A 55,818-nucleotide genomic window follows, 5' to 3' on the forward strand; every position below is an offset into this window, starting at 1 on the left:
GATGGCGTGGGATGTGCCGTAGAACACATCCACATCAACCGCCGAAATCTTCATGTCCTTGGCCGTCACGTCGCGCTCCAACAGTCGCATGTCGTTCATTTCTGCACCCATTCCCTGACGGTTACCAGCGGCGTTCAAACTTGCGGCGCAGCAGCACCGCGATCAGGTTCATGCTCAGCAGGAACACCAGCAGCACGATGATCGCCCCCGAGGCGCGTTCGACAAAGCCCGGATCGCCGCGCGTCGTCCAGTTGTAGACCTGCACCGGCAGCGCCGAGGCGGGTTCAAAGAAACCGTCGGTCGGCCACGACGGATATTCGCGCACAAAGGCGACCATGCCGATCAGCAGAAGCGGCGCGGTTTCGCCCAAAGCCTGCGCCAGCCCGATGATCGTGCCGGTCAGGATGCCCGGCATCGCCAGCGGCAGGACGTGATGGGTGATGGATTGCAGCTTGGACGCCCCCACCCCCAGTGCCGCATCGCGGATCGAGGGCGGCACCGCCTTCAGCGCGGCACGGGTCGGGATGATGATGCGCGGCAGCGTCATCAGCGTCAGCACCAGACCGCCGACGATGGGTGCCGACATGCGCATCCCCCAGAAGTTGATGAACACCGCAAGGCCAAGGATACCGTAGACGATCGACGGCACCGCGGCGAGGTTGGCGATGTTCACCTCGATCATGTCGGTCCATTTGTTCTTGGGGGCGAACTCCTCAAGATAGATGCTGGCGGCGACACCGATGGGCAGCGCCAGGAACAGCACGATCAGCATCATGTAGGCCGATCCGATCAGCGCGATGCCCAGGCCCGCGGCCTCGGGGCGCTTGTCGGAGGCGTCGGGCATGGTCAGGAAGCCCCAGTTGAACTTGACGTTCAGCACACCTTTTTCGCGCAGCTGATCGGCCAGTTGCAGCTGTTCGGGGCTGACGTTGCGATCCAGCGCGGCGCTTTGCATGGTCACGCGGCCCTTGAAATAGCCGTCGATACGGCCGTTCGTCAGCGCGCCGAACTCGATCGTCTGGCCCACCAGTTCGGGGTCTGCCAGCACCCTGGCGCGCAGTTGCGCCCGCGATTCCTGCGACACCAGCTTGCCCAGATCGGTGGTGCTGACATCGTTGCTCAGGCCCTGATCAGCCACCAGCTTGACCATCGCCGCCTGCAACAGCTTGTCATAGCTGAGCGTCAGCACCTTGGCCATTTCGGCGGGATCGCGGTTGCCCCTGGGGTCGACCACGGCCGGGTCGATATAGACTGGCATGTCCAGCGTCGTCTGCTTGAAGGCCGGCAGGCCCGAGGACAGGATCGAGACCAGCAGGAACACCAGCGCGGTCAACGCGACCAGGATCGCCCCCAGCCCATACAGGCGAAAGCGGCGCTCGGCGGATTTGCGGCGGCGGACGTCGGCGGTCGGCGTGATGAGATCGCTCATTCGTATTGCTCGCGGTATTTGCGGACGATGACCAAGGCCAGCACGTTCAGCACCAGCGTGATCAGGAACAGGGTCAGGCCCAGGGCAAAGGCAACCAGCGTTTCGGGGCTGGCGAATTCGGTGTCACCGGTCAGCTGGCTGACAATCTTGACGGTGACGGTGGTCATCGCCTCGAACGGGTTCAGCGACAGTTTCGCGGCGGCGCCCGCGCCCATGACGACGATCATGGTTTCCCCGATGGCGCGGCTGGCGGCCAGCAGGATGGCGCCCACGATGCCGGGCAGCGCTGCGGGCAGCACCACCTGTTTCACCGTCTCGGCCGAGGTTGCCCCCAAGGCCAGGCTGCCGTCACGCAGCGATTGCGGCACGGCGTTGATGATGTCATCGGACAGCGAGGACACGAACGGGATGACCATCACCCCCATCACCAGACCCGCCGTCATGACGCTGGACGAGGACGACCCCAGCCCCAGCGGTTGCGCGAAATAGTCGCGCAGCAGCGGGCCGACGGTGATCAGCGCGAACAGGCCGTAGACGATGGTGGGGATGCCAGCCAGGATCTCGATCGCGGGCTTGATCCAGCCGCGCGCAGTCTTGCTGGCATATTCCGACAGATAGATCGCGCTCATCAGCCCGATCGGCACCGCCACCAGCAGCGCGATGGCCGACACATACATCGTGCCCCAGATCAGCGGCCAGATCCCCAGATCCGACCCGCCGCGGAACTGCGGGTTCCAGGTCGTCGAAAAGAAGAACTTGCTGAACGGGTAAAGTTCAAAAAAGTGGATCGTCTCGAACAAAAGCGAGGCGACGATGCCGATGGTGGTCAGCACCGCCACCAGCGAGGCCAGGATCAACAGGCCGATGACCATGCGTTCGGCCACGTTGCGCGCGCGATAATCGCGGGTCTGGCGCAGCAGGCCAAAGGCCAGCCCGGCCACCGCGGCGGCGATCACCGCCCCCACTATCACCGGTGCCGCAACTGCCCGGCCGGTCAGGGTCTGCACGACCAAGAGCAGCGCCATCACGGCCAGCGCCGGCAGCGCCGTCATCAGTGCGACCGATTGGCCATGCTGGCCCGGCAGCGAATGCAAAACGCGGGCATCTCCGCCCGCCAAAGACAGCGCCCGCTGCCGTGCGCCGATCCAGCCAAGCGCCGCCAGCGCCAGAACGATCAGCGTCAGGAATCCGATGCTCATAGGCCCACCACAGTCAGAAGAAAGGGCGCGCGGGGTCGATCCCCGCGCGCCCGGTCAGGCGATCACTTGTCCAGCGGACCCATGACGGTTTCCGAGGCAACCATTTCCTGCGTCTTGGCCAGTTCCGGGTCCGAAACCAGGCCATAGGCAGCCAGCGGGCCTTCCGGGCCGGCCATTTCGTCGGACACGAAGAACTGGATGTATTCCTTCAGGCCGGGGATGACGCCGAAGTGCTGCTTCTTCACATAGAAGAACAGCGGGCGCGACACCGGGTAGTCACCCTTGGCGATGCTGTCGACGCTGGGCACCACGCCGTCGATGGTGGCGACCTTCAGCTTGTCGGTGTTGTTCTGATAGAACGACAGGCCGAACACGCCGATGGCGTTCTTGTTGGCATCGATACGCGACAGGGTTTCGGTATAGTCGCCGTCGATATCGACCGACAGGCCGTCGGTGCGAACCGCCATGCAAGCCTTGTGGGCAGCCGCTTCCTTTTCCTTGTCGTCGGCACCGGTCGCGGCAGCCTTGAACAGGTCCAGCGCGCCGGTGGCCTTGCAACCCTCGACCAGCACCTTTTCGTCGAACACTTCGCGGGTGCCGTGCTTGGTGCCGGGGATGAACATCAGGATGTCCTGGGCCGGGAAGTCGGCCTTGACGTCGGCCCACTGCTTCGCCGGGTTGGCGACCAGCGCGCCGTCCTTGGCAACCTGGGCACCGATGGCGCCGTAGATTTCGGCGGGGGTCAGGGCAAAGTCCGGCCCGGCAATGTCGCTGGCAAAGACGATGCCGTCATAGCCGATGCGCACTTCCATGATCTCGGTCACGCCGTTGGCGGCGCAGGTGTCGATGTCCGACTGCTTGATCCGCGACGAGCTGTTGGCGATGTCGATGAAGTTTTCGCCCACGCCTTCGCACATCTTCTTGCGGCCCGCACCCGAACCACCCGATTCCACCACCGGGGTCGGGAAGTCGGTGTTTTCGCCAAAGGCTTCGGCAACGATGGTCGCATAGGGCAGCACGGTCGAGGAACCGGCGATCTGAACCTGATCGCGGGCGGCGGCGGCGGTCGCCGACACGGCCAAGATGGCCAGGGTCGAAGCGGTAAAACGAAGGGCGTTCATGGGTGTCTCCCGTTTTGGCAGCGATGGCCGAACGACTCGGCCTTGCGGGTGGCTTACCGGCCCGCGATGACGCTTATGCTGCGATTTCATGACAGGATTGTGACAATGCCATCAGCCCGCCAGATCGGCGCGGATCAGATCGGCGGCGCGATGGGCGATCATGATCGTCGGGGCATTGGTATTGCCGCTGACCAGGCGCGGCATGACCGAGGCATCGACCACCCGCAGCCCCGCCACCCCGCGCAGCCGAAGCTGCGGGTCGACCACCGCCATGTCGTCCTGCCCCATCCGGCAGGTGCCAACCGGGTGGTAGATCGTATCGGCCCGCGCCCGGATGTCGGCGGCGATCGCCGCGTCGCTGCCGTCATGCGGATACAGCCTGCGCCCTCGCCAGGGATCCAGCGCGGGCGCGGCCATGATCGTCTCAAGCCGGCGGACCCCGGCGATCAGCGCGGCCAGATCAGCGGGGTCGGACAGAAAGGCCGGGTCGATGCGCGGTTCCAGGCGCGGGTCGGTGCCTGTCAGCCCGACATGGCCCTTGCTGGCCGGGCGCAGCAGGCAGACATGCGCCGAATAGCCGTCGCGCAGGTGCAGCTTGCGCATGTGCTGATCGACGATCCCCACCGTCAGGTGCAACTGCATGTCGGGCCGATCAAGCTGGGCGCGCGACCGGAAAAAGGCCCCGGCCTCGGCATAGGGCGAGGTAAAGGGGCCGCTGCGGTCGCCCGACCACCGCCGTTCGGCCCGTGCCAGTCGCAGCAGGCCGCGCGGGTTCAGCCCCACGACATCGGCGCGCCGCGAGTGCCAGGACAGGACGTGATCCAGATGATCCTGAAGGTTCTGGCCAACCCCCGGCAGCACCACCGCGGGCGCGATGGCATGGGCGCGCAGCTCATCCTCGGGTCCGATACCGGATCGCAGCAGGATGGCGGGTGAGCCAAAGGCCCCCGCCGCAATCACCACCTGGCGGCGCGCGCGCAGATGCAGGATGCGCCCGCGATGGCGGACCAGCGCCCCGGTGGCACGCCCCGCGTCCAGCGTGACGCGATCGACCAGCGAACCGGTCAGGACGGTCAGATTGGGGCGTCCGCGCACCGGCCGCAGCCAGCCTGCGGCAGCAGAACAGCGTTCGCCCCGGTGCGGGCCGTCAAAGAACTGGGTGACCTGGTAAAGCCCCGCACCCTGCGGATCGTCGCGGTTGAAATCCTCGGTCGCGGGCAGGCCCGACTGGGTGCAAGCCGTGACAAAGGCGCGGCTGATCGGGAACGGGCTGCCCTGATCGGCAACCTGAAGCGGCCCGTCATCGCCATGCCAGGCATCGCCGCCACGCTGGTTGCGTTCGGTGGCGCGAAACCATGGCAGGACCGATTGCCAATCCCAGCCCTCGGCCCCCAGATCGGCCCAATCGTTATAATCCTGCGGCTGGCCGCGCACATAAAGCATGGCGTTGATCGCCGACGATCCGCCCAGGGCGCGGCCCCTCGGCTGATAGCCCCGCCGCCCGTTCAGCCCCGACTGCGGCACCGTCTGCCAGGCCCAGTTGTGCAGGCGCGGCTGGCCACGCACCAGCAGCGCGAGAAACCCCGGCGCACGGATCAGACGGCTTTCGCCGTCGCCTCCGGCCTCGACCAGGCAGACGCGCAGTGCCGGGTCGTCCGACAGACGTGCCGCCAGCACCGCGCCGGCCGAGCCGCCGCCCAGGATCAGCACATCGCAATCGGCCATCGTCACCTCCGCCTGATGCCGAACACCATGCTAGGCCCGCCGCGCCGCGTCCGCCAGCGTGACGTCAGGCGATCAGCCGTCGCGGTCGAGGATCCAGCGGTGATCGGGATCCGGTTCAAACCGCCATTTGCGCAGCGGGCCGGCCATGACGTTCAGGTAATAAAGGTCATAGCCATAGGGCACGCCGACTGGGTGATGCCCGCGCGGCACCAGCACGACATCACCATGCTTGACCGCCATCGTCTCATCCAGACTGCCGTCCTCGGTATAGACACGCTGCACCGCAAAGCCCTGGGCCGGGTTCAGGCGGTGGTAATAGGTCTCCTCCAGCAGGGTGATGCGCGGATCGTCGTCTTCGTCATGGCGATGGCTGGGATAGGACGACCAGTTGCCCGCCGGGGTGAACACCTCGGTCACCAGCAGGCTGTCGCAGCAGTCTTCCGCCTCCATGGCGATGTTGTTGATATGGCGGGTGTTCGCGCCCTTGCCGCGCGGGGTCAGGGTGATGCCATCGGGACCGATGCGACGGGCGGGATGGCCGCCATGGCCGGGCGCGCTGCACACCGCCAGCACGCAATCGGTCGTGGCCTCGGCCACCCAGTCGCTGCCGGGCGGCAGATAGAGGCAATGCGGCGGCGTCCTTTCAAAGACATCCATCCGCGCGCCCATCTCGCCCCAGTCGTGGCCGGCCCCGGTCAGCCGCGCCTTGCCCTGCACCAGCACCAGGATCACTTCGCGCCCGGCAGTCGTGCCGCTGGCCCGATCACCCGGCGCCAGATGGTGCAGGTCAAAGCCGACATAGGCCCAACCGGCGTTTTCAGGCGTGATGTGATGCACGCGACCCCGCGTGCCGGTCGGTTTACGCAACAGGTTCATGGATGCCCCCGCAGAAACAATTGGTAGAACAGATAGGCCCCGGCAGCCCCGAAGATCAGGCCAAAGCCGGGGCTAGCGGCGGCGAACTCGACCACCGCCCAGACCAGCGGCACCGCCACCACCAGGATGCGCACCCACAGCGGGCGAAAGAACGGGGCTTGCGGGTCGATCAGCATCAGCCCGTCCGGCCCCGGTCCAGCCCCGCCGCCTGCGCCATCTTGCGCAGGGCGCGATGGCCCATGCCCTGATAATGCAAGGGGTTGGCCTTCAGCGGGTCTTGCTCGGCCTCGATCACCAGCCAGCCCTGATAGCCCGCCTCGGCAGCGATCTTCAGCACCGGGGCGAAATCGACGCAGCCATCGGGATCGCCCGGCACGGTAAAGGCCCCACGCCGCACCCCTTCGATGAAGGACAGGCCGTCGCGCCGCACCTGATCCATGATGGGGCGGCGGATGTTCTTGGCATGGATATGGGTCACGCGCCCGATATGCTTTCGCGCCACCTCGGCCGGATCACCGCCGCCAAAGGTGCAATGCCCGGTGTCCAGCAACAGCCGCGTGGCTGGCCCGGCCATGGCCATGAACCGGTCGATATCGGCGGGGCTTTCGATGATCGTGCCCATGTGGTGATGATAGCCCATCACCACGCCCTCATCGGCGGCCAGTTGCGACAGCGCCTCATAGCCCGCCGAAAACCGGTCCCAGTCCGCATCGCTCATCACGGGGCGGTCGTTCACGGCCACGCCATCGGTGCCATGCACGGTGTTGGAACATTCGCAGGCATTGATATGGCCGCTGCCCGCCGCCTGGATCATGCGGATCGTGTCCAGCAGCGCGGCCTTTTCCACCTCAAGATCATTCACCAGCAGATTGGTCGAATGCCACTTGCCCGCAAAGACAAGCCCGTAATCGGCCAGCTTCGCCCTCAGCGCGGCTCCGTCATCGGGCATCTTGTGGCCCTTTTCGATGCCGTCAAATCCGATCGCACGACAATCGGCCAGGCATTCATCCAGGCTGATATGCGCGCCGATGGTCTGGTCGTCATCATTCGACCAGGCAATAGGGTTGGTTCCATAAAGGATCATGTCGCTGTCTCCCGGACCGGCTTTCTTCTTGGTCCAAATATCCTCGGGGATTTCAGGGGGCAGGCAGCCCCCTGTCCGGCGTCAGTCAAAGGCGCGTTGCTGGCGGGCCTGGGCGTGATAGGCGGCGCGCGCCTGATCCAGCCGTTCCGGCCCGCCGACCTCGGGCACGGCGACATCCCACCAGGCCCCGCCCGCGCCAGTTCCCGGCCCGGCATCGGTGTCGATCACGATGACGCTGGGAATATCGCGCCCCCGCGCGGCGGCAATCGCGGCCTCAAGCGCGGCGATACCATCCACCTTTTCGGCATGTGCACCCATGCTGGCGGCATGGGCCACAAAGTCGATCCGCGGCTGATCCACCACATTGCAATCGACATACATGTTGTTGAAGGCCGCCCCGCCGCAGGCCTGTTGCAGCCGGTTGATGCAGCCATAGCCGCGGTTGTCGGTCAGCACGACGGTAAAGGGCCTGCGCAGCATGACCGCCGTCGCCAGCTCGCTGTTGGCCATCATGTAGCTGCCATCCCCGACCATGCAGATCACCTGGGCGTCCGGCCGCGCCATCGCGATGCCAAGCGCACCGGCGATTTCATAGCCCATGCAGCTATAGCCATATTCCATATGATAGCCGCCCGGTGCGGCGCGCCACAGCACTTGCAGCGCGCCGGGCATGGTGCCTGCCGCGCACATGACGATGGTCTGCGGCCCGGATTGGCGCTGCACCGCGCCGATCACCTGCGCATCCGTGGGCAGCCCCGCACCGGTTGGCGCCGCCGTCACCGCGTCGGCTTTCGCATACCAATCCGCGCGCAGCCCCGGATCGACCCCGGCAAAGCGATGCCCGGCCAGCCCCGCGCTGATCGCCGTCAAGGCCAGCCGCGCGTCGCCGACCACCGGCAGCGCCTGATGCTTGGCCGCGTCATAGCCCGCCAGGTTGACGGCGATCAGCCGCCGGTCGGGGTTCTGGAACGCCGCCCATGAGCCGGTGGTGAAATCCTGAAACCGCGTCCCTACGCCCAGGATGACATCCGCCGCCGCACAGATGGCGTTGCCCGCCCCGGTGCCGGTCACGCCCGGCGCGCCAAAGTTCAGCGGCTCGGCCCAATCGACCGCGCCCTTGCCAGCCTGCGTCTCGACCAGCGGAATGTTGTGGGCGCGGGCAAAGGCCAGAAGATCGGCCTCGGCCTGGCTATAGATCACGCCGCCCCCGGAAACGATCACGGGCGCCTTGGCCGCGCGCAACAGATCGACCGCCCGCGCCACTTCGCCCGCATCGGGGGCGGGGCGGCGGATGTGCCAGACCTTCGGCGCAAAGAACGCCTCGGGCCAGTCATAGGCCTCGGCCTGCACATCCTGGCAAAAGGCCAGACAGACCGGGCCGCAATTCGCCGGATCGGTCATCACGGCAAAGGCGCGGGGCAGCGCCGTCAGCAGCTGTTCAGGCCGGGTGATACGGTCGAAATAGCGCACCACCGGGCGGAAACAGTCATTGGCGCTGATCGTGCCATCGTCGAAATCCTCGATCTGCTGCAGCACGGGATCGGGGCGGCGATTGGCAAAGACATCGCCGGGAATCAGAAGCAGCGGCAGCCGGTTCACATGCGCAAGCGCCGCCGCCGTCACCATATTCGTCGCCCCCGGCCCGATGGACGAGGTGACGGCCATCGCGCGCCGCCGCTTCATCGTCTTGGCATAGGCAATCGCAGCATGGGCCATGGTCTGTTCGTTCTGCCCGCGCAGGGTGGGCAGCGCATCGCCGACCCCGTGCAAGGCCTCACCGATGCCCGCGACATTGCCATGGCCGAAGATCGCCCAGACGGCATCGATGAACCGCTGGCCATTCTCGGTCATCTGCACCGACAGGTAACGCATCATCGCCTGCGCGGCGGTCAGTCGGATCGTGGTCATTTTCCTGCCTCCTTGCGGGCCGCGTCCCATAGATCGCACAGCCTGCGATAGCGCGCGGCCATCTGCCCGACCGCGGTGTCATCGTCGATTTGCCCGGCCAGCCAGCCCCGCGCCACATCGCCAAAGATCGTGCGGCCCACGGCAAAGCCGCGCACCAGATCATGCCGCGCCGCCATGGCGAAACTGGCGGCCAGCTCGGCCTCGGGCGCGTCCAGCCCCAGCACCACGATGCCCCGCAAATACGGGTCATGCGCGGTGATCGTATCCACCACCTTTTGCCAGGCGGCTTCGGTCTTCAGCGGCTCCAGCTTCCACCAGTCGGGATAGATGCCGATCTGATACCAGCGGTCGATCAGCGCGGCGGTCGTGTTCTCATCGACCGCGCCGACCTTCGAGGGGATGATCTCCAGCAGGAACTCCAACCCATTGGCGCGGGCGGCGGCGTAAAGGCGGCTGACGGTGGCCTCTTGATCGGCCTGCATCGCGGCATCGTCATCGGGATGGCAAAAGCACAGAACCTTGACGACCTGACCGGCGGGCCATTCCACCAGCCCCTCATTCGCCGCGCCAAGCTCGGGTTCCAGCCGCAAGGGCCGCGACCCCGGCCATTCGCAGGGCCGCCCGACCCACAGCCCGCTGCCGCTGGCGGCGTGCAGGGCCTGTCGGCCCAGACGGTCATCGCACAGGATCCCATAGCCCGGCTGCCCGCCCGCCACCGCCTGCGCCGCGCGCAGACACAGGCCCTTGAAGGCGCCGATCCGAGCAGGGCTCGCGCCTGCCATCTCCTCGAACTGCATCCGGTGGTCAAAGGCAAAGGCGCGCAGATCGCCGGGCAAGGGATGCAGGTTGGTCGCGCGGTGGATCCGCTCGAGCACCTCATCCTTGCGCAGGGCGGGCTGGCGGATGCCGCGCTCCAGAAAGAACTGCAGCTCGGGCCAACTGGGGTAAGCGGGGGTGCAGCCATGGCGGCTGACAGCGAAGGCCCCGCAGGCATTGGCATATTTCAGCGCGACCGGCCAATCTTCACCGTCCAGCCAGCCCTTCAGCAGGCCCGACATGAAGCCGTCGCCCGCGCCCAGCACGTTGAACACCTCGATCGGAAAGCCCTCACCGGTCTGGCCAGACGCCCATCCGTCGATATCCCCGGTGAAGGCGACGGCCCCGTTCGCCCCCCGCTTGCAGACCAGCACCGCGCCCGAAACCGCCCGCACCGCCCGCAGCGCCGCCAGCGTGTCGGTGCTGCCACCGGCAATGTGAAACTCCTCCTCGGTGCCGACGATCAGGTCGAACAGACCCAGATGCGCCTGCAACTTGGCGGTCACCGCATCGCTGGCGATAAAGCGGTTCTCGCCATCGCCATGGCCCGACAGACCCCACAGGTTCGGGCGGTAGTCGATATCCAGCGCCGTCCGCGCGCCGGTTTCCCGCGCGATCCGCAGCGCCTTCAGCACAGCAGCCTCGGTGCGCGGATGGCTTAGATGCGTGCCGGTGGCCACCACCGCGCGCGCCTGCGCGATCAGGCCGGGGTCGATGTCATCCTCGCACAAGGCCATGTCGGCGCAATTCTCGCGGTAGAAGATCAGCGGGAAGCTGTCCTCATCACGGATGCCAAGCAGGACCAAAGCGGTCAGCCGCTGCGGATCAGTGATAACGCCGCGCACATCCACGCCTTCGCGCGCCAGTTCCTCGCGCAGGAAGCGGCCCATATGCTCATCGCCGACGCGGGTGATCAGCGCCGATTTCAACCCCAGCCGCGCCGTCCCCGTCGCCATGTTGGTGGGCGAGCCGCCGACATATTTGTTGAAGGACCGCATGTCCTCCAACCGGCCCCCCACCTGGGCGCCGTAAAGATCGACCGAGGACCGGCCAATGGTGATCAGATCAAGCGGTTTGTGCATTTCTTCTTGGCCCAAATATCCCGGGGGGTTCGGGGGGCAGCGCCCCCCGGCCTTGTCATGGCGCAGACACACCGGCGCGGATGTGATCCATCGTGGCGCGCAACGCATCTTCGATATCATCGCGGGCATGAACGGCGGGCGCGAACGGCTCAAGGCTGAACGGCCCGTCATAGCCGCCCGCGATCAACGCCCGCGCCTGCGCGACATTGCCCAGCCGATCGTCGCCATCGACCAGCACCCGATGGGCGTCCAGCATCGCATCGACCGCCAGCGCCGGGTCGGTCACGCCCGACAGATGCACCAGACCGGTGCGCTGCGCATAGACCTGATCCTCGCCCGCCAGATGGTGATGGAAGCTGTCGTGCAGCAGTTGGAACGTGCCGAAGCCCCCTGCCTCGGTGATCGCCGCAATCGCATCGGCCTTGCGCCGAAGCGAGCTGACGGGAAAGCCCAAAGGCTCGACATAGCCCAGCAGCCCACGCGCCGACAGCAGCGGCCGCATCGCATCCAGCGCCGCGACAACCGCCGAATGTTCGACCGCACGGCCATCGTTCAGCGGACAGATCACCAGCCCGCGCGCCCCGGCGCGGGCGGCGTAATCGGCCATCGCCTCGGCCCGGTCGGGCAGATCCCCGGACCACATGTTGAACGGATAAAGCGCGTTGATCGCCAGAATGGTCACGTCATGATCCGCCGCCATCGCCGCGACATCGGCGGCCCGCAGGCTGCCCAGCACATCGGGCAGATCGTTGCGGATCTCGATCTCATGCACGCCCAGCCGGGCGCACATCGCCATGAAGTCAGGCAACGCCAGCCGCGGCGCACAGATATGGTTCAGCGCAAAACGCATCGTCGCCCCCTTAACCATACAGCGCCGGACGCGCCGGCAGGGTGATGGCGACAGGCTGGCCCTCGGCCTCTTGCGCGGCGACGCAGGCGTCCGAGGCCACGGCGGCCGCATAGCCATCCCAGGCCGACGGCCCGGCGGCGGTGCCGCGCGTCGCGGCGCGGATGAAATCGGCCAGTTCGACGTCATAGCTGTCGATGAAGCGATCCTTCCAATCGGTCAGGATCGGGTTGCCCAGGGTCGCGTTCAGCCGGGTCTGGATCGCCATCGGCTCGGGCAGTTTCGCGATGCCTTCCTCGCCCACCACCTCGCACTGGATGTCATAGCCATAGCGGCAGTTCACGAATATCTCGACGTCGATCACCACGCCCTTGGCGGTTTGCAGCACCACCACCTGCGGGTCGCGCAGCTTTTCATGGGCATGGGGGGATTTGCGCGGGAAGAACACCTGCGCGCTGACATAATCATCATCCAGCAGCCACCGCAGCACGTCGATTTCGTGGATCAGCGTGTCATGAATCGCCATCGGCGTGACATAGTTGCTGCCCACACGCGGGTTACGATGCGCCGCGTGAACCATCAGCGGCGCGCCGGTCAAGGTGCCAACCGCACGCTTCAGCGCGACATAGCCCGCATCATAGCGGCGCATGAAGCCGACTTGCACCAACCGCTTGCCATGCGCCACCTCGGCATCGACGATATTGCGCGCGCCCTCGGCGGTCGTGGCCAGCGGCTTTTCGCAAAAGCAGGGCTTGCCGGCGGCGATGCTGGCCAGGACATATTCTTCATGCGTCTGGCCCCAGGAACAGACCAGCACCGCGTCGACGCCCGCATCCGCGATCAGCGCATGGGGGTCGTCATGGATCACCGCATCGGGCGCAAATTGCGCCACGCAGCTTTCGGCATTGGCGCGGTTCACGTCATTGACGGCGACGACGCGCGCGCCTGACAGCACCTGATTGATGCGGCGCGTGTGGTCCTGGCCGATGGCCCCCGTGCCGATGACTCCGATCCTCAAGGTCATGATCTGCCCCAATATGTGTCGATATGGCGTTGCATTTCGGCGCGCATGAAGCGGCCGGATTCGTCGGCGCGGTCTTCCCAGGCAAAGACGCAGGCGGTCATGATGCCGTCAAAGCCGATTTCGTGCAGCGTGGCGAAGAAATCGTCCCAAGGCACTTCGCCCTGACCGATGTTCAGATGCTGATGCACGCGGGCCTGGGTGCCGGGCGGGTTCAGGATATAGCGCAACCCGCTGCTGGCGCGGTGGTTGAACGTGTCGGCGACATGGACATGGGCCAGCACATCGGCGGCCTGGCGCAGCATGGCGCGGGTGTCGTCACCAAAGTAAAACGTATGCGGTGCGCAATAGAGGAACCGGACACTGGGGCTGTTCACGGTGCGGATGATGTCCAGCGCCGGTTGCAGGGTCTCGCACCAGTCCTCGGGGTGGGGTTCAATGTTCAGGCGGATGCCTTCACGTTCCAGCACCGGCACCAGTTCGTCCATCGACCGCCACCAGGCATCTTCGCAGGCCTCGATCATCGCGCCGGTATGGCAGCAATAGCACGACCCCTTGTCGGGATGCGGGCCGCGCCCGAACTCGCTGTTCATCGTATCGACGCCCAGTTCGACGGCGATGTCGATGGCGCGTTTCCAGTGGCGGACGGCGGCCTGGCGTTCGACCTCATCGTTGCTGGCCCAGCGATACATGGGCAGCAGGCTGGCGATGCCGACATTCGCGGCGCGCAGGGCGCGCTTGAACCCGGCGATGCGGCTGGGAAAGACGCGCGGGGCCTTGAACCATTCCAGAAAATCGCCGCGCGGCGACAGCTCCATCCAGTCATAGCCCAGTTCGGCCACCTTGCCCGGCAGATCCTCAAGGCTAAGCTGGCGGTGCATGAACGGGTCAAGCGCGATTTTCATGGCCTAACTCCCTGCGATGGCGACGGACTGGCCGGTCGCGGCGGACCGGGCCATGCCGTGAATGATGCGTTCGATCACCAGTCCTTCGGCGAAATCCGGCCCACAGGGGCCACCGCCCGCGATGGCGGTCATCAGCTGATGCGCCTCGATCACCTTCATTTCGTTGAAGCCGAAATTATGGCCGGGGGCCGGGCAAAAGGCGGCAAAGCCGGGCTGCGCGGGGCCGGTCAGCAGGCGCTTGAAGCCCTCGCGGCCCTTGTCCTCGGGCGTGAACAGCCACAGTTCATTCATGCGTTCCTGATCGAACACCAGCGTGCCACGATCGCCGTGAACCTCCCATTGAAGGCGGCATTTGCGGCCATGCGCCACGCGCGAGGTGGCAAAGCTGCCGATCGCGCCCGAGGCAAAGCGGATCATCGCCAGGGCACTGTCCTCATTCTCGACCGGTCTGGCACCCTCGGGCGCGGGGCGGGTGGCATAGGCGGTGCGCGCCATCGCCACCAGGCTGTCGACCGGACCCATCAAGGCCAGCATCTGACTGACCAGATGGCAACCCAGATCGCCCAAGGCGCCCAGACCCCCTTGCGCCTGCGTCATCCGCCACGACCAAGGCAGGTCGGGATCGGCCAGATAATCCTCGTCGTAGACACCGCGAAATTCGCGCGGGGTGCCGATCACGCCGTCACCGATCAGGGTCAGCGCGTGGGCAAAGGCCGGGTTGCGCAGGTAATTATAGCCCAGCATCGTCACCCGCCCTGCGCGGGCAGCGGCGGCGGCCATGCTTTCGGCATCCGTCAGCGTCAACGCCATCGGCTTTTCCAGCCAGACATGTTTGCCCGCGGCCAGGGCGGCCTCGGCCATCTCGCGGTGCAAGCCGTTGGGGGTGGTGATCGACACCACATCCACCGCCGGATCGGACACCGCCGCGCGCCAGTCGCCGGTGGCGCGCGCAAAGCCGAAGGCGTGGGCATGGGCGGTGGCGGCCTCGGCTGGAACATCGGCCAGCACCTCAAGCCGGGGGGGCGTGCCGCCAAAGGCGGTGGCGACATTGCGCCAGGCCATCGCGTGACATTTGCCCATGAAGCCGGTGCCGATCAGCGCGACACCCAAAGGACGCTCCGCCATCATGCTACGCCTTCTTCACGCGCTTTTTCTGGCGATAGACATCGGCCACCACGGCGGCGACGATGATGACGCCCTTGATCATTTCCTGATAATAGGCGTCCAGCCGCAGGAAGGTGAAACCCGAGATGATGACGCCAAAGATCACCATGCCGATGGTGGTGCCGATGATCGACCCGCGCCCGCCGGTCAGCGAGGTGCCGCCGATCACCGCCATGGCGATGGCGTCCAGTTCATACATGATCCCCATGCCGGCCTGCGCGGTCTGACCACGCGCCGCCACGACGATCCCGGCCAGTGCCGCCAAAAGGCCGGCAATGGCATAGACCTTGATGATATGGTGTTCGACGTTGATGCCCGACACCCGCGCCGCCTGCTGGTTGGCGCCGATGGCATAGGTGAACTTGCCGTAACGGGTGTATTTCATGGCGATGTGAAAGATCACCGCGATCAGCAGGAAGATCGCCACCGGCATCATGCCCTTGCCCAGGGCCGCATAGCTTTCCGAGGGAAAGGAAATCGGCTGGCCCTTGGTATACCATTTCGCAAAGCCGCGCGCCGTCACCATCATCCCCAATGTGGCGATGAAGGGCGGGATCTTGGTATAGGCGATCAGTGCCCCGTTCACCATCCCCGCCGCCAGCCCGACCAGCAGCCCGACCCCCAGCGGCACGACCAAGGGCATCCCGGTCAGCGCCGGATAGACCGCGCGTTCATAGCCATCGGCCTGCGCCAGCGACATCGAGATCATGGCCACCGCCCCGACCACCGAACCGGAGGACAGGTCGATCCCGCCCGAGATGATGACCTGCGTCACCCCCACGGCGATGATGCCGATGACCGAGACCTGAAGGATCATGATCTTCAGCCGGTCCAGATTGCCCAGGAAGGACTGCCCCTGAAACACCCAGCCCAGCATTTCAAAGACCAAAGCGATGCCGACCAGCACCAGCAGGATGTTGACCTCGGCCGGCAGGCGGCGATGGGTTGCGGTTTTCGACATCGGTTTCCCCTTACCTTGCAGCCAGATCCATGATGCGGACCTGATCGGCCTCGTCGCGGGTCAGGAACCCGGACACATGGCCTTCGTGCATGACCATGATCCGGTCGGACATGCCCAGCACCTCGGGCATCTCGGACGAGATCATCAGAACCGCGACCCCCTGCCCGGCCAGGGCGGTGATCAGGCGGTGGATTTCGGATTTCGCGCCCACGTCGATCCCGCGCGTCGGTTCGTCCAGGATCAGGATCCGGGGACCGGTCAGCAGCCAGCGCGCGATCAGCAGCTTTTGCTGATTGCCGCCTGACAGGTTTTCCACCCGCTCTTGCAGGTTCGGCGTCTTGACGCGCAGCTTGGCGGCGTAATCCGCAGCCATGGCCGACACCGCGCGTTGCTGGACGAAACCGTTCTTCACCTTGTCGCGGGTGATCAGCGCCATCTGGATGTTTTCCAGGCAGTCGAGGATCAGGAAACAGCCGGTTTCCTTGCGATCCTCGGTCAGAAAGGCCATGCCGTGCTTCATCGCATCCTTGGGCGAGGTGATGCGCACCGGCTGACCGGCGATCCGCACCTGACCCGTCGTCGCCGGGGTCACGCCGAAGATCGCCTCGGCGACGTTCGACCGACCCGAGCCGACAAGGCCAGCCACGCCCAGAATCTCACCCGCGCGCAGATCGAAGCTGACATTGTGGAAAACGCCGGGCAGCGTCAGGTCGCGCACCTCAAGCACCACGTCGCCGATCGGGCAATCGACCTTGGGGAACATCTCGGTGATGTCGCGGCCCACCATCATGCGAATGATGTCGTCGCGCGTCACGTCGCTGGCGGCGACGGTGGCGATGTATTTGCCATCGCGGAACACCGTCAGTTCGTCCGCGATTTCAAACAGTTCGTTCATCTTGTGGGTAATGTAGACAATGCCCACGCCGCGCGCGCGAAGGTCGCGGATGATGGCGAACAGATGTTCGACCTCGGCCTCGGTGATGGCACTGGTCGGTTCGTCCATGATCAGAACGTCAGATTGATAGCTGACCGCCTTGGCGATCTCGACCATCTGCTTTTGCGCGACGGTCAGTTCGCCGACCAGTTGCGTGGGGTCCAGCCGGATGTTCAACTGGTCGAACAGATCCTGGGTCTGGCGGTTCATCGCCGCATGGTCGATCAGCCCCATCGCGCCCTTGGGTTCGCGCCGAATCCAGATGTTTTCCGCCACGGTCATGGTGTTCATCAGGTTCAGTTCCTGATGGATCATCGCAATGCCGCTGTTCAGCGCGTCGATCGGGGTCTTGATCGACAAAGGCTTGCCGGCAAAGCGCACCTCACCCCGGTCGGGCGTATAGACGCCGGCGATGATCTTCATCAGCGTCGATTTGCCCGCGCCGTTTTCGCCCATCAGCGCGTGAACCGTGCCGGGGCGGATGCGCAGTTGCACATCGTCCAGCGCGACCACGCCCGGAAACTCTTTGCGCACGCGATCGACCTCAAGGATGTAATCGCCCGGCCGATCCGCCGTCGCAGAATGATCCAGCATCTTCCCCCCTTTCGGCCCGATTGCCGCAAGCCGGGGGCGGCGAACCGCCCCCGCAATCACCCGGCGTGGGTCAGTTCTTGGCCTGGTAATTCGCCAGATTGGCCGGGGTGACCAGCTCAAAGGGCACATAGACCTTTTTCTCGACCGCCTCGCCGCGCGCCAGTTTCAGCGCGGCATCGACCGCGCCCTGGCCCTGACCGGCGGCATTCTGGAACACGGTCGCGTCCAGCTCACCCGCCGCCATCGCCGCCAGCGCATCCTGGGTGGCGTCGATCCCGGCGACGACAACGGTGTTCAGATCCTTGCCGCCGCTTTTCAACGCCTGGATCGCGCCAACGGCCATTTCGTCGTTGTTGGCGATCACCGCGTCGAACTGAACGCCGGCGGTCAGCCAGTTGGTCATCAGGTCGGTGGCCTGAGTGCGCTGCCAGTTGGCGGTCTGTTCCTCGACGATGGTGATGAACTTGCAGTCGTCGGTGGCGATCACATCCTTGATGTCCTGGGTGCGCATCCGCGCCGCCTGGTTCGACAATTCGCCCATCAACACCAGAGCCTTGGCGCCCTCGCCCTTGCCGGCCTCTTTCAGCAGGCGGCAGACCTCCTGCGTTTGCAGGGTGCCGGATTCCTTTTCGTCCGAGGCGACGAAGGCCTGTTTCTCGGGCAGCGTATCGACGTTGACGGGCTGGCGGTTAACATAGACCAGCGGGATGCCCGCCGCGGCGGCGGCCTCGGACATGGCGACGGTGGCATCGGTATCGACCGGGTTCACGATAATCGCATCGACACCCGAGGCAACAAAGTTCTGGATCTGGTTCAACTGCTTGCCCACATCGTTCTGGGCGTCCTCGACTTGCAGCGTGACGCCATCCAGACCCTTGGCGTAATCCTGCATCCCGTTGCGCAGCACGGTCAGGAAGTTGTCGTCGAACAGCGCCATCGACACGCCGATGTTCTCGGCCATCGCCGCGCCCGAGATCATCATCGCGCAGGTGGTGGTCAGCAGAAAGGTCTTCATGGGTTTCCTCCCCCTTGGTGGTGTCCGGCGCACCTGTCACAGCCGGAAAAAGACAAGCCGGTATCGCCCGCTGACAGCGGTGTTCTTGGCCCGGCACGGCCTTGATGTCGGTCAGGATCGCCGCGCCTCCTCAGGCGGTGATCGGGGGCAGGATTCCCCGCGCGCTGCCCACGGGTCAACCAAATTGATGAGGCCCGCCCATCAGCGGTGATAGAAAAATGCGCGAAAATGATGGAAAGCCATCAATTCGTCAGGCGGTCAGGCCTTCCGGGGTGATGATCTGCGCCATGACAAAGCGTTGGCCGGGATTGTCGGCCGGGCCTTGATCCAACGTGCGGGCAATCACCCCCAGCACATCGGCGGCCACCACATCCAGCGGTGTCGCCAGCAGCGCCGAAACGGTGCCCTCCATCAGGCCCTGGCGCGATTCCGGGGTCAGCTCATGCACGATCAGCCCCAGCCGCCCTGCCTGACCGGCCTCACGCACCGCCGCAATCGCCCCCTCCATCCCACCACCGGCGCAATAGATGCCGGTCAGACCGGGGTGGCGGCCGATCAGGTCCAGCGTCGCCTCATAGGTCAGGGTGCGGGTTTCCAGATTGATCATCGTTTCCAGAAACTCGAAGCCCGGCGCATATTCGCGGAAATAGCTGCGAAAGCCGGTTTCGCGCAGGTCATGGCCATGAAAACGGTGCCCACCGATGAACACCGCCAGCTTGCCGGGCCGCGGTGCGACCCGCTGCATCAGCCAGCCCGCCGTCCGCCCGGTCTTCAGGTTATTGGTGCCCAGATACATTTCGCGCACGCCCTGCGCAAAGTCGGACAGCAGCGAAAACACCGGGACGCCGCGGTGGCGCAGCAGGGTGACGGCCTCGGTCACCTCATGGTGGTCGATGCCGGTGGCGGCCACGGCCTGCACCTTGCCCGCCAGCCCGGCGATGGCCTGGGCAAAATCGCCCGGCGCCTGACCGGGGGCAAAGCGCAGCACGATGCGCCAGCGGCGCCCGGTATCCAGCCGCGCGGCGTGATCCAGCGCGGCGGCGAAATCCTGATAAAAGGCGTGGCGTTCCTTTTGCAGCACGACGCCCAGCGTATATTCGGGAACATGCGCCATCACCCGCGCCCGGATCGCTGCCGCCCCGTGATAGCCGATGGCCACCGCCGCCTCGGACACGCGCTGCGCGGTTTCCGCCCGCACCACGGCGCGGCCATTCAGCACCCGATCCACCGTTGCGACGCTGACGCCGGCGGCCTGGGCCACATCCTCTATCCTGGGTCGTCGTGCCATGCCCTGCCACCGCTTTGGCGCAAGCGTGATGGGCGATGATGGGCAATGCAAGAAAAATATCATTGCCCTGCCGCGCGGCATGAAAAAGCCCGGCCCCCATCGCGGGGACCGGGCCATGGGCCGATCAGACGGCGGTCAGTGGCTTGAGGCTTCGGCCGCGCCGATGCCGGTTTCCGACCGGATCTGCTGCGGGATGAAGCCCGCCCGATCCACCGCCGCGCGCTTGCTGCTGTCGGTGATCGAGAACAGCCAGATCCCGACAAAGGCCAGCGTCATCGAGAACAGCGCGGGCGAGGTATAGGGGAACGGGGCCGAGCCTTTTTCAAAGCCCAGCGTCGCCTCCCACACCGAGGGGGACAGCACCGTCAGCACCACCGAGGACACCAGCCCCAAGAGGCCGCCGATCACCGCGCCACGGGTGGTCATGCCCTTCCACAGAAGCGACAGGAACAGCACCGGGAAGTTGGCCGAGGCGGCAATCGCGAAGGCCAGCGACACCATGAAGGCGATGTTCTGCTTTTCAAAGGCGATGCCCAGCACGACCGCAACCACACCCAGCGCCAGGGTCGTGATGCGCGACACGCGCAGCTCCGACGCGCTGTCTGCCTGGCCCTTCTTGATAACCGTCGAATACAGGTCATGCGACACCGCCGAGGCGCCCGACAGCGTCAGCCCCGCCACCACCGCCAGGATGGTCGCAAAGGCCACGGCCGAAATGAAGCCCAGGAACAGGTTGCCGCCAGCCGCATTCGCCAGATGCACAGCGGCCATGTTGTTGCCGCCGATCAGCCCGGTCACGCCGTCCTTGATCTCAAGGAAGTTCGGATTGGTCAGCACGAACACGATCGCACCAAAGCCGATGATGAAGGTCAGCATGTAGAAATAGCCGATCCAGACGGTCGCCCACATCACCGATTTGCGGGCCTCTTTGGCCGAGGGAACGGTGAAGAAGCGCATGAGGATATGCGGCAGACCGGCGGTCCCGAACATCAGCGCCATGCCGAAGCTGATCGCCGAAATCGGGTCTTTCACAAAGGTGCCCGGGCCCATGATCGACAGACCGGCGGATGCGGCCTCCTCGGGCGTCTTGCCCGCGGCGGTGGCGATTTCGGATTTCACCCGCACCGATTCCGCGAACAGCTGTTCAAAGCTGAAGCCGAAATGCGTCATCACCATGAAGGCCATGAAGCTGGCCCCGCCCAGCAGCAGGCAGGCCTTGATGATCTGAACCCAGGTGGTCGCGGTCATGCCGCCGAACAGCACGTAGACCATCATCAGCGCGCCGACGATGACCACCGCCATCCAGTATTCCAGCCCGAACAGCAGCTTGATCAGCTGCCCCGCGCCGACCATCTGCGCGATCAGGTAGAAGGCGACGACGACCAGCGTTGACAGCGCGGCAAACATCCGCACCGGCGTCTGTTCAAAACGGAAGGCGGCCACATCGGCAAAGGTGAACTTGCCCAGGTTGCGCAGCCGCTCGGCCATCAGGAAGGTCAGGATCGGCCAACCGACCAGAAAGCCGATCGAGTAGATCAGCCCGTCAAAGCCGCTGGTCATCACCGCCGCCGAAATCCCCAGGAACGAGGCCGCCGACATATAGTCGCCCGCGATCGCCAGACCGTTCTGGAACCCGGTGATGCCGCCGCCGGCGGTATAGAAATCCGCCGCCGATTTGGTGCGGCTGGCGGCCCATTTGGTGATGAACAGGGTCATGACCACGAACACCGCGAACATGATGATCGCGGTCCAGTTGGTCGCCTGCTGCTGAATCTCCCCCTCGAGCGCGCCAGCGGCGAACAGCGCGTTCGGCGCGGTCAGCAGCAGGGCCAGCCCGGCCAGGGGGCGGAACTTGGACGCCGACATCATTTCAGGGCCTCATATTTGATCTTGTCGGTCAGTTCGTCGAACTCGCTGTTGGCGCGACGGACATAGACGGCGGTCAGCAGAATGGTGATGACGATCACGCCAAAGCCGATCGGAATGCCCCAGGTGGTCACGCCCTGCCCCAGCGGCACCGCCAACAGATCCTTGCGAAAGGCGATCAGCGTGATGAATCCGTAATAGACGACCAGCATGATGATCGTCAGAAGCCAACCGAACCGCAGCCGCGTGGCACGCAGCTTTTGATAGTTCGGGTCCGCAAGAATGCGGTCAGTCGTCAAAGCCATAACTGGTCTCCTCCCCCTTCGTCTGGCCCGACCGGGTGCTGCCCGGCGTCACGGTCCCTGTCGGGGCCGCCACTGCGTGATTCGGCGCGGGCCTGGAAGGGCGGTGGACAGGCGGCGGCCACTGCCGCGCCGATCCGACCGCCCCCAACCAGACAACTCGCCACCGACAATCTTGCGGCGCCAAAGCCCCGCGCGAAACTGTCATGGCGCCAGTTAATCAGGTCTGATGATCCGCACAACTTATTTTTATAAAACGATTTTTTTGTTAATTTATTGACGAAACAAAGCGTCTATCTGTCAATTATTCACAAAAATGCGAGGCCCGGCACGACCCGGCGTGGGGCTGCGACAGGCGGGCCACGCAAAACGACAACAGACCGCCAATGGCGGTTGACTGCTGCCTTGAGTTATCAGGGGAAGTCAGTGGTGAGCCCGACAGGATTCGAACCTGTGACCCACTGATTAAAAGTCAGTTGCTCTACCAACTGAGCTACGGGCCCACATCACAGGGCGCCTCTCTAGGGTCATGTGCCGGGGTGGTCAAGACCAAAATCGGCAGCTTCTGGCGGAATCTTTTCGGGCACTGTAAAAGCCCGGCATGAACACCGCCGCTTCCCCCTCTGGCCTGGCCTTCATCAAGATGCATGGCGCGGGCAATGATTTTGTCATCATCGATTCGCGCGACCGCGCGGTGGCGGTGGTGTATCCCGCCCTGGCCGCCGCGCTGGGCGACCGCAACCGCGGCGTCGGATTTGATCAGCTGGCCGAGATCCGGCCCAGCGACCAGGCGGATTACCAGCTTGATTTCTGGAACAGCGATGGCAGCCGGGCCGGGGCTTGCGGCAATGCCTCGCGCTGTGTGGCCGATCTGATGATGCGCGATCTGGGGCGGGATGCGGTGCGCTTCGTCACGCAGCGCGGGATGCTGACGGCGCGGCGCGGCGCGGATGGGCAGGTCAGCGTGAACATGGGCCATCCGCAGATCGACTGGGATCAGGTGCCGCTGGCCCGGCCCGTCGATCCGCTGCATCTGCCGCTGGCGGGCGATCCGGTGGCGATCGGCATGGGCAATCCGCATTGCGTGCATTTCGTCCCCGATGCCGAGGCGGTGGCGCTGACCACGCTGGGGCCGCAGGTCGAACATGACCCGCTGTTTCCGGCGCGCACCAATGTCGAATATGCCAGCGTGATCGGACCGGACCATCTGCGGATGCGGGTCTGGGAACGTGGCACCGGCGTGACGCTGGCCTGCGGATCGGGTGCTTGCGCCACCGCCGTTGCGGCGCATCTGCGCGGGCTGACCGGGCGGCGCGTCGCGCTGGATCTGGATGGCGGTCGGCTGGACATCGACTGGGCCGAGGATGGCGTCTGGATGACCGGCCCGGTGGCGCGGGTCTTTGACGGCCGACTATCGCCTGACTGGCTGGCGGCGATATGACCAGCCCGCCGATCTTTTCCACTCATGGCTGTCGCCTGAACGCCTATGAATCCGAGGCGATGAAGGAACTGGCCGAGGCCGCCGGGCTGCAAGGCGCGGTCATCGTCAACACCTGCGCCGTCACGGCCGAGGCCGTCCGCAAGGCCCGTCAGGACATCCGCCGCCTGGCCCGCGACAATCCCGGCGCGCCGATCATCGTCACCGGCTGCGCCGCGCAGACCGAACCCGACACCTTCGCCGCTATGCCCGAGGTGACGCGCGTCATCGGCAACGCCGAAAAGATGCGCCCCGAAACCTGGGCCAGCCTCACCCCCGACCTGATCGGCGACACCGAAAAGGTGATCGTCGACGACATCATGTCGGTGCGCGAAACGGCAGGGCATCTGATCGACGGCTTTGGCCGCCATCGCGCCTATGTTCAGGTGCAAAACGGCTGCGATCACCGCTGCACCTTCTGCATCATCCCCTTCGGGCGCGGCAATTCGCGCAGCGTTCCGGCGGGCGTGGTGGTTGACCAGATCAAGCGGCTGGTGGATCGCGGTTTTGCCGAGGTGGTGCTGACCGGCGTCGACCTGACCAGTTGGGGGGCCGATCTACCCGGCACTCCGCGGCTGGGCGATCTGGTCATGCGCATCCTGCGGCTTGTGCCCGACCTGCCGCGCCTGCGGATTTCCAGCATCGACAGTATCGAGGCTGACGACAATCTGATGCTGGCCATCGCCAGCGAGCCACGCCTGATGCCGCATCTGCACCTGTCCTTGCAGGCGGGCGACGACATGATTCTGAAACGGATGAAGCGCCGACATCTGCGCGACGACGCCATCCGGTTTTGCGAGGATGCCCGCAAGCTGCGCCCCGGCATTGTCTTTGGTGCCGACATCATTGCCGGCTTCCCGACCGAGACCGAGGCGATGTTCGACAACTCGCTGCGGCTGGTCGATGACTGCGGGCTGACGTTCCTGCATGTGTTCCCCTTCAGCGCGCGCAAGGGCACGCCCGCCGCGCGGATGCCACGGGTCGATGGCGCGGCGATCAAGGACCGCGCCGCCCGCCTGCGCGCCAAGGGCGATGCCGCGCTGCGCGCCCATCTGACCGCCGAGATCGGCCAAAGCCGCGCCATCCTGACCGAGGGCCCGCGCCTGGGCCGGACCGAGTTCTTCACCGAAGTCGCCTTTGACCGCGACATGCCCGAAGGCACGTTGATGCACCTGCCGATCACCGGCCATGACGGGTCGCGCCTGACCGCCTGAGGGGCCGCGGCGACCCGACGTTTCCCCCTTGTGCCGTCACAAAGGATTCACACATTTGCTGCGCTGCGGCTAAGAACCCCGCAGGACTGCCCCTGAGGGAGGAAGCAGATGAGCGCCACCGCCACCACCCGCCGCCTGACCGCGCAGGACATCCGCGGCCGCAAGGGCGCCGATCCGATCGTCTGCCTGACCGCCTACACCACCCCGGTCGCGCGGATTGCCGATGCGCATTGCGACCTGATCCTGGTCGGTGACAGCGTGGGGATGGTGCTGCACGGCCTGCCCTCGACGCTGGGGGTGACGGTGCCGATGATGGTGATGCACGGCCAGGCGGTGATGCGCGGCAGCGACCGGGCACTGGTTGTCATCGACCTGCCCTTTGGCAGCTACGAAGAAAGCCCCGAACAGGCCTTTGCCACCGCCTCGGCGGTGCTGCGCGACACCGGCGCAGGCGCGGTCAAGCTGGAGGGGGGCGCGCATATGGCCCCCACCATCGCCTTTCTGGTGGCGCGCGGCGTGCCGGTGATGGCCCATATCGGCCTGACCCCGCAGGCGGTGAACACCTTGGGCGGCTACAAGGTGCAGGGCCGTGGCGGCGACGCCGACCGCATCCGCGCCGACGCCCGCGCCGTGGCCGAGGCCGGGGCCTTTGCCGTGGTGCTGGAAAAGGTGCCCGACGCCTTGGCCCGCGACATCACCGCCGCGCTGCCGATCCCGACGGTGGGCATCGGCGCATCCGCCGATTGCGACGGGCAGGTGCTTGTGATCGACGACATGCTGGGCCTGTTCACCGATTTCCGCCCCAGCTTCGTCAAACGCTATGCCGAACTGGGTGCCGCCGCCGATCAGGCCGTCGCCGCCTATGCCGCCGATGTCCGCGCCCGCCGCTTTCCCGGCCCCGAACATGTCTTTGGCGAGACGCCGAAAGGATCGAAATGAAAATCATCCGCACCGTCGACGACCTGCGCGCCACCGTGACCGGCTGGAAGGCCGCCGGTCAGTCGGTCGCGGTCGTTCCCACCATGGGCGCGCTGCATGACGGCCATCTGTCGCTGGTGGCCCGCGCCAAGGCTGCCTGCGACCGGGTGGTCGTCACGCTGTTCGTGAACCCGCGCCAGTTCAACAACCCCGAGGATCTGGCGAAGTATCCCCGCACCGAGGACAGCGACTCGGCCGCCTTGTCGCCCTTGGGGGTCGATGTCTTGTTCGTGCCCCGCGTGGATGAGGTCTACCCGCAGGGCTTCGCCACCACCGTCTCGGTCGCCGGCCTGTCCGAGGGTTTGTGCGGCGCGCATCGACCCGGCCATTTCGACGGCGTGGCGACGGTGGTCGCCAAGCTGTTTCTGATGACCGGGGCCGACCGGGCGTTCTTTGGCGAAAAGGACTGGCAGCAATTGCAGATCGTGCGGCGGCTGGTGCGCGATCTGAACATCCCGATCACCGTTACCGGCTGCGACACGGTGCGCGAGGCCGATGGTCTGGCGATGTCGTCGCGCAATCAGCGGCTGTCGGCGGCGGATCGTGCGACGGCATCGGCGCTGCACCGGGCCATGCAGGAAGCTGCGGCGGCGATGCATCGCGGCGTGGCGGTGGATGCCGCGTTGGATCAGGCGCGGGCGGCGATCCTGGCGGCGGGCTTTGATAGCGTGGAATATCTGGAACTGCGCGAACCCCACAGCCTGAACCCGATGCCCGCGCTGGATGGCCCGGCACGGCTGCTGGTGGCGGCCTGGCTGGGCGGCGTGCGGCTGATCGACAATATCGCGGTCTGATTGCGATTGCCGCCGGGCCATGGCGGCCCTAACCTGACCGGCATGACCACGATCCTTGTGACCCACCCCGCCGGGCTGAACCATGTCACCCCGCCCGGCCACCCCGAACGGGTGGCCCGGCTGGAACGCATCCACGCCGTCCTGTCGGCCCCCGATTTCGCCGCGCTCGACCGGCGCAGCGCGCCCCTTGCCGACGATGCCGAGGTGCTGCGCTGCCATCCGCCGCGCTATCTGGCCTGGTTGCGCGACAGCGAACCGAAGGACGGCTGGACGCAACTGGATGCCGACACCCACCTGTCGCATGGCTCGATCGAGGCCGCCCTGCGCGCTGTCGGCGGCACGAATGCCGCCGTCGATGCAGTGCTGGCCGGTCAGGCGGCGAACGCCTTTGTCGCCATGCGCCCGCCCGGCCACCATGCCGAGGCCGAGACCCCGATGGGCTTTTGCCTGTTCGGCACCGCCGCCATCGCCGCCCGCCGCGCGCTGGATCATCACGGCCTGGCCCGCGTCGCGGTGCTGGATTTCGACGTGCATCACGGCAATGGCACCCAGGCGCTGCTGTGGGATGAACCCCGCGCCTTTTTCGCGTCCAGCCACCAATCGCCGCTGTGGCCGGGATCGGGCCGCGCCACCGAGACCGGCGCCCATGGCCAGATCATGAACGCCCCCCTGCGGCCCGGATCAGGCGGCGCGGAAATGCGCGCGGCCTGGGAAGGCATCCTGGCCCATGCCCGCGATTTCGCCCCCGATCTGGTGATCGTCTCGGCCGGATTCGACGCCGAAGCCCGCGACCCGCTGGCGCAACTAGAGTGGACGCCCGACGATTTCGGCTGGCTGACCGGCGCGATCTGTGACCTGGCGGATCACTGCTGTAGCGGGCGGGTGGTCTCGACTTTGGAGGGCGGATATGATCTGGACGGCTTGGGCGAAAGCGTCGCCCGCCATGTCCAGATCCTGATGGAGCGCGGCCAATGACCGAGATTTCGCAGATGACATTCGAGGCCGCGATGGCCGAGCTGGAAAAGGTCGTGCGCGATCTGGAAAACGGCAATGTCAGCCTTGAGGATTCGCTGCGCATGTATGAACGCGGCGCGGCGCTGCGGGCGCATTGCGACGCCAAGCTGAAGGCGGCCGAGGAGCGGGTGGAAAAGATCACCCTGTCGCAATCGGGCGAGCCGACCGGCACCACCCCGGTCACGGGTCTGTGATGTTTCCCGCCCGGCTGGCGGCGGCGCAACAGGCGGTGCAGGGCGCGCTGGGCGATGCCATCGCCCCCCTGCCGCCTGGCGATCTGCGCGATGCCATGGCCTATGCCGTGCAGGGCGGCAAACGCCTGCGCGCCTTTCTGGTGATCGAGGGCGCGGCGCTGCACGGGGTCGCGCCTGCGGCTGCCCTGCCCGTCGCCGCCTCGGTCGAGGCCCTGCACGCCTATAGCCTGGTGCATGACGACCTGCCGGCGATGGATGACGACGACCTTCGCCGCGGCCAGCCGACCGTGCATGTCAAATGGGATCAGGCGACCGCGATCCTGGCCGGTGACGCGCTGCAAACCCTGGCATTTGATCTGCTGACCGACCCGGTGATCGGCGTGGCCGAGCGGCGGATCACGCTGGTGGCCGGGCTTGCGCGCGCCTCGGGCGCGGCCGGGATGGTCTATGGGCAGGCCTTGGATATCGCCGCTGAAACCGCGGCCCAGCCGCTGAACCTCGACCAGATCACCCGGCTTCAGGCCGGCAAGACCGGCGCGCTGATCGAATATGCCGCCACCGCCGGGGCGGTGATCGCGGGTGCAGACCCGGCGCCGCTGGCGGCCTATGCCCGTGCCCTGGGGCTGGCCTTCCAGATCGCTGACGACCTTCTGGACGTCACCGGTGACGAGGCCGCGACCGGCAAGCGCGTCGGCAAGGATGCCCAGGCCGGCAAGGCAACTTTCGTGTCGCTTCTGGGTTTGCACGGGGCGCGCCGTCGCGCCGCTGATCTGATCGACCAGGCGCAGGCGGCACTCGACCCTTTTGGCGCGGACGCGGCAGCCTTGCGACAGGCGGCCCGCTTCGTTATCGACCGGCAGAACTGAACCCAGGCGGCAGCGATGAGCGACCCGACCCCCACCCAAACCGATGACCGGCCCCGCACCCCGATGCTGGATCGGGTCAAGCTGCCGTCGGATCTGAAGGCGCTGACCGACCGCGAACTGGCGCAGCTCGCCCATGAACTGCGGGCCGAAACGATCAGCGCAGTCAGCGTGACCGGCGGGCATCTGGGCGCGGGCCTGGGCGTGGTGGAACTGACCGTCGCATTGCACGCGGTCTTTGACACGCCGCGCGACAAGATCATCTGGGACGTCGGGCATCAGTGCTATCCGCACAAGATCCTGACCGGGCGGCGGGATCGCATTCGCAGCCTGCGCATGAAAAACGGCCTGTCCGGTTTCACCAAGCGCAGCGAAAGCCCCTATGATCCCTTTGGCGCGGGCCATTCCAGCACCTCGATCTCGGCCGCGCTTGGCTTTGCGATGGCGCGCGAACTGGGCGGCGATCCGGGTGATGCGATTGCGGTGATCGGCGATGGCGCCATGTCGGCGGGCATGGCGTTTGAGGCGCTGAACAACGCCGGCCATCTGGGCAAACGGTTGTTCGTGATCCTGAATGACAACGAAATGTCGATTGCCCCACCGACCGGGGCGCTGTCGTCCTATCTGACGCGGCTTTACACCGAGGGTCCGTTTCAGGATCTGAAGGCGGCGGCCAAAGGCGCGGTCGGCCTGTTGCCGACACCGTTGCAGCAGGGCGCGCGTCGCGCGAAAGAAATGCTGAAGGGCATGACCCTGGGCGGCACCCTGTTCGAGGAACTGGGCTTTTCCTATGTCGGCCCCGTCGACGGGCATGACCTGGACCAGCTGTTGCCGCTGCTGCGCACCGTCAAGGCGCGGGCGACCGGGCCGATGCTGATCCATGCCGTCACCCAAAAGGGCAAGGGCTATGCCCCCGCCGAACGCGCGGCCGACCGCGGCCACGCCACGGCCAAGTTCAACGTGCTGACCGGCGAACAGGCCAAGGCGAAATCGAACGCGCCGTCCTATACCCGCGTGTTTGCGGAAAGCCTGGTGGCCCAGGCCGAACGGGACGACAAGATCGTGGCGGTGACGGCCGCGATGCCCGATGGCACGGGTCTGAACCTGTTTGCCGAACGCTTTCCGCGCCGGTGTTTCGATGTGGGCATCGCCGAACAGCACGCCGTGACGTTTAGCGCCGGTCTTGCGGCGGGCGGGATGAAGCCCTTTTGCGCGCTTTATTCGACCTTCTTGCAGCGCGGCTATGATCAGGTCGTGCATGATGTGGCGATTCAGCGTCTGCCCGTGCGCTTTGCCATCGACCGGGCTGGCCTTGTCGGTGCGGATGGGGCGACCCATGCGGGGGCCTATGACATCGCCTTTCTGGCCAACCTGCCGGGCATGGTGGTGATGGCCGCCGCGGATGAGGCCGAGTTGGTCCATATGGTCGCCACGGCTGCCGCCCATGACGACGGCCCCATCGCCTTTCGCTATCCGCGCGGCGATGGCACCGGGGTCGAGCGCCCGGAACAGGGCATCCCGCTGGAAATCGGTCGCGGTCGCATCGTCGCCGAGGGCGGGCGGGTCGCGATTTTGTCCTTTGGCACCCGGCTGGCCGAGGTGCTGAAGGCGCGGGAATCCTTGGCCGCACGCGGGCTGGCCCCGACCGTCGCCGATGCCCGTTTTGCCAAGCCGCTGGACCGCGACCTGATCCTGCGCCTGGCGCATGGGCATGAGGCGCTGATCTGCGTCGAGGAGGGCAGCATCGGCGGCTTTGGCAGCCATGTCGCGCAGCTTTTGTCCGATGAGGGCCTGTTCGATCGTGGCCTGACCTTCCGCAGCATGGTCCTGCCCGACACTTTCATCGACCACATGTCGCCCGACGACATGTATGCGCTGTCGGGCATGAACGCCCCGCAGATCGAGGCCAAGGTGCTTGAGGTGCTGGGCATCGCCGTGGCGCGCCGCGCCTGAGCGACGCCCGAAAAGCAGCGCCGCCCGCCCGATCAGAAGCCGCAGAACGCACAAGGATCGGCTCATCCCGGTTCGCCCAGACATTCGGCAAGGCGCGCGAAACTGGCTGCGACATCGCCGCTTTCCCCGACAAAGGCATCCAGCGCCGGCCAGACGGCGATGGCGCGATCCACCACCGGATCGGCGCCCGGCGTGTAAAGCCCTGCGCGCACCATCATCTCCGCCCCGGCATAGGCCCCCAGCAGCCGCCGGGCCTGTGCGATCAGCGCGTTTTCCGCATCACTCGCCGCCCCCGGCAGCGACCGCGATACAGACCGCAGCACGTCGATCGCCGGAAAGCGCCCGCGTTCGGCAATGGCGCGGTCCATCACCACATGGCCATCCAGCGTGCCGCGCAGGATGTCGGCCACCGGTTCATCCATGTCCGACCCGGCGACCAGCACGGTGAAGACCGCGGTAATGTCGCCCGCCCCCTCCGGCCCCGGCCCGGTCCGCTCGGCCAGCGTCATGATGGCTCCTGACGTGGACGGCGGATAGCCGCGCAGGCTGGGCGCCTCGCCACCGGCGACGGCGATTTCGCGATGCGCCTCGGCGAAGCGGGTGACGGAATCGGCCAGGAACAGCACATGCAGGCCCCTGTCGCGGAAATGCTCGGCAATGGTGATCGCCGTCAGCGCGCAGCGCCGCCGCACCAGCGCCGGCTGATCCGAGGTCGCAACCACGACAATCGCCCTCCGCATCCCCTCGGGCCCAAGCACGGTTTCCACGAATTCGCGCAGTTCGCGCCCCCGTTCACCCACCAGCGCGATCACCACCAGATCGGCGGTCAGCCCGCGCGCCATCTGTGCCAGAAGGGATGACTTGCCGACCCCCGAACCCGCGAAAAGCCCGATCCGCTGACCACGCACCAGCGGCAAAAGCGTGTTGAACACCGCCAGCCCGGTATCCAGCCGCGCGCCCAGGCGCTGACGCGTGGCTGCGGGCGGCGGACTGGCCCGCAGCGGGCGCGCCATCCCGCCCCGACGCAGCGGCTGCCCGTCCAGCGGGCGCGCCGAGGGGTCAAGAATGCGCCCGATCCACGAATCGTGCGGCGCAATCTCAAGCGCGCCGATCAGCCGTGCGCGATTGCCGACGGCCACGCCATCGGCGCTGCCCTCGGGCAGGACAGTGGTGATTCGGTCGCGCAGAGCCACCACCTCGGCCCCGATGCGACGGCCAGAGCCGGTCACGATCAGCACTCGATCCCCGATCGCCGCATGATCGGAAAGTCCTTTTATTTCAACGGTCCCGCCCAGAATGGCATAGATCCGCCCCCATATACGCATCGCGCTTAGCCCGCTGATCTCGCCCGCCAATGCCGCCAGTTCATCCATCCCCGAACCTTTCTGATCCATCGAAAGGGTTTCTAAACCATTCGACGTTAAGGCTTGGTTGAAGGCGCAGAGGAGAAACCTCGATGTTCGATAAAATTGAACTGTTCAACATGTCTCAGGCCATGGCCCGCCACGCCGCGGCCCGGCAGGACGTGGCGGCCCAGAACACCGCCAATGCCGACACGCCCGGCTATCTGGCGCGCGATCTGGCCGATTTCGCCGACAGCTATCAGGGCGCGGGCGGCGCGTTGCGGCAGACCCGGCCCGGCCATCTGGGCACCAGCCCCGGCCAGGTCGACCTGACGGCGCAGGTCACGCGCAACGCGATGTCGCCCAACGGCAATGCCGTCTCGCTTGAGGATGAGATGGTGAAATCCGTCGCCGCGCGCCGCGAACATGATCTGGCGCTGGCGATCTACAAATCCTCGCTGGGCATTTTGCGCAGCAGCCTTGGCCGCAGATAAGGGGGCCGGGGATGAGCGACTTTACCACATCACTGTCGATTTCGGCATCCGGCATGACGGCGCAGGCCGGGCGGCTGCGGCATGTGTCGGAAAATATCGCCAATGTCGATACGCCCGGCTATCGCCGCAAGCTGACCAGCTTCGAGGCGTCGCTGGATCAGGGCCAGACGACCGGCGCGGTCGAGCTGGGGCGGGTCACGCTGGACCGCAGCACACTGCCGCGGATTTATGACCCCTCGCATCCGATGGCTGATGCCGAGGGCTATCACGACGGATCCAACGTCGATCTGGTGGTCGAGATTGCCGACGCGCGTGAGGCGCAGCGCAGCTATGAGGCCAACCTGAAAATGTTCGACCAGACACGACAGATGGCCAGCTCGCTGCTGGATCTTTTGCGGCGCTAGGGGGCTAGGACATGGATATTCGCACATCGATCGCCACCCAAGGATATGGCCAGGCCCGGTCCGCCGCGCGGCCCGAACCTCAGCCACAGCGCCCCACAGCGGGCAGCTTTGTCGAAAGCTATGTGCAATCGCTGGGTCAGGCCGAGGCACAGGCGCGTCAGGCGATGACCACCGGCGCCGATCCGCACGCCTTGGTGCAGGCCCTGGCCCAGACCGAACTGGCCGTCGAAACCGCCGTTACGCTGCGCGACAAGGTGGTTGAGGCCTATCAGGAAATCCTTCGGATGCCGGTGTAACCATGCACGACCAGGCGATTTTCTTCGACACTCTGCGCGAAGCCCTATGGGTCGCGGTGATCGCCTCGGCACCGCTGTTGGCGGTGGCGCTGATTGCCGGTCTGGCAATTGGCCTGATCCAAGCGCTGACCTCGGTCCAGGAAATGACGCTGACCTTCGTGCCAAAGGTGGGGGCCATGCTGGTCGTGTTCTGGGTCTCGATGAGCTTCATGTCCGAGGCCTTGCTGACCTTTTTCAACGACCGGGTGATCCCGGCGATCCTGGGGGTCTAGGCCATGGACAATGCGATCTATGCCACGCTGACCCGGCAGTCGGGCCTGATGCGCGAGATGCAAGCGGTGGCGAACAACATCGCCAACGTCTCGACCGGCGGTTTTCGGCGCGAGGGCATGGTCTTTGCCGAACATGTCGCGGCCCTGGATCGCGACGCACCCTCGCTGTCGATGGCCACCGCGCGCGGCCGCGTCATCGACCTCAGCCAGGGCGGGCTGACCACCACCGGCGGCACCTTCGATTTCGCCATCGAGGGCGAGGGCTTTTTTCAGGTGCAGGCCGGTGACCGCCGCCTGCTGACCCGCGCCGGCAGCTTCATCCCGACCCCCGAGGGCGAGCTGATGACCCCGGACGGCGCGCGCCTGCTGGACGGCGGCGGCGCGCCTGTGAACGTCCCCCCCGGCGCGACGAACATCCATCTGTCCGGTGACGGCACGCTGTCTGCCGATGGTCAGCCGGTGGCGCAACTGGGCGCGGTGCAGCCCGCCGACGCCAACAGCCTGACCCATGAGGGCGGCACCCGCTTTGCCTTTCAGGGCGAGCTTGAGCCGGTCGAGGAGAGCCGCCTGATGCAGGGCGCGCTGGAGGATTCAAACGTGAACCCCGTCACCGAAATCGCCCGCATGATCGAGGTCCAGCGCGCCTATGAAATGGGCCAGACCTTCCTTGATCGTGAGGACAACCGCATCAAGACCGCCATTTCCACCCTCATCCGATAGGTTCCCCCATGCGTGCCCTTCAGATCGCGGCGACCGGCATGGCCGCCCAGCAAAGCCGGGTCGAGGTGATCTCGAACAACCTGGCGAACATGTCGACCACCGGCTACAACGCCCGCCGGGCCGAGTTCGCGGATCTGCATTACCAGCAGGTCACCCGCCCCGGCAGCATCACCGCCAGCGACGGCACCGTGCTGCCCGCCGGGGTGCAGATGGGCCTGGGCGTGCGGCCGACCGCGGTGACGGTCAGCCTGGCGCAGGGCACGCTTCTGCCGACCAATGGCGATCTGGATCTGGCCATCGACGGTCAGGGCTATCTGGAGGTCAGCCTGCCGTCGGGCCGGTCGGCCTATACCCGCGACGGCGCGCTGAAACGCTCTCCCGAGGGTCAGATCGTCACCTCCGAGGGGTTCACGGTGATGCCGGGCATCACGATCCCGAATGACGTCCGATCCGTCGCGATCAATGCAGAGGGGCAGGTTTACGTCTATTACAATGACCGCACCGAGGCCGAATTGCTGGGCCAGATCTCGCTGGCGGGGTTTTCCAACGAAAAGGGGCTTGAGGCGACGGGCGGCAACCTGTTCCTGGAAACCGCCGCATCGGGGCCGCCCAATGTCGCCATGCCGGGCGAGAATGGGCTGGGCACCTTGCGCCAGGGCTATCTCGAGGAAAGCGCCGTCGACCCGGTGCGCGAGGTGACAGAGCTGATCAAGGCCCAACGCGGGTATGAGCTGAACGCCAAGGTCATCACCGCTGCCGATCAGATGCTGGGCGCCACGGTGCAGGTGCGCTAATGTGGTCGCTTGTCATCCTGCTGATCGGCCTGGCCAGTCAGGCTGCGGCCGAGCCGCCACCTGCACTTGTCGCGCGTCACATGCTGCGCGCGGGCATCACGATCACCGCCGAGGATATCGGCCCCGGCACCGCCGCACAGCCCGGCGCGCTGAGCGATCCCGCGCAGGCTATCGGCCTGGAAACCCGTGTCGCCGTCTATGCCGGCCGCCCGATCCGGGCCGAGGATCTGCGCAGCCCGACGATGGTCGACCGCAACCAGATCGTCGCCCTGACCTATCGCCGGGGCGGCCTGACCATCACCGCCGAGGGGCGCGCCCTTGGTCGCGGCGGCGCGGGCGACACCGTGCGCGTCATGAACACCCTGTCCCACAGCACCGTCCAGGCCGTGATCGGCCCGGATGGCACGCTGAACGTCCTTCCCTGATCCGAGGTAACCATGCGTTTGACCCCCTTTCTGATGATCCTGCTGGCCCTGCCGGCCTGCCAACGCCTGCAATCGGTGGGCGACACGCCCGGCATGACGCCGGTCGAAACCGGCCGCGATTACGTCGCCATGGCGGTGCCGCAGCCGCTGCCGGGGGACGCGCCCGATGCCGATCCGGCCTCGCTCTGGACAGGCGCGCAGGCCTCGCTGCTGGGTGACAGGCGCGCGGCGCAACGCGGCGACATCCTGACCGTGGTGGTCGAAATCGATGAGCGCGCCGAAATGTCGAACACCTCGGGGCGCAACCGCAGCGGATCGGAAAGCATGGGCATCCCCTCGATGCTGGGTATCCCGCAGCGGATTGCCAGCGAATTGCCGGCCGGGGCCTCGCTGAACCCGGCGGTCAAGACCAACTCGGCCTCGACCTTCAAGGGGAACGGCTCGACGTCGCGCCGCGAAAAGCTGGAACTGCGCGTCGCCGCCACCGTGACCGAGGTGATGCCGAACGGTGTCTTGCGGATCGAAGGGAGCCAGGAGGTGCGTGTGAACTTCGAGGTCCGCGAACTGCTGGTCACCGGCTTCGTCCGCCCCAACGACATCAGCCGCCAAAATGAGGTCACCTATGACAAGATCGCCGGGGCGCGCATCTCTTATGGCGGGCGAGGGCAGATCACAGATGTCCAGCAGCCCCGGCTTGGCCAGCAGGTCGCTGATATCGTCCTGCCGTTCTAGGGGGCTGTGATGAAGAAGCTGTTGCCTGTTCTGATCGGTTTGATCGCGCTGATCGGCGGCGCGGCGGGGGGCTGGTTCCTGCACAGCCCCGCCGCCCCGGAGGCCGAGGCCGCGACCGATGCGCATGGCGCACCGGCTGCCGCCGCCGATGCCCATGGCGCCCCCGAGGGTGGCCACGAGGCCGCGCCAACCGATGCACATTCCCCCCCCGCCGAGGGCGGGACCAAGGAATATGTCAAGCTGAACAACCAGTTCATCGTGCCCCTGATCAGTGGCGGGCGTGTCGCGTCGATGGTGATCCTGTCGATCAGCCTTGAGGTTGATGGTGGCAGCAAGGAAAAGGTCTTCGCGGTCGAGCCGAAGCTGCGCGACACATTCCTTCGGGTGATGTTCGATCACGCGAACGCTGGGGGGTTCGACGGCACCTTCACCGACCGCAGCAAGCTGGATACGCTGCGCGCCACCCTGGCCGAGGTATCGCGGCCCTTGCTGGGTGACAGCGTCAGTGACGTTTTGATCGAGGACATCGTGCGTCAGGACAACAGCTGACCCCCTTCCACGGCTGAACGGTGGACAGCGCGGCAGCGGCGGGGCAATCTGGTCACAACCGCCTGCCGCCCAACGGAGACCGCCATGACCCAGCCATCCGCGACTGCCCCCGAACGGCTGTCGATTCTGGTGCTGAACGGCCCCAATCTGAACCTTCTGGGCACGCGCGAGCCGGGAATCTACGGGTCGGTTACGCTGGCCGATGTCGAGCAGCTATGCCGGGACACGGGCGACCGGCTGAACCTGGGGATCACCTGCCTGCAATCGAACCATGAGGGGGCGCTGATCGACGCCATCCATGCCGCGCGTGGCCAGCATGACGGCATCGTGCTGAACGCGGGCGCCTATACGCATACCTCGGTGGCCTTGATGGACGCGCTGTCCGGGGTCGCCCTGCCGGTGGCCGAGGTGCATCTGTCCAACATCCACAAGCGCGAGACCTTTCGCCACCATTCCTATATCTCGCGCGTGGCTTTGGGGATGATCTGCGGCTTTGGCGCGCAGGGCTATGCCTTGGCGATCGAGGCCTTGGCGGGGCATCTGCGGGCCTAGGGCGCGTGACGCGGGATCAGCGGTGCTGCGGGTGAGAGGTCCGGCAGCCCAGCACGGGCGCACGGCGCCCTGCGCCACATCGGCACATTCGGCGCGCGGGGCTTGGCCTTGACGCGGGATCGTGGCACTGCACCGGCCAAAGATTGCGAAAGGGGGCGACATGCTGGGCTTTATCCGGGCCGCCGGGCGCGGGGATGACGCGTTGCTGGCCGATCTGGCGGGGCGTTTGCAGGCGCAGGGACTGCGGCTGTCGGGGGCGGTGCAGCACAATCAGGCCGGGCCGCACAGCCCCTGCCTGCATATGGACCTGCGGTTGTTGTCGCCCGATCACGCTGGCGACCCGGTGATCCGCATCTCGCAGATGCGGGGGGTCGAGGCGCGCGGCTGTCGGCTGGACAGCGACGGGCTGGAGCGCGCCGTCGGACTGATCGCCGCCGATCTGGCCCGCGCCAGTGCCAGCCGCGATCTGGTCGTGCTGAACAAGTTCGGCAAGCACGAGGCCGAGGGCGGCGGCCTGCGTCCGGTCATCGCCCAGGCCATCGAGGCCGACCTGCCGGTCATCATCAAGGTCAGCGCCGAGGCGGTGCCCGCCTTTCTGGACTTCGTCGGTGACCTCGCGCAGGAACTGCCGCATGACGGCCAATCGCTGTTTGACTGGTGCCTGGCCCAGGTCGCGGCACGCAGCGGCTGATCTTCGCGACGAGGCGTTTTGTGCCGCGGCGGAGGCATCGGCGGCCCCTGCGATCTGGCCGTGTCTGCCCGCTTACCATCACGTTCACCGGCGTGGCGTTACAGTGTTTTGGAGTCCGTCGGTGACCTCGAACAGGAGCTACCGCAGAACGGCCAGCCCCTGTTCCACGGGTGCCCGGCCCAGCGCGCGGTGTGATCAGCGCAGCGCGGCGATCTGGGCGGCCAGTTGCGCCAGGGCCTGCGACTGCGCGGCGGCAATCGCCGCGGGCCCTTCGCCGGCCAGCGGCACCTGGATGCCAAAGCGGCGCACCGTATCGCCGCCGCCCGCGAAACCGTCCAGCCCCTCGGGCGCGACGAAATACCGGCCGCTCAGGTTGAACAGCCCGTCGGCGGTGGCAAGCATCCGTTCGACCCGCACCTCGACCCGGTTCGCGGGCGGCTCGGCCAGCGGCCAGGGTTCGGAAATCACCGTGGCCCCGCTGACCGCCGAAATCTCGCGCGCCAGGAAATGCGTCACGGCGCGGGCCTGGGTATCGGCCCACAGCGTGTCGGGGTTCGACCGCACCGCGCCATCGGCGGTCTGCCACGGCACTTCCTGACCGGACGCATATTCGGGCAGAGACACTTCGCGCAGCTCGGCCTTGCCCAGCCGGTTCGCCATCTGTTTGGCGGGCACCGGACGGTCGATCAGATAGCGGCCGGTCTTTTCGGGGTTGGAGCAGGCGGCCAGGGCCAGCGGCAGGCACAGCGCCACGGCGGCAGCCCGAAACACAGCAGTCGGAAACACGGTTGTCATCTCCCCAGGATAAAGGCGCGCGGGTTGCGTTCGATGGTGCGGGCCAGCGATCCGAAAGACTGCGCGGCGCGCGAAAGTTCCCGCATGGCCGACTGGACCTCGCGGTTGAAATCCGACCGGTTGCCATAGGCGGTCACGGTGCGGTCGGCATTGGCCAGGGTTTCTTCAAGCCGGGCAGCCAGTTGCGGCAGCCGGTTCGCGGCATCACGCACCGAATCCGCGGCAGCACTGGCAGATGCCAGCGCCTGATTGAGGTTCTGCCCCGCGCCGCCGGTGCGCAGATCCGACAGCAGCAGCGCCGCCTCGTCCAAGGTGGTCGACAGCGCCTTCGGCAGGCGTTCGGCGTCATCCGAGCCCAGCATGGCGCGCAGGTCGGCCAGGATGCCTTCGGCCTGGGTGCCGATCTCGGCCAGCGGGATGCCTTGGGCATTCTTGGCCACCGCGTCGATCGAGGCCACCATGTCGGGCACCCCCTTGGCGGCTTCCTCGACGGCGGTCATCGCCTTGCCGGCGTCCTCGACCATCTGGCCCAATTTGGCGCCGGTCTCGGCCTCGCGCAGATCCTGGGCGACGGCGCCGATATCGGCCATGGTGCTGTCGGCCTTGGCCAGCGTATCGGCCAGCCGCTTGGGGATCGCGCGGGTGTCCTCGGACCGCGCCAAAGCCGTCACCGAGTTCATCATGTCGGTGGCCGACCGCAGCGTCTCCTCCAGCGGCAGGCTTGAGATGCGGTTGAACACCCCCTGCGCGCTTTGCGCCAGGTCGGTGTTTTCACCCGCCACGCTGGGCAGGATCGGATAGGGCTGGGCGTCCTCGATGCTGGCTGGGGCCGCGCCCTCGACGCGCACCAGATCGACGATCATCGTCGTCGCCAGCAACCCGGTCGAGGTGACCTTGGCGCGCAGCCCCTCGGCCACGCGGTCGCCGAGATAGGCGAGGATCTGATCGGGCGTCGCCTCGGGCGACAGACCCATCGCCTGCCCCGACAGCGCCAGGACGATCTTTTGCCGGGCGCGCGGGCCGGATTGGTCGGCGGGCGTCACTTGCACGCCCAGCTCGGTCACGCGGCCCACGTCTTGCGCGTCCATATGCACGGGGGCGTCAACCATCAGTCCGCGCACCGGCTCATCCAGCAGCACGGTGACGCGCAGGTCATCGGACAGCGGCGTGGCAAACAGGCTGTTGCGGGCCGCGTCCTCATCCTCATACAGGGTAAATCGGTGGCCCTGTTCGACCGGCTCACCACCCGATGTCAGGGTGTCGAACTCGATCCCGCCCTGCACAAGCGAGGACAGCGACCGCACATCGACCGACAGGCCCCGCGCGCCCAGCGACACCGAGAAGCCCGACGTGTCCCAGAACACGGTGCCGGTGGTCAGACGTTGGTCATGCGGCGCCTCGATGAAGGCATCGACCAGCACGGTTTCGTCGCGGTCCGACAGCCGCAGGTTCGACATCTTGCCGACCTTCAGGCCGCGAAACATCACCGGCGCGCCATTGGTGATGCCGGATGATTGCGTCGTCGACAGCACCACCCAAGTGCCCTTGGTCGGGTCGGGCGCGATCGGCGCGCGGTCAAGGCCGACAAAGCGCGTCGCGGCCTCGCCGGGCTTGGCATCCCAGAAGCCTTCGATGAAGGCGCCCGACAGCACCGTATCCAGCCGCGAAATTCCCTGGGCCGAAACCTCGGGGCGGACCAACCAGAACTTTGCCTCGGTGTCGATGAACTGGGCGACCTCGTTGTTGACACGGATGCCCACGACGACGCGCTGAAGGTCGGACGTGAACTTCACCGTCTCGACCTTGCCGACGTCGATTTCGCGGAACTTCAGCGCGGTCTCGCCGGGTTTGATGCCGGTAGCATCGGCGAACTCGACATCGATCAGCACGCCGCGGTCGGCATAGGATTTCCAGGCAATCGCCAGCGTCACCGCCAGCGCCAGGATCGGCACCAGCCAGATCACCGACAGGGCCGTCAGCGCAGGACGGGGCGCGCGCTCGGACTTCATGCGCGCAGGCTGGGAAGGGTCGGTTGTCATATGCGGCTCGGGTCAGGAAAGCGTGTCGGAGGAACGCGCGGAGGCACGGGACGGGGCGGGATGCTGCCAGATCAGTCTGGGATCGAAGCTTTGGGCGGAAAGCATGGTGAATGCAACGGACAAGGCAAAGGAAATCGCCGCCGGGCCGGGGTGGATGCTGGCCACCAACCCCAGTTGCACCAAGGCCGACAGGATCGCCACCACAAAGACGTCGATCATCGACCATCGGCCGATGAACTCGACCACCTCGTAAAGGCGCAGGCGGCGGTGGTTCGACATGCGGTCCGACCGCGTGCCGACGATCAGCGCCAGATAGGAGATGGCCATGAACTTGCCCACCGGCACCACGACCGAGGCCAGGAAAACGACCAGCGCCACCCCATAATTGTGATGCCGGATCAATTCGATCACGCCGCCAAGGATGGTATTTTCGCTGCTGCCGGCGATGGTGGCAGTGCGCAGCATCGGAAGCAGGTTGGCGGGCACATACATGATCAGGCCGGCGGCCAGCCAGGCCCAGACCGGTTGCAGGCCGCGCCGGTCGGGAACCACCAGCCGCGCCCCGCAGCGCCCGCAGCGCGCCTGGTCCTGCGGCCAGACCCGACCACAGGACCGGCAGCCGACAAGCCCCGCCTGATCGGCGGTCAGCACCGGCGCCTCGATCCGACGGGCATCGGGTTCGCGGTCCGGCAGGGCGGCGGCGGTCGGGACCGGGCTGTTCAGGCTCATGCGTCGCGGCCCCCGGTTTCGATGGCGCGCCAGATCGTCCAGCGGCACATGAAGCTGTTGGTCAGCGCGACGACAAGGATCAACATGCACAAGGCCCAGAACGCCGGGCCAAGGTCGATGGTGGCCAGTCCCGCCACCTTGACCAGCGCAATGGCGGTGCCGATGATGAAGATCTCGGCCATGGCCCAGGGCCGGGTTTCCTCGGACAGGCGAAAGGCCGTGGCGGCATGGGGAAAGGGCGCACGGCCATTGGCCAGCGGCCACAGCACATAGACGATGGCCATCATCCGCGCCACCGGCAGCGCCACGATCATCACCAGGACCGCCAGCGACAGCGGCGCCAGCCAGCCATCGGAAAAGGCCAGAGCCGCGCCAAAGATCGAGGTCTCATTCCCGATCCCCAGCGCGTGAACACGCAAGAACGGAAAGAAAACCGCGCCGATCATCAGCACCATGGCGGTAAAGGACAGCGCGATGATCTGCGGAAACGCGCGGTCGCGCGGCGACATCAGCAGCGTGCCGCAACGATGGCAGCGCAGCCGTTGGCCGACCTCGGCATCCTCGGCCAGGTGCAGCGCGTCGCAGAACGGACAGGCCAGCAGCGACTCGGTCGGCGGCAGGTCGGTAGTCTGCGGGGGCGGGGGCGCAAGGCTCATCGTGCGAACATAGATCAGCGCGGGCGCAGATCAAGGCCGGAACCCGCGCGCCCGCTTGCGCCTGTGGCCGCGCCGCGCCACCATGGCCAGCCGGGGGGATCGCGCATGGCGGAATGGGATTACATCATCGCGGGGGCGGGCAGCGCGGGCTGCGTGCTGGCCAACCGACTGTCGGCCAACCCCGCCAATCGGGTGTTGCTGATCGAGGCCGGCGGGCGCGACAACTACCCCTGGATCCACATTCCGATCGGCTATCTGTATTGCATCGGCAATCCACGCACCGACTGGGGCTATCGCACCGCGCCCGAGCCGGGGCTGGACGGGCGGTCGCTGATCTATCCACGCGGGCGGGTGCTGGGCGGCTGTTCGTCGATCAACGGGATGCTGTATCTGCGCGGCCAGGCCGCCGATTACGACGGCTGGCGGCAGGCGGGCTGCACCGGCTGGGGTTGGGATGACGTCCGCCCCTATTTCCTGAAATCCGAGGATTACGCACCTGCCCCAGGCAACCCCGATCACGCTCAGGGCGGCGAATGGCGCGTGGAAAATCAGCGGCTTCGCTGGGATGTGCTGGATGATTTCGCCCGCGCGGCCGAGACACTGGGCATCCCGCGCAGCGATGATTTCAACACCGGCGACAATCTGGGCGTGGGCTATTTCAAGGTGAACCAGCGTGGCGGCTTTCGGGTGTCGACCGCGCGCGCCTTTCTGAAGCCCGCCGCCCGCAGGCCCAATCTGACGGTGATGACCGAAACCCAGGTCGCGCAGATCCTGTTCGACGGCACCCGCGCCATCGGCCTGCGGGTGGTGCGCGACAACGCCCCCCAGGATCTGCGCGCGCGGGCCGAGGTGATCCTCGCCGCCGGTGCCATCGGCAGCCCGCAGATCCTGCAACTGTCCGGCATCGGTCCCGGCGCGCTGCTGCAGGACATGGGGATCGCCCTGCGCCGCGATGCGCCGGTCGGGCAGAACCTTCAGGATCATCTGCAAATCCGCTGCGCCTATCGCGTTCACGGCGCGGCGACGCTGAACATGATGGCGCGGCGGCTGTGGGGGCGCGGGCTGATCGGGCTGCGCTATGCGATGACCCGCAGCGGGCCGATGTCGATGGCGCCCAGCCAGTTGGGCGCCTTTGCGCGGTCCAGCCCGGATGTGGCGACGCCCGATCTGGAATACCACGTCCAGCCCCTGTCGCTGGACGCGTTCGGCCAGCCGCTGCACCGCTTTCCCGCGATCACCGCCAGCGTGGTGCCGTTGCGCCCCGAAAGCCGCGGGCATGTGTCGATCTCAAGCCCCGATTTCCGCCGCGCTCCGGTGATCGCGCCGCGCTATCTGTCGACGCCGGGCGACCGCCTGGTCGCGGCGCGCGCCATCCGCCTGACGCGGCAGATCATGGCCGCCGCCCCGATGGCGCGCTATGCCCCGGATGAGTTCAAGCCCGGCCCCGGCGATGACAGCGACGAGGGGCTGGCCCAGGCCGCCGGGCGCATCGGATCGACGATCTTTCACCCGGTCGGCACCTGCCGGATGGGCGCCGATGACGGCGCGGTGGTCGATCCGCAGTTGCGGCTGCGCGGCTTTGAGGGGCTGCGGGTGGTCGATGCCTCGATCATGCCGACGATCACCAGCGGCAATACCAACAGCCCGACGATCATGATCGCGGAAAAGGCCGCCGACATGATCCTGGGCCGCGCGCGCCAGGGCTGAAACTGCCACGCATTTGATCTGTTAACCCCTGCTTAAGCCCCGATGCGCTACAAGGGGCGTGGGTAAGTGTGGGGATACGACCATGGCGGCGCGCAATGCGGCGGCTCCGGTCATCATCAAACGGAAAAAGGTGGTCGCGGGTGACGGCCATCACGGCGGTGCCTGGAAAGTGGCCTATGCCGATTTCGTCACCGCGATGATGGCCTTTTTCATGTTGATGTGGCTGCTGAACGCCACCACCGAACAGCAACGCAAGGGGCTGGCGGACTATTTCAACCCCTCGATTCCGATCGCGCGGATTTCGGGCGGGGGTCAGGGGGCGTTTGGCGGCGATAATGTGCTGTCGGAAAACACCCTGGCGCAGAACGGTCAGGGCGCCTCGGCGGCTCGACCAAGCACCGAACGCCAGGCCAGCGGGGCCGAGGCCACACAGGACATGACCGCCTTTCAGCAAATGGCGTCCGAGATCGAGGCCGCGCTGACCGGGGCCAGCGGCGCGCTGACCGACCGGCAGAACCTGCTGCGCCATATCGACGTCAAGCTGACCGACGAAGGTCTGGTGGTCGAGTTCTTCGATCAGCCGGATGCCGCGCTGTTTGACGCCGAAACCGCCCAGCCCACGCCGCTGATGCGCGAGTTGCTGGGCGTGGTGACGCGCGTCTTTGCCATCGTCACCAATCCGGTGGCCATCGAATCGCATACCCGCACCTACCCCGAGGTGCTGCGCCACGACCCGTCATGGGATCTGACCACGGCGCGCGCGCAGGCGGTGCGGCAGCATCTGGCGCAGACCGGCTTTCCGCCCGCCCGGATCGAGCGGGTGACGGGCTACGCAGACCGCCGCCCGGCCGATCCGAACCCGATGGCGCCGCGCAACAACCGGCTGGAACTGATCCTGCTGCGCAGCGCCCCAAAGCCGCTGTGACGCCAGCCGCTGTAACCGGTGCTTAACGCGCCGGTCCCATCGCCTCACCCGCCAGCAGCGCGGCATTGCCGCCCGATGCCGTGGTGTCGATGCACATATGGCGTTCCAGCGCGACATGGGCGCGGTCCGGGCGGCTGGTGATCAGCGGCAGGATCGCGCCGGGCCGCGCGGCCAAGGCCTGACCATAGGCGCGCGCCCGCTCGGCACTGCCCCACCAGATCACGCCGCCCAGATGATCCAGCGTGGTCAGCGCCTCGGGCGCGACGTCGCCGCGCGCGGCCACGGCCACCCCACCCAGCGCATGAACCGCCTGCGCCTGCGCATCTGCCGCCGCGCGCCCCGGACCCAGGCACAGGATCGCCGGGCGCGGATGCAGGGTCAGGCGGTTCGTCTCGCCCGTCGGGCCGGGCAGGTTGTGGCGCGCCAGTTCGTCCTGCGTCGGGCGGCTCGGGTCCAGCCGTTTGCGCAGGGCCTCGGCGGTCTCGGGCGCATCGAACCGCCCGCTAGCCACCCCTGCCGCGCCGCGCGTGAAGCGGCGCAGATAATCCGGGCCACCCGCCTTGGGACCGGTGCCCGACAGCCCTTCGCCGCCAAAGGGCTGGCTGCCCACCACCGCGCCGATCTGGTTGCGGTTCACATAGCGGTTGCCCGCCCGCACCGCGCCCGCCACCGTATCGATGCGGCTGGCGATGCGCGAATGCAGACCGAACGTCAGCCCATAGCCGGTGGCGTTGATCGCCCGGACCACCGCGTCCAGCCCATCGGCGGGGAAGGTCGCCAGATGCAGGACCGGGCCGAAGATCTCGCGCCCCAGATCGTCGATGCTGTCAACGGCGATCACCGCGGGGCCGACGAAATGGCCCTGATCGGGCGCGGCAAGCTGTTTCATGAGCCGCCCCTCGGCGCGGGCCTGGGCGATGTGATCGCGGATGGTCGCGGCGGCCTCGGCGTCGATCACCGGGCCGATGTCATGGTCGATCGCCGCCGGGTCGCCCAGCCGCAACTGATCCATCGCGCCGAACAGCATCTCGGTCACATGCGGGGCAATGTCGTCTTGCAGATACAGGCAGCGCAGCGCCGAACAGCGTTGCCCCGCCGACTGGAAGGCACTGGCGATGATGTCGCGCACCGCCTGTTCGGGCAGCGCGGTGGAATCGACGACCATCGCGTTCAGCCCGCCGGTTTCCGCGATCAGCGGCGCGTCGGGGGCCAGGTGGTCGGCCATCGCGCGCCGGATCGTCTGGGCGGTGTCGGTGCCGCCGGTAAAGGCCACGCCGTCGATGCGCGGATCCGCGGTCAGCGCCGCGCCGACCGTGGCACCATCACCCGGCAGCAGTTGCAGCGCGGCCTGCGGCACGCCCGCGCGATGCAGCAGGCTGACCGCCAGATGCGCGATCAGCGGGGTCTGTTCGGCGGGCTTGGCGATCACCCCGTTGCCGGTCGCCAGCGCCCCGGCAATCTGGCCGGTAAAGATCGCCAGCGGAAAGTTCCAGGGGCTGATGCAGGCAAAGATGCCACGCGCCGGGCCCGGATGGCCCGCCGCCTCGTCCGCGTAGTAACGCAGGAAATCAACGGCTTCGCGCAGTTCCGCAATGGCATCGGCCCAGGTCTTGCCCGCTTCGCGCGCCAGCAGCGCAAAGATGTGGGGGGCCTCGGATTCATAGAGATCCGCCGCCCGGCGCAGCGTCTCGGCCCGGGTCGAGACCGGCGCGCCCCAGCGTTGCGCCGCGGTCAACGCGGCCTGCACCTGGGCCTCCGTCGCCGCATGGACCTGCCCCACCACAGCGCCGCTCGCGGGGTTCAGCACCGGCTGGGCGGGGCCATCCGCCTCAGGCTGCGCAATGATCGGCGCGGCGACCTCATCACGGGTCATGAAGGGCGCGCGCGCCGCCACTAGCCCGGCCAGCACCACCGGATCGGCAATGTCCCAGCCCCGGCTGTTTTCCCGCGCCGGCGCGAAAATCGCCGGGCCTTTCGGCAGCGCCGGATTGTCGACCTGGGCCAGCCCCTCCAGCGCCGTCAGCGGACAGGCTGCGACGACCGAGGGCGGCACGTTCTCATCGACGATCTGGTTGACGAAGGATGAATTGGCGCCGTTCTCCAACAGCCTGCGCACCAGATAGGCCAGCAATTCCCGATGCGCGCCAACCGGGGCATAGATCCGCGTCCGGTGGCCGTAATCGGCGCGGATGATGTCATGCAGCCGCTCGCCCATGCCATGCAGGCGCTGGAACTCGAACGGGCGGCCATCGGCCATGTCGATCACCGCGGCGACGGTATGGGCGTTGTGGGTGGCGAATTGCGGATAGATGCGGTCGGTGCGCCCCAGCAGGCGGCGGGCCAGCGCGATATAGCTGGCGTCGCTGCCGATCTTGCGGGTGAAAACCGGGAAATCGGGCAGGCCAAGCACCTGCGCGCGCTTGATTTCGGCATCCCAATAGGCGCCTTTGACCAACCGGATCATGATCGTGCGATCCAGCCGGTTGGCCAGATCATACAGCCAGTCGATGACCGGCCCGGCGCGGCGGCCATAGGCCTGCACGACGACGCCGAAGCCCTCCCACCCGGCCAGTTCGGGATCGGCCAGCACCGCCTCGATCACCCGAAGGGAAAGCGTCAGACGATAGCTTTCCTCGGCATCGACGGTCAGCGCCATGTCGGCGCGCGCGGCCTGGCGGGCCAGATCGCTCAGCACCGGCACCAGCTCGGCCATCACCCGGTCGTCCTGCGCGGTTTCATAGCGCGGATGCAGCGCCGACAGCTTGACCGAGATGCCGGGATTGGCGCGCACCTGGCCCGGCTTGCAGGCCGTGGCGATGGCGGCGATCGCGCGGCGATAGGCCTCGGCATAGCGGCTGGCGTCAAGCGCGGTCATCGCGGCCTCGCCCAGCATGTCATAGGAATAGGTCACCAGCGGGTCGTCGCTGGCGCGGCCCATGGCATCCTGGATGGTCTCGCCCAGCACGAACTGACGGCCCATTTCGCGCATCGCGCGCGTGACGGCGGCGCGGATGACCGGCTGGCCCAGACGCCGCACCGCGCCCCGGATCAGGCCGCTGTCGCGTCGGTCCAGCACACCGCCGGTCAGCATCAGCCCGCGGGTCGACAGGTTCACCAGGGTGGACCGCGACTTGCCGCGATGGCTGGCCCAGTCCGAGGGCGCGATCTTGTCCTCGATCAGCGCGTCGGATGTTTCGGCGTCGGGCACCCGCAGCAGCGCCTCGGCCAGCGACATCAGAGCCAGCCCCTCATCGGTGGACAGGCCGTATTCGGCCAGGAACACCTCCATCAGGCCGGGATCGATTTCGGCGCGGATGCGCGCGACCAGCACCGCGCCCGCCGCCGAAATGCGGTTGCGGGCGGCGGCGTCCAAAGCCGCCTCGGCCAGTAGGGCGTGCAGCAGCGGGGCTTCGGGTTGCAGGGTCAGGCGGTCGATGGCGTCCAGGGTCAGGGTCATGGGTGATCCGATGCGTCAGATTGACTTTGCCCCCAGGATAGCCGCTTGCTGAAGGACGTTATGACCAATGATCGGCGGATGATGGGCGATTCGACTGATTTCACGCCGCAGGACAGCGCGAATGCGTCGCCGGATCTGGACCGGTTCGACCGCGCGATTCTGACGATCCTGGCGGCCGAGGCGCGGATCAGCATGACCGATCTGGCGGCAAGGGTCGGGCTGTCGAAAACCCCGGTGCAGGCGCGGGTGCGCAGGCTGGAGCGCGCGGGCGTCATCGCCGGTTATCGCGCGATCCTGTCGGCGCGGCGGCTGGGGCTGGCGCATGTGGCCTTTGTGCAGATCCGGCTGTCAGACACGCGCGAGGCCGCGTTGCAAGCCTTCAACCGCGCCGTTCGGGCGATCCCCGAGATCGAGGAATGCCACATGATTGCCGGTGGCTTTGACTATCTGCTGAAGGTGCGGACCGAGGACATCGCCGCCTATCGACAGGTGATGGCCGAACGCCTTTCCAGCCTGCCGCATGTCGCCGCGACATCGACCTTCGTGGCGATGGAGACGGTCAAGGATGCCGGGCCGGTGACGCCGATCGGCTGACCCGTCAACCGTTCTCGCGCAGCACCTGCCCCGCCAGATACAGCGATCCGCAGATCAGGATGCGCCCCTCGCCATGCCGGGCGCGAATGGCGCGGATCGCGTCGATCACGCTGGCGGCGGTGTCGGTGGGGATGCCGACCGATCGGGCGGCGGCCGCCGTGGCGTCGGCGGGCAGGGTGTTCACCTCATCCGGGATCGAGACGGCGGTCAGGCTGGCGGCCTGCCCGGACAGCGGGCGCATGTAACCCGCGACATCCTTGGTGTTCAGCATCCCGCAGATCAGATGCGTCGGGCGCGCGGGCATCGCGGCCAGCGTCGCGGCGATCGCCTGACCACCTGCCGGGTTATGGCCGCCATCCAGCCACAATTCGCTGCCCGCCGCCGCATCGACCAGCGGGCCGTGGCGCAGGCGCTGCATCCGGGCGGGCCATTCGGCGCGGGTCACGGCGGCCTCGGCAGCATCGGCGCCAAAGCCCAGGACGCGCAGCGCGGCAATCGCGGCCCCGGCATTGTCGATCTGATGGGGACCGCGCAGCACCGGCAGCGGCAGGTCCAGCAGGCCCGTTTCATCCTCGAAGATCAGCCGCCCGGCCTCGGCCCGCGCGTGCCAGTGCTGGCCCGCGACATGCAGCGGCGCGCCCAGGCGGGCGGCGCGATCCTCGATCACCGCCAGCGCGGCATCGGCCTGCGGGCCGACCACGCAGGGCACGCCGCGCTTGATGATCCCGGCTTTTTCACCGGCGATCTGGGCCAGCGTGTCGCCCAGATATTGCGTATGGTCGATGCTGACCGGGGTGATGATGGTCAGCGTCGGGGCGTCGATCACATTGGTCGCATCCAGCCGCCCGCCCAGGCCGACCTCAAGCAAGGTGTAATCCGCCGGCGTGCGGGCAAAGGCCAGCAGCGCGGCGGCGGTGGTGATTTCAAAGAAGGTGATCGGCGTCGGCCCATTGGCGGCCTCGACCTGATCCAGCAGTGCGGCCAGATCCGCCTCGGGGATGATCTGCCCGGCCAGCCGGATGCGTTCGTGAAACCGCGCCAGATGCGGCGAGGTATAGGCATGGACGCGCTTGCCCGCCTTTTCCAGCCCGGCGCGGATCATCGCCTGGGTGCTGCCCTTGCCATTGGTGCCCGCGACATGGATCACCGGCGGCAGGGCGCGCTCGGGATGGTCAAGTCCGGCAAGGATGCGGTGCATCCGGTCCAGCGTCAGGTCGATGATCTTGGGATGCAGGCCCATCAGCCGCGACAGGATCACGTCAGAACGGTCGGTCATCGTGGCCTCCTATGTCCGGGGCGCTGCCCCCGGCCCCCCGGGATATATGAACCAAGAAGAAAGGATCAGGCCGGTTTGTCGGTGACAGTCTTCGGCGCGGCGGGCTTTTGCACCTCGGCGGGTTTCGGCGCGGGCAGATCGGCGGCCACGGCGGGGGTCTGCTTCATCAGCATCCGCAGGATCGTCACCAGTTCGTCGCGCAAATGCTTGCGATGCGTCACCCGGTCCAGCATCCCGTGTTCCAGCAGGTATTCGGCGCGCTGGAACCCCTCGGGCAGCTTTTCGCGGATCGTCTGTTCGATGACGCGCGGCCCGGCAAAGCAGATGAGTGCATTGGGTTCCGCAATCTGCACATCGCCCAGCATCGCATAGCTGGCGGTGACGCCGCCGGTGGTCGGATGGGTCAGCACGACGATATAGGGCAGGCCCGCGTCGCGCAGCATGTTCACCGCGACCGTGGTGCGCGGCATCTGCATCAGCGACAGGATGCCCTCCTGCATCCGCGCGCCACCGGCGGCGGAAAACAGCACCAACGGGCGCTTCAGCTTGATGGCGCGTTCGGCGGCGGCGATGATGGCGTTGCCGACATACATGCCCATCGATCCGCCCATGAAGCTGAAATCCTGGGCAGCGGCGACGATCGGGGTGCGGCCGATGTCACCCTCGGCAACCAGCATCGCCTCTTTCTCGCCGGTGGATTTCTGCGCGGCCTTCATCCGGTCGGGATACTTCTTCTGATCGCGGAATTGCAGCGGATCGGTGATCGGATCGGGCACCTTCACCTCTTTGAACACACCCGCGTCGAACAGCGCGGTAAAGCGCGCGCGCGGCGTGATCGCCAGATGGTGATCGCAACTGGTGCAGACGTTCAGATTGTCGTCCAGTTCGCGGTGGAACAGCATGGTCCCGCATTCGGGGCACTTGGTCCACAGGTTCTCGGGCACTTCGCGGCGCGAGAACAGCGAATTGATCTTCGGACGGACATAGTTCGAGATCCAGTTCATCGGCGGGCCTTTCGCGGTTCGGTTGACGCTGAGATAAGGCGGCAGGGCGCAAAAGGCAATCTGGCCTGACCCGAGACAACCGGTTAGCATGCCCGCCATGGTCGCCACGCTGTTCGTGCTTTTGGTCTATGCCGCGCAACTGGGCGTGGTGGTGCGGGTGCTGTTGCGCCCGCAACTGGGGCCGGTCGCGCGGCTGGCCTGGGTGCTGATGGTCGCCGCCATACCGCTGGTCGGGATGATCGTCTATCTGCTGTTCGGAGAGGTGCGCCTGCGCCGCGCCAAGGCGCAGAAGATGGCCGATGTGCGCAAGGTGCTGTTCGACATGCTGACCGAACACCCCGGCGTCGGCCCGGTGCGGCAAAGCCATCCGGCCTTTGCGGCGGGGCGCGCGACCAGCGGTTTTCGTCCGCTGCCCGGCAATCGGGCTTTGATTCTGGATGAACACCTGGCGATGGAGGATGTGATCGACGCCATCGACGAGGCGCGCGATCATGTGCATGTCCTGTTCTATATCTGGCTGCCCGATGGCACCGGCACGCGCTTTGCCATGGCGCTGATGGCGGCGGCGCGGCGCGGCGTGACCTGCCGGGTGCTGGTCGACGATCTGGGTTCGCGCGCGCTGATCGGATCGGCGCTGTGGGCGGACATGGCGGCGGCGGGGGTGCGGCTGGCCCGCGCCTTTCCGGTGGGCAATCCGCTGGTCGCCGCCGTGCTGTCGCGCATCGACCTGCGCAATCACCGCAAGATCGTGGTGGTCGACAATGCCGTGACCTGGATCGGCAGCCGCAACTGCGCCGATCCGGCGTTCCGCCCGAAACAGGCCTTCGGCCCCTGGGTCGATGTGCAGCTGCGCGTCGAAGGCCCGGTGGTGCGCCAGCATCAGGCGGTGTTTCTGCAAGACTGGATGATGTATGCCGACGAGGATGTCGGCGCCCTGCTGGACGTGGTGCCGCCCCTTCCCGGCGCGCGGCAGGTGGCGCAGGTTATCGCCTCGGGGCCGGATCAGAGCCAGGCCTGCCTGTCGACCTCGATGGCGGCGATGATGTATGGCGCGCAGCGGCGGCTGACGATCACGACGCCCTATTATGTGCCGAACGTGTCGCTGCACACCGCGATCTGCGCGGCGGCGCTGCGCGGGGTGGATACAACGCTGATCGTGCCGGCGCGCAACGACAGCCTGTTTGTCGCCGCCGCCGCCGAAAGCCTTTTTGGCGAACTGGCCGATTGCGGGGTGCGGCTGATGGCCTATGAACAGGGGCTGATCCACGCCAAGATCATGACCGTCGACGGACGGCTGGCAATGGTCGGGTCGGCCAATCTGGATCAGCGCAGCTTCGATCTGAACTATGAAAACAACATCCTGTTCGATGCCCCCGACCTGACGGCGGCGCTGGACGAACGGCAGGCCCTGTATATGTCACGCTCGCGGCTGCTGACGCCCAGCGACATTGCCGGCTGGTCCTGGCTGCGCCGGATCCGCAACAATCTGTTCGCCCTGGCAGGTCCGCTTTTGTGATCTGCGCCTTGCCCCAGGGCGCGCCTGCCATTACCAAGAGCCGCGCCCCAAACCCGGATCCGCCCATGCGCCCTGCCGCCTGCCTGACCTGCGCCCGACCCGCCCCCCAATCGGGGGACGGCCGATGACGGTGGGCGAAAGCGGCCTGTTCGCGCGGCTGATCCGCGACCGCCTCCAACGCCGCTGGCACGAGGCCAGCGAGCGCGTGGACGATCTGCCAATGGCCAGCCTGCGCCGCGCCAATTCCGACGCGCGGCGGTTGCGGCAATTGCTGGACCGGTTCATGTCGGCCGCGCAGCCCCGGCTTCTGGCCTCATATGCTGATCCAGTGGTGGCCGATCTGCCGCTTGGCACCGATGCCGTCTGGCGCCCGGCGCCCTGGCGCGGGCCGCTCAGCCCCAGCGGGCGCGTCGCCGCCGATAACGCGGCGGTGCTGTGTGACGGCGTGTCGCTGCATCATGACTGCCCGCTGCAGGAGCTGATCCTGCGCCAGGTGCCGGTGCTGCGCGCCGACGGTCAGGCGCCCTATGCGGTGCGGATCGAAACCCTGGGCTTTGCCGGCAGCTTCCTGTCGCTGGCCATCCAGCTTGCGCCCGAGCTGATTGAGGGCCTGCGCCGCGACCATCTGATGCGGCTGATGCTGTCGGTGCAGACCGAACGCCCGATGCAGATCTATGCGCGGCTGAACATACGTCACGGCCCGAATGTGGAACAGGTGCTGCGCGCCCTGCCCGGCCCCAACCCGGCCCGCCCCGGCCATCCCGTGCTGGCCGAATTCGACCTGTCCGAGTGCGAGATCAACGAGAAGCGCGTGGAATCGGGCTGGCTGGACCTGATCCTGGAACGGCCCCAGATGAATGCCGTGCATCTGTCCGATCTTGTCATGATGCGCTTTCCGCGCGCCGATCTGTAAGGGGAACCCGCGATGTCCAGAACCGCACGGCTTGACCGGGGCCAGTTCCGCGCAGGCCAATGGGTCGGCACCTTTGTCGGGCCGGACCAGCCGCAGGTGGCGGTGACGCTGAACGGCGCGCCGCTGGACGGGCTGGCGGTCGATGTCGCCGCTCAGGGCGATGACCGCTGGCAGGTCAGCTTTCCGGTCCCGGCCCAGGCGCTGACCGATGGCGTGCAAAGTTTCGTGATCGCCGATGCCGCCTCGGGTGATCGGCTGGCGGTGGCCACGATCCTGACCGGCATCCCGGTCGATGATGATCTGCGCGCAGAAATCGCCCTGTTGCGGGCCGAGCTGGAGCTGGTCAAGCGCAGCCTGCGGCGGCTGGCCAGCGACGGCTGAGCGGGCTGTCTTGACCCATGGTCAACCGCGCCGCGTTGCATTTCGCCCCAGCCCCCGCCATATAGGCGGCAACCGCAGGAGGCCCCGATGACCTATCTGGATTTTGAGAAACCGCTTGCCGACATCGAGGGCAAAGCCGAGGAACTGCGCGCCATGGCCCGTCAGGGCGAAGGCGTCGATCTGGGGCGCGAGGCCGACGCGCTGGACAAAAAGGCCGCCGCGATGCTGCGCGATCTTTACAAGGATCTGTCGCCGTGGCGCAAATGCCAGGTCGCGCGCCACCCCGACCGCCCGCATTGCCGCGCCTATATCGATGCGCTGTTCACCGATTACACGCCCTTGGCGGGTGACCGCACCTTTGGTGATGACCATGCGGTGATGGGCGGTCTGGCGCGGTTCAACGACGCGCCCTGCGTGGTCATCGGCCATGAAAAGGGCAACGACACCAAATCGCGCATCCACCACAACTTCGGCATGGCCCGCCCCGAGGGTTACCGCAAGGCGATCCGGCTGATGGACATGGCGCATCGCTTCGGCCTGCCGGTCATCACCCTGATCGACACGCCCGGCGCCTATCCCGGCAAGGGCGCCGAGGAACGCGGCCAGTCCGAGGCCATCGCCCGGTCGACCCAGAAATGCCTCGACATCGGCGTGCCGATGGTCGCCGTCATCATCGGTGAGGGCGGATCGGGTGGCGCGGTCGCCTTTGCCACCGCCAACCGCATCGCCATGCTGGAACATTCGATCTATTCGGTCATCAGCCCCGAGGGCTGCGCGTCGATCCTTTGGAAGGACGCCGAAAAGATGCGCGAGGCCGCCGAAGCGTTGCGACTGACCGCGCAGGATCTGCTGAAGCTGGGCGTCGTCGACCGCATCATCAAGGAACCCGCGGGCGGCGCCCAACGCGCCCCCGCCGAGGCGATCACCGCCGTCGGCAAGGACATCGCCGCGATGCTGGCCGAGATGAAAAAGATGAAGCCCGCCGATCTGATCCGCGACCGGCGCGAAAAGTTCCTGTCGATGGGCAGCAAGGGTCTGGCGGCGTGAACCCCTGGCTTTTGCTGTTTTTGGCCGGGCTGGCCGAAATCGGCTGGGCGACCGGCATGAAATACACCCACGGCTTTACCCGGCTTGGGCCGACGGCGGTGACGCTGGTGTTGATGGTGATCAGCTTCCTGTTGCTGGCACAGGCGATCAAGGTGCTGCCGCTGGGAACCGCCTATGCGATCTGGACGGGCATCGGCGCGCTTGGCGTGGCGGCGCTTGGCATCCTGATCTTTGGCGAAAGCGCCAGCCCGGTGCGGCTGGCCGGGATCGCGCTGATCGTCACCGGCATCGTCGTGCTGAAGGCGGGCAGCTAAAGCAGGAACATCAGCTTGGCCAGCAGCACGATGGCGCTGACAAGCGCAAGCGCCAGCAGATGCAGCCCGTCGAACCGGTCGCTGCGGAAATCGCTGGGCTGCCCCTCGACCCGGATCAGGTGACGCAGCGCCTGCCCCAGGCTGCGCCGGGCGGGCAGAAAGATGAAGGGCGCGGTCACAAAGATCGCCAGCATCATCAGCGCCAGCCCGGCCTTGATGCTCAGCAGGACGCCAAAGCGGCTGCCCCACAGACCGGCCCATCCACCCGCCGCCGTCAGATGATGCGCGAACATCACCCCGCCAGTGATGAACAGCGGCAGCACGAACAGCGGATAGACGCGGCGGATGCGACGGAACAGGTGGAACTCGACCTGTTGAAAGACGTCGGGTGGCAGCTTGCGACGCAGCGGCGCGACGGCCAGAACCTCGGTCACGACGGCGCCTGCAAAGACGATGGCGCAGAACAGATGGATGATGACCAGCCAGGAATAGTCCATGGCGCGCCCCTTGTTGATGCTTTTTATCGGGATTACGCGCGCGGGTCGCGTCGCGCCATGCGACCTTCCGCC

The 55,818-nt window shown here is 66.7% G+C and carries 55 protein-coding genes and 1 tRNA gene; 27 read left to right on the forward strand and 29 right to left on the reverse strand.

What is annotated here, in order from left to right; translation table 11 throughout:
* Nucleotides 1–121: 121 nt before the first annotated feature.
* From pstA to ACEYYA_RS11475, 20 genes are all read right to left on the reverse strand, one after another.
* Nucleotides 122–1,429, reverse strand: coding sequence for a phosphate ABC transporter permease PstA (gene pstA / locus ACEYYA_RS11380; protein ID WP_374800693.1), 1,308 nt, complete (start codon nt 1,427–1,429; stop codon nt 122–124).
* Nucleotides 1,426–2,628, reverse strand: a complete 1,203-nt coding sequence (gene pstC / locus ACEYYA_RS11385) for a phosphate ABC transporter permease subunit PstC (RefSeq protein WP_374800695.1) — start codon at nt 2,626–2,628, stop codon at nt 1,426–1,428. The genes pstA and pstC overlap by 4 nt, the downstream gene beginning before the upstream one ends.
* Nucleotides 2,629–2,690: 62 nt before the next feature.
* Nucleotides 2,691–3,749 carry a substrate-binding domain-containing protein gene (locus tag ACEYYA_RS11390; RefSeq protein ID WP_374800697.1) on the reverse strand — a complete coding sequence of 353 codons (1,059 nt, stop codon included), beginning with the start codon at nt 3,747–3,749 and terminating at the stop codon, nt 2,691–2,693.
* Nucleotides 3,750–3,860: 111 nt separating this feature from the next.
* Nucleotides 3,861–5,474, reverse strand: coding sequence for a GMC family oxidoreductase (locus ACEYYA_RS11395; RefSeq protein WP_374800699.1), 1,614 nt, complete (start codon nt 5,472–5,474; stop codon nt 3,861–3,863).
* Nucleotides 5,475–5,546: 72 nt separating this feature from the next.
* Nucleotides 5,547–6,350: a 5-deoxy-glucuronate isomerase gene (gene iolB, locus ACEYYA_RS11400; protein ID WP_374800701.1), complete on the reverse strand. Its 804-nt coding sequence runs from the start codon at nt 6,348–6,350 to the stop codon at nt 5,547–5,549.
* Entirely contained in the window at nt 6,347–6,526 is a 180-nt protein-coding gene (locus ACEYYA_RS11405) for a hypothetical protein (RefSeq protein WP_374800703.1), read from the reverse strand. The genes iolB and ACEYYA_RS11405 overlap by 4 nt, the downstream gene beginning before the upstream one ends.
* On the reverse strand, nt 6,526–7,434 hold the full coding sequence (gene iolE, locus ACEYYA_RS11410; RefSeq protein WP_374800705.1) for a myo-inosose-2 dehydratase: 909 nt from the start codon (nt 7,432–7,434) through the stop codon (nt 6,526–6,528). Before iolE ends, ACEYYA_RS11405 begins: the two co-directional genes overlap by 1 nt.
* Nucleotides 7,435–7,515: 81 nt before the next feature.
* Entirely contained in the window at nt 7,516–9,342 is a 1,827-nt protein-coding gene (gene iolD, locus ACEYYA_RS11415) for a 3D-(3,5/4)-trihydroxycyclohexane-1,2-dione acylhydrolase (decyclizing) (protein ID WP_374800707.1), read from the reverse strand.
* On the reverse strand, nt 9,339–11,240 hold the full coding sequence (locus ACEYYA_RS11420; protein ID WP_374800709.1) for a bifunctional 5-dehydro-2-deoxygluconokinase/5-dehydro-2-deoxyphosphogluconate aldolase: 1,902 nt from the start codon (nt 11,238–11,240) through the stop codon (nt 9,339–9,341). The genes iolD and ACEYYA_RS11420 overlap by 4 nt, the downstream gene beginning before the upstream one ends.
* Before the next feature lie 55 nt (nt 11,241–11,295).
* On the reverse strand, nt 11,296–12,090 hold the full coding sequence (locus tag ACEYYA_RS11425) for a TIM barrel protein (protein WP_374800711.1): 795 nt from the start codon (nt 12,088–12,090) through the stop codon (nt 11,296–11,298).
* A 10-nt stretch (nt 12,091–12,100) separates the two neighbouring features.
* Nucleotides 12,101–13,111 carry a Gfo/Idh/MocA family protein gene (locus ACEYYA_RS11430; protein ID WP_374800713.1) on the reverse strand — a complete coding sequence of 337 codons (1,011 nt, stop codon included), beginning with the start codon at nt 13,109–13,111 and terminating at the stop codon, nt 12,101–12,103.
* Complete coding sequence (locus tag ACEYYA_RS11435; protein ID WP_374800715.1) at nt 13,108–14,013, reverse strand: sugar phosphate isomerase/epimerase family protein; 906 nt, start codon at nt 14,011–14,013, stop codon at nt 13,108–13,110. The genes ACEYYA_RS11430 and ACEYYA_RS11435 overlap by 4 nt, the downstream gene beginning before the upstream one ends.
* Before the next feature lie 3 nt (nt 14,014–14,016).
* Nucleotides 14,017–15,141, reverse strand: coding sequence for a Gfo/Idh/MocA family protein (locus tag ACEYYA_RS11440; RefSeq protein WP_374800717.1), 1,125 nt, complete (start codon nt 15,139–15,141; stop codon nt 14,017–14,019).
* Nucleotide 15,142: 1 nt separating this feature from the next.
* Nucleotides 15,143–16,138, reverse strand: coding sequence for an ABC transporter permease (locus tag ACEYYA_RS11445; protein WP_374800719.1), 996 nt, complete (start codon nt 16,136–16,138; stop codon nt 15,143–15,145).
* A gap of 10 nt (nt 16,139–16,148) precedes the next feature.
* Nucleotides 16,149–17,666 carry a sugar ABC transporter ATP-binding protein gene (locus ACEYYA_RS11450; RefSeq protein ID WP_374800720.1) on the reverse strand — a complete coding sequence of 506 codons (1,518 nt, stop codon included), beginning with the start codon at nt 17,664–17,666 and terminating at the stop codon, nt 16,149–16,151.
* A 70-nt stretch (nt 17,667–17,736) separates the two neighbouring features.
* Nucleotides 17,737–18,681 (reverse strand): sugar ABC transporter substrate-binding protein, encoded by a 945-nt coding sequence (locus tag ACEYYA_RS11455; protein ID WP_374800722.1) that lies wholly within the window; start codon nt 18,679–18,681, stop codon nt 17,737–17,739.
* Nucleotides 18,682–18,931: 250 nt separating this feature from the next.
* Nucleotides 18,932–19,969 (reverse strand): LacI family DNA-binding transcriptional regulator, encoded by a 1,038-nt coding sequence (locus ACEYYA_RS11460; RefSeq protein ID WP_374800724.1) that lies wholly within the window; start codon nt 19,967–19,969, stop codon nt 18,932–18,934.
* Between the two features lie 135 nt (nt 19,970–20,104).
* A complete protein-coding gene (locus tag ACEYYA_RS11465; protein ID WP_374800726.1) occupies nt 20,105–21,838 on the reverse strand; it encodes a cation acetate symporter in 1,734 nt (577 codons plus the stop codon).
* Nucleotides 21,835–22,140 carry a DUF485 domain-containing protein gene (locus ACEYYA_RS11470; RefSeq protein ID WP_374800728.1) on the reverse strand — a complete coding sequence of 102 codons (306 nt, stop codon included), beginning with the start codon at nt 22,138–22,140 and terminating at the stop codon, nt 21,835–21,837. The genes ACEYYA_RS11465 and ACEYYA_RS11470 overlap by 4 nt, the downstream gene beginning before the upstream one ends.
* A gap of 424 nt (nt 22,141–22,564) precedes the next feature.
* Nucleotides 22,565–22,640 (reverse strand) — tRNA-Lys (locus ACEYYA_RS11475).
* 98 nt (nt 22,641–22,738) lie between these two features.
* On the opposite strand from ACEYYA_RS11475, the gene dapF reads away from it, so the two are divergent.
* From dapF to dxs, 8 genes are all read left to right on the forward strand, one after another.
* Nucleotides 22,739–23,578 (forward strand): diaminopimelate epimerase, encoded by an 840-nt coding sequence (gene dapF / locus ACEYYA_RS11480; RefSeq protein ID WP_374800730.1) that lies wholly within the window; start codon nt 22,739–22,741, stop codon nt 23,576–23,578.
* Nucleotides 23,575–24,828, forward strand: coding sequence for a tRNA (N(6)-L-threonylcarbamoyladenosine(37)-C(2))-methylthiotransferase MtaB (gene mtaB, locus ACEYYA_RS11485; RefSeq protein ID WP_374800732.1), 1,254 nt, complete (start codon nt 23,575–23,577; stop codon nt 24,826–24,828). Before dapF ends, mtaB begins: the two co-directional genes overlap by 4 nt.
* Before the next feature lie 108 nt (nt 24,829–24,936).
* Nucleotides 24,937–25,767, forward strand: coding sequence for a 3-methyl-2-oxobutanoate hydroxymethyltransferase (gene panB / locus ACEYYA_RS11490; RefSeq protein WP_374800734.1), 831 nt, complete (start codon nt 24,937–24,939; stop codon nt 25,765–25,767).
* Nucleotides 25,764–26,600 (forward strand): pantoate--beta-alanine ligase, encoded by an 837-nt coding sequence (gene panC / locus ACEYYA_RS11495; protein ID WP_374800736.1) that lies wholly within the window; start codon nt 25,764–25,766, stop codon nt 26,598–26,600. Before panB ends, panC begins: the two co-directional genes overlap by 4 nt.
* A 42-nt stretch (nt 26,601–26,642) precedes the next feature.
* Entirely contained in the window at nt 26,643–27,575 is a 933-nt protein-coding gene (locus ACEYYA_RS11500; RefSeq protein ID WP_374800739.1) for a histone deacetylase family protein, read from the forward strand.
* Entirely contained in the window at nt 27,572–27,808 is a 237-nt protein-coding gene (locus ACEYYA_RS11505) for an exodeoxyribonuclease VII small subunit (protein WP_374800741.1), read from the forward strand. The genes ACEYYA_RS11500 and ACEYYA_RS11505 overlap by 4 nt, the downstream gene beginning before the upstream one ends.
* Entirely contained in the window at nt 27,808–28,674 is an 867-nt protein-coding gene (locus ACEYYA_RS11510) for a polyprenyl synthetase family protein (protein WP_374800743.1), read from the forward strand. The genes ACEYYA_RS11505 and ACEYYA_RS11510 overlap by 1 nt, the downstream gene beginning before the upstream one ends.
* Before the next feature lie 15 nt (nt 28,675–28,689).
* Nucleotides 28,690–30,624: a 1-deoxy-D-xylulose-5-phosphate synthase gene (gene dxs / locus ACEYYA_RS11515; RefSeq protein WP_374800745.1), complete on the forward strand. Its 1,935-nt coding sequence runs from the start codon at nt 28,690–28,692 to the stop codon at nt 30,622–30,624.
* A 62-nt stretch (nt 30,625–30,686) separates the two neighbouring features.
* Here the strand turns inward: dxs and ACEYYA_RS11520 are convergent, their stop codons facing one another.
* Complete coding sequence (locus tag ACEYYA_RS11520) at nt 30,687–32,018, reverse strand: FliI/YscN family ATPase (protein ID WP_374800747.1); 1,332 nt, start codon at nt 32,016–32,018, stop codon at nt 30,687–30,689.
* Nucleotides 32,019–32,080: 62 nt separating this feature from the next.
* Here ACEYYA_RS11520 and ACEYYA_RS11525 point away from each other — a divergent pair, with 62 nt between their 5' ends.
* From ACEYYA_RS11525 to ACEYYA_RS11575, 11 genes are all read left to right on the forward strand, one after another.
* On the forward strand, nt 32,081–32,461 hold the full coding sequence (locus ACEYYA_RS11525) for a FlgB family protein (RefSeq protein ID WP_374800749.1): 381 nt from the start codon (nt 32,081–32,083) through the stop codon (nt 32,459–32,461).
* Between the two features lie 11 nt (nt 32,462–32,472).
* Entirely contained in the window at nt 32,473–32,865 is a 393-nt protein-coding gene (flgC, locus tag ACEYYA_RS11530) for a flagellar basal body rod protein FlgC (protein WP_374800751.1), read from the forward strand.
* Between the two features lie 11 nt (nt 32,866–32,876).
* Complete coding sequence (gene fliE / locus ACEYYA_RS11535; RefSeq protein WP_374800753.1) at nt 32,877–33,161, forward strand: flagellar hook-basal body complex protein FliE; 285 nt, start codon at nt 32,877–32,879, stop codon at nt 33,159–33,161.
* 2 nt (nt 33,162–33,163) lie between these two features.
* On the forward strand, nt 33,164–33,433 hold the full coding sequence (locus ACEYYA_RS11540) for a flagellar biosynthetic protein FliQ (RefSeq protein WP_374800755.1): 270 nt from the start codon (nt 33,164–33,166) through the stop codon (nt 33,431–33,433).
* Between the two features lie 3 nt (nt 33,434–33,436).
* Complete coding sequence (locus ACEYYA_RS11545) at nt 33,437–34,153, forward strand: flagellar hook-basal body complex protein (RefSeq protein ID WP_374800757.1); 717 nt, start codon at nt 33,437–33,439, stop codon at nt 34,151–34,153.
* 8 nt (nt 34,154–34,161) lie between these two features.
* Complete coding sequence (gene flgG, locus ACEYYA_RS11550; protein WP_374800759.1) at nt 34,162–34,947, forward strand: flagellar basal-body rod protein FlgG; 786 nt, start codon at nt 34,162–34,164, stop codon at nt 34,945–34,947.
* On the forward strand, nt 34,947–35,372 hold the full coding sequence (flgA, locus tag ACEYYA_RS11555) for a flagellar basal body P-ring formation chaperone FlgA (RefSeq protein WP_374800761.1): 426 nt from the start codon (nt 34,947–34,949) through the stop codon (nt 35,370–35,372). Before flgG ends, flgA begins: the two co-directional genes overlap by 1 nt.
* A 12-nt stretch (nt 35,373–35,384) precedes the next feature.
* On the forward strand, nt 35,385–36,104 hold the full coding sequence (gene flgH / locus ACEYYA_RS11560) for a flagellar basal body L-ring protein FlgH (protein WP_374800763.1): 720 nt from the start codon (nt 35,385–35,387) through the stop codon (nt 36,102–36,104).
* Between the two features lie 9 nt (nt 36,105–36,113).
* A complete protein-coding gene (locus tag ACEYYA_RS11565; RefSeq protein WP_374800765.1) occupies nt 36,114–36,653 on the forward strand; it encodes a flagellar basal body-associated FliL family protein in 540 nt (179 codons plus the stop codon).
* An 84-nt stretch (nt 36,654–36,737) separates the two neighbouring features.
* Nucleotides 36,738–37,205: a type II 3-dehydroquinate dehydratase gene (gene aroQ, locus ACEYYA_RS11570; RefSeq protein ID WP_374800767.1), complete on the forward strand. Its 468-nt coding sequence runs from the start codon at nt 36,738–36,740 to the stop codon at nt 37,203–37,205.
* A 160-nt stretch (nt 37,206–37,365) separates the two neighbouring features.
* A complete protein-coding gene (locus ACEYYA_RS11575) occupies nt 37,366–37,896 on the forward strand; it encodes a DUF2478 domain-containing protein (protein WP_374800769.1) in 531 nt (176 codons plus the stop codon).
* A gap of 195 nt (nt 37,897–38,091) precedes the next feature.
* On the opposite strand, the gene ACEYYA_RS11580 is transcribed toward ACEYYA_RS11575, so the two are convergent.
* The 4 genes from ACEYYA_RS11580 to ACEYYA_RS11595 are packed head-to-tail and all read right to left on the reverse strand — an operon-like array spanning nt 38,092 to nt 42,115.
* Nucleotides 38,092–38,691, reverse strand: coding sequence for a PqiC family protein (locus ACEYYA_RS11580; RefSeq protein WP_374800771.1), 600 nt, complete (start codon nt 38,689–38,691; stop codon nt 38,092–38,094).
* Nucleotides 38,688–40,700, reverse strand: coding sequence for a PqiB family protein (locus tag ACEYYA_RS11585; RefSeq protein ID WP_374800773.1), 2,013 nt, complete (start codon nt 40,698–40,700; stop codon nt 38,688–38,690). The genes ACEYYA_RS11580 and ACEYYA_RS11585 overlap by 4 nt, the downstream gene beginning before the upstream one ends.
* Before the next feature lie 42 nt (nt 40,701–40,742).
* Nucleotides 40,743–41,459 (reverse strand): paraquat-inducible protein A, encoded by a 717-nt coding sequence (locus ACEYYA_RS11590; protein WP_374800775.1) that lies wholly within the window; start codon nt 41,457–41,459, stop codon nt 40,743–40,745.
* Complete coding sequence (locus tag ACEYYA_RS11595; RefSeq protein WP_374800777.1) at nt 41,456–42,115, reverse strand: paraquat-inducible protein A; 660 nt, start codon at nt 42,113–42,115, stop codon at nt 41,456–41,458. The genes ACEYYA_RS11590 and ACEYYA_RS11595 overlap by 4 nt, the downstream gene beginning before the upstream one ends.
* A gap of 105 nt (nt 42,116–42,220) precedes the next feature.
* Between ACEYYA_RS11595 and ACEYYA_RS11600 the strand changes: the two genes are divergently transcribed.
* Nucleotides 42,221–43,822 (forward strand): GMC family oxidoreductase, encoded by a 1,602-nt coding sequence (locus tag ACEYYA_RS11600; protein WP_374800779.1) that lies wholly within the window; start codon nt 42,221–42,223, stop codon nt 43,820–43,822.
* 82 nt (nt 43,823–43,904) lie between these two features.
* The gene (locus ACEYYA_RS11605) at nt 43,905–44,747 is read left to right on the forward strand and encodes a flagellar motor protein MotB (RefSeq protein ID WP_374800781.1); all 843 of its coding nucleotides are present in this window, start codon (nt 43,905–43,907) and stop codon (nt 44,745–44,747) included.
* A gap of 22 nt (nt 44,748–44,769) precedes the next feature.
* Here the strand turns inward: ACEYYA_RS11605 and putA are convergent, their stop codons facing one another.
* Nucleotides 44,770–48,204, reverse strand: a complete 3,435-nt coding sequence (gene putA, locus ACEYYA_RS11610; RefSeq protein WP_374800783.1) for a bifunctional proline dehydrogenase/L-glutamate gamma-semialdehyde dehydrogenase PutA — start codon at nt 48,202–48,204, stop codon at nt 44,770–44,772.
* Nucleotides 48,205–48,285: 81 nt separating this feature from the next.
* Between putA and ACEYYA_RS11615 the strand changes: the two genes are divergently transcribed.
* Nucleotides 48,286–48,798, forward strand: coding sequence for an Lrp/AsnC family transcriptional regulator (locus tag ACEYYA_RS11615; protein ID WP_374800923.1), 513 nt, complete (start codon nt 48,286–48,288; stop codon nt 48,796–48,798).
* Nucleotides 48,799–48,802: 4 nt separating this feature from the next.
* Here ACEYYA_RS11615 and ACEYYA_RS11620 read toward each other — a convergent pair whose 3' ends face one another.
* Both ACEYYA_RS11620 and accD read right to left on the reverse strand, forming a co-directional pair.
* Complete coding sequence (locus ACEYYA_RS11620; RefSeq protein WP_374800785.1) at nt 48,803–50,074, reverse strand: bifunctional folylpolyglutamate synthase/dihydrofolate synthase; 1,272 nt, start codon at nt 50,072–50,074, stop codon at nt 48,803–48,805.
* Between the two features lie 65 nt (nt 50,075–50,139).
* A complete protein-coding gene (gene accD, locus ACEYYA_RS11625; protein ID WP_374800787.1) occupies nt 50,140–51,078 on the reverse strand; it encodes an acetyl-CoA carboxylase, carboxyltransferase subunit beta in 939 nt (312 codons plus the stop codon).
* Between the two features lie 88 nt (nt 51,079–51,166).
* Between accD and cls the strand changes: the two genes are divergently transcribed.
* The 5 genes from cls to ACEYYA_RS11650 all read left to right on the forward strand — a co-directional run bounded on the left by cls (nt 51,167) and on the right by ACEYYA_RS11650 (nt 55,249).
* Nucleotides 51,167–52,594 (forward strand): cardiolipin synthase, encoded by a 1,428-nt coding sequence (gene cls, locus ACEYYA_RS11630; protein WP_374800789.1) that lies wholly within the window; start codon nt 51,167–51,169, stop codon nt 52,592–52,594.
* A gap of 124 nt (nt 52,595–52,718) precedes the next feature.
* Nucleotides 52,719–53,507 carry a DUF6478 family protein gene (locus ACEYYA_RS11635; RefSeq protein ID WP_374800791.1) on the forward strand — a complete coding sequence of 263 codons (789 nt, stop codon included), beginning with the start codon at nt 52,719–52,721 and terminating at the stop codon, nt 53,505–53,507.
* Nucleotides 53,508–53,519: 12 nt separating this feature from the next.
* Nucleotides 53,520–53,888, forward strand: a complete 369-nt coding sequence (locus ACEYYA_RS11640) for a hypothetical protein (protein WP_374800793.1) — start codon at nt 53,520–53,522, stop codon at nt 53,886–53,888.
* Nucleotides 53,889–53,975: 87 nt separating this feature from the next.
* Nucleotides 53,976–54,935 (forward strand): acetyl-CoA carboxylase carboxyltransferase subunit alpha, encoded by a 960-nt coding sequence (locus tag ACEYYA_RS11645; RefSeq protein ID WP_374800795.1) that lies wholly within the window; start codon nt 53,976–53,978, stop codon nt 54,933–54,935.
* Complete coding sequence (locus ACEYYA_RS11650) at nt 54,932–55,249, forward strand: DMT family transporter (RefSeq protein WP_374800797.1); 318 nt, start codon at nt 54,932–54,934, stop codon at nt 55,247–55,249. Before ACEYYA_RS11645 ends, ACEYYA_RS11650 begins: the two co-directional genes overlap by 4 nt.
* Here ACEYYA_RS11650 and ACEYYA_RS11655 read toward each other — a convergent pair.
* Complete coding sequence (locus ACEYYA_RS11655) at nt 55,246–55,746, reverse strand: hypothetical protein (protein ID WP_374800799.1); 501 nt, start codon at nt 55,744–55,746, stop codon at nt 55,246–55,248. The two genes, ACEYYA_RS11650 and ACEYYA_RS11655, sit on opposite strands and share 4 nt — an antisense overlap.
* Between the last annotated feature and the right edge of the window lie 72 nt (nt 55,747–55,818).

This window comes from Paracoccus zhouxuedongae (assembly GCF_041927815.1).
GTDB lineage: Bacteria > Pseudomonadota > Alphaproteobacteria > Rhodobacterales > Rhodobacteraceae > Paracoccus.

Excerpts from the sequence above, each read along its gene's own strand:
- pstA (WP_374800693.1), bottom strand. The coding sequence starts at position 1,429 with ATGAGCGATCTCATCACGCCGACCGCCGACGTCCGCCGCCGCAAATCC.
- pstC (WP_374800695.1), bottom strand. The coding sequence starts at position 2,628 with ATGAGCATCGGATTCCTGACGCTGATCGTTCTGGCGCTGGCGGCGCTT.
- ACEYYA_RS11390 (WP_374800697.1), bottom strand. The coding sequence starts at position 3,749 with ATGAACGCCCTTCGTTTTACCGCTTCGACCCTGGCCATCTTGGCCGTG.
- ACEYYA_RS11395 (WP_374800699.1), bottom strand. The coding sequence starts at position 5,474 with ATGGCCGATTGCGATGTGCTGATCCTGGGCGGCGGCTCGGCCGGCGCG.
- iolB (WP_374800701.1), bottom strand. The coding sequence starts at position 6,350 with ATGAACCTGTTGCGTAAACCGACCGGCACGCGGGGTCGCGTGCATCAC.
- ACEYYA_RS11405 (WP_374800703.1), bottom strand. The coding sequence starts at position 6,526 with ATGCTGATCGACCCGCAAGCCCCGTTCTTTCGCCCGCTGTGGGTGCGC.
- iolE (WP_374800705.1), bottom strand. The coding sequence starts at position 7,434 with ATGATCCTTTATGGAACCAACCCTATTGCCTGGTCGAATGATGACGAC.
- iolD (WP_374800707.1), bottom strand. The coding sequence starts at position 9,342 with ATGACCACGATCCGACTGACCGCCGCGCAGGCGATGATGCGTTACCTG.
- ACEYYA_RS11420 (WP_374800709.1), bottom strand. The coding sequence starts at position 11,240 with ATGCACAAACCGCTTGATCTGATCACCATTGGCCGGTCCTCGGTCGAT.
- ACEYYA_RS11425 (WP_374800711.1), bottom strand. The coding sequence starts at position 12,090 with ATGCGTTTTGCGCTGAACCATATCTGTGCGCCGCGGCTGGCGTTGCCT.
- ACEYYA_RS11430 (WP_374800713.1), bottom strand. The coding sequence starts at position 13,111 with ATGACCTTGAGGATCGGAGTCATCGGCACGGGGGCCATCGGCCAGGAC.
- ACEYYA_RS11435 (WP_374800715.1), bottom strand. The coding sequence starts at position 14,013 with ATGAAAATCGCGCTTGACCCGTTCATGCACCGCCAGCTTAGCCTTGAG.
- ACEYYA_RS11440 (WP_374800717.1), bottom strand. The coding sequence starts at position 15,141 with ATGATGGCGGAGCGTCCTTTGGGTGTCGCGCTGATCGGCACCGGCTTC.
- ACEYYA_RS11445 (WP_374800719.1), bottom strand. The coding sequence starts at position 16,138 with ATGTCGAAAACCGCAACCCATCGCCGCCTGCCGGCCGAGGTCAACATC.
- ACEYYA_RS11450 (WP_374800720.1), bottom strand. The coding sequence starts at position 17,666 with ATGCTGGATCATTCTGCGACGGCGGATCGGCCGGGCGATTACATCCTT.
- ACEYYA_RS11455 (WP_374800722.1), bottom strand. The coding sequence starts at position 18,681 with ATGAAGACCTTTCTGCTGACCACCACCTGCGCGATGATGATCTCGGGC.
- ACEYYA_RS11460 (WP_374800724.1), bottom strand. The coding sequence starts at position 19,969 with ATGGCACGACGACCCAGGATAGAGGATGTGGCCCAGGCCGCCGGCGTC.
- ACEYYA_RS11465 (WP_374800726.1), bottom strand. The coding sequence starts at position 21,838 with ATGATGTCGGCGTCCAAGTTCCGCCCCCTGGCCGGGCTGGCCCTGCTG.
- ACEYYA_RS11470 (WP_374800728.1), bottom strand. The coding sequence starts at position 22,140 with ATGGCTTTGACGACTGACCGCATTCTTGCGGACCCGAACTATCAAAAG.
- dapF (WP_374800730.1), top strand. The coding sequence starts at position 22,739 with ATGAACACCGCCGCTTCCCCCTCTGGCCTGGCCTTCATCAAGATGCAT.
- mtaB (WP_374800732.1), top strand. The coding sequence starts at position 23,575 with ATGACCAGCCCGCCGATCTTTTCCACTCATGGCTGTCGCCTGAACGCC.
- panB (WP_374800734.1), top strand. The coding sequence starts at position 24,937 with ATGAGCGCCACCGCCACCACCCGCCGCCTGACCGCGCAGGACATCCGC.
- panC (WP_374800736.1), top strand. The coding sequence starts at position 25,764 with ATGAAAATCATCCGCACCGTCGACGACCTGCGCGCCACCGTGACCGGC.
- ACEYYA_RS11500 (WP_374800739.1), top strand. The coding sequence starts at position 26,643 with ATGACCACGATCCTTGTGACCCACCCCGCCGGGCTGAACCATGTCACC.
- ACEYYA_RS11505 (WP_374800741.1), top strand. The coding sequence starts at position 27,572 with ATGACCGAGATTTCGCAGATGACATTCGAGGCCGCGATGGCCGAGCTG.
- ACEYYA_RS11510 (WP_374800743.1), top strand. The coding sequence starts at position 27,808 with ATGTTTCCCGCCCGGCTGGCGGCGGCGCAACAGGCGGTGCAGGGCGCG.
- dxs (WP_374800745.1), top strand. The coding sequence starts at position 28,690 with ATGAGCGACCCGACCCCCACCCAAACCGATGACCGGCCCCGCACCCCG.
- ACEYYA_RS11520 (WP_374800747.1), bottom strand. The coding sequence starts at position 32,018 with ATGGATCAGAAAGGTTCGGGGATGGATGAACTGGCGGCATTGGCGGGC.
- ACEYYA_RS11525 (WP_374800749.1), top strand. The coding sequence starts at position 32,081 with ATGTTCGATAAAATTGAACTGTTCAACATGTCTCAGGCCATGGCCCGC.
- flgC (WP_374800751.1), top strand. The coding sequence starts at position 32,473 with ATGAGCGACTTTACCACATCACTGTCGATTTCGGCATCCGGCATGACG.
- fliE (WP_374800753.1), top strand. The coding sequence starts at position 32,877 with ATGGATATTCGCACATCGATCGCCACCCAAGGATATGGCCAGGCCCGG.
- ACEYYA_RS11540 (WP_374800755.1), top strand. The coding sequence starts at position 33,164 with ATGCACGACCAGGCGATTTTCTTCGACACTCTGCGCGAAGCCCTATGG.
- ACEYYA_RS11545 (WP_374800757.1), top strand. The coding sequence starts at position 33,437 with ATGGACAATGCGATCTATGCCACGCTGACCCGGCAGTCGGGCCTGATG.
- flgG (WP_374800759.1), top strand. The coding sequence starts at position 34,162 with ATGCGTGCCCTTCAGATCGCGGCGACCGGCATGGCCGCCCAGCAAAGC.
- flgA (WP_374800761.1), top strand. The coding sequence starts at position 34,947 with ATGTGGTCGCTTGTCATCCTGCTGATCGGCCTGGCCAGTCAGGCTGCG.
- flgH (WP_374800763.1), top strand. The coding sequence starts at position 35,385 with ATGCGTTTGACCCCCTTTCTGATGATCCTGCTGGCCCTGCCGGCCTGC.
- ACEYYA_RS11565 (WP_374800765.1), top strand. The coding sequence starts at position 36,114 with ATGAAGAAGCTGTTGCCTGTTCTGATCGGTTTGATCGCGCTGATCGGC.
- aroQ (WP_374800767.1), top strand. The coding sequence starts at position 36,738 with ATGACCCAGCCATCCGCGACTGCCCCCGAACGGCTGTCGATTCTGGTG.
- ACEYYA_RS11575 (WP_374800769.1), top strand. The coding sequence starts at position 37,366 with ATGCTGGGCTTTATCCGGGCCGCCGGGCGCGGGGATGACGCGTTGCTG.
- ACEYYA_RS11580 (WP_374800771.1), bottom strand. The coding sequence starts at position 38,691 with ATGACAACCGTGTTTCCGACTGCTGTGTTTCGGGCTGCCGCCGTGGCG.
- ACEYYA_RS11585 (WP_374800773.1), bottom strand. The coding sequence starts at position 40,700 with ATGAAGTCCGAGCGCGCGCCCCGTCCTGCGCTGACGGCCCTGTCGGTG.
- ACEYYA_RS11590 (WP_374800775.1), bottom strand. The coding sequence starts at position 41,459 with ATGAGCCTGAACAGCCCGGTCCCGACCGCCGCCGCCCTGCCGGACCGC.
- ACEYYA_RS11595 (WP_374800777.1), bottom strand. The coding sequence starts at position 42,115 with ATGAGCCTTGCGCCCCCGCCCCCGCAGACTACCGACCTGCCGCCGACC.
- ACEYYA_RS11600 (WP_374800779.1), top strand. The coding sequence starts at position 42,221 with ATGGCGGAATGGGATTACATCATCGCGGGGGCGGGCAGCGCGGGCTGC.
- ACEYYA_RS11605 (WP_374800781.1), top strand. The coding sequence starts at position 43,905 with ATGGCGGCGCGCAATGCGGCGGCTCCGGTCATCATCAAACGGAAAAAG.
- putA (WP_374800783.1), bottom strand. The coding sequence starts at position 48,204 with ATGACCCTGACCCTGGACGCCATCGACCGCCTGACCCTGCAACCCGAA.
- ACEYYA_RS11615 (WP_374800923.1), top strand. The coding sequence starts at position 48,286 with ATGGGCGATTCGACTGATTTCACGCCGCAGGACAGCGCGAATGCGTCG.
- ACEYYA_RS11620 (WP_374800785.1), bottom strand. The coding sequence starts at position 50,074 with ATGACCGACCGTTCTGACGTGATCCTGTCGCGGCTGATGGGCCTGCAT.
- accD (WP_374800787.1), bottom strand. The coding sequence starts at position 51,078 with ATGAACTGGATCTCGAACTATGTCCGTCCGAAGATCAATTCGCTGTTC.
- cls (WP_374800789.1), top strand. The coding sequence starts at position 51,167 with ATGCCCGCCATGGTCGCCACGCTGTTCGTGCTTTTGGTCTATGCCGCG.
- ACEYYA_RS11635 (WP_374800791.1), top strand. The coding sequence starts at position 52,719 with ATGACGGTGGGCGAAAGCGGCCTGTTCGCGCGGCTGATCCGCGACCGC.
- ACEYYA_RS11640 (WP_374800793.1), top strand. The coding sequence starts at position 53,520 with ATGTCCAGAACCGCACGGCTTGACCGGGGCCAGTTCCGCGCAGGCCAA.
- ACEYYA_RS11645 (WP_374800795.1), top strand. The coding sequence starts at position 53,976 with ATGACCTATCTGGATTTTGAGAAACCGCTTGCCGACATCGAGGGCAAA.
- ACEYYA_RS11655 (WP_374800799.1), bottom strand. The coding sequence starts at position 55,746 with ATGGACTATTCCTGGCTGGTCATCATCCATCTGTTCTGCGCCATCGTC.